Genomic DNA, 57671 nt, shown 5'->3' on the forward strand with positions numbered 1-57671 from the left:
TCATGCGGGCGGTGAGCACCATGTCCATGGCCTTGCTCTTGCCCACCGCGCGCGGCAGGCGCTGCGTGCCGCCGGCGCCGGGGATCACGCCGATCTTGATCTCGGGCTGGCCGAACTTCGCGTTGTCGGCCGCGATGATGAAGTCGCACATCATCGCCAGCTCGCAGCCGCCGCCCAGCGCAAAGCCGGCCACCGCGCCGATCACCGGCTTGCGGATCGAGCGGATGGTTTCCCAGTTGCGCGTGATGTAGTCGCCCTTGTAGGTGTCGATGAAGCTGTACTTGGCCATCGCCGCGATGTCCTCGGGCACCGTCCTGGTTCTGGGTGCTACGGGAGGAGTTGGTTCGGCTGCAGTCCAGCTGCGTCTCCTGGCAAATGCCGCCGTCGGCGATCAAAAATGTTTGGCGTGTGCATGCCCTGGGTCCAATGAAGGACCCGGACAAGGCGTTGGCGTGGGTGGGTGGCAGCGAAGGGTTTGTCTGCAACCCTCTGTCTCAGATCAAGCCGGGCAACCCACATGAATGGCCGCCGTCCACCGGCAAGCAGACGCCGGTGATGAAGCGCGCTTCGTCCGACGCAAGGAAGACCGCGGCGTTGGCAATGTCCCAAGGCGAGCCGCATCGCTTCATGGGCACTGCGTTGCTCCTTGCGAGCTTCATTTCCTCGGTCGTCTTGTACTGGCCGGCGATCTGCTTGTAGACGAGCGGCGTATCGATGACGCCGGGCATGATCACGTTCGCGCGAATGCCCTTGTCGGCGTACTGCAAGGCGATCGCGACCGTCGCGTGATTCACCGCAGCCTTGGAGGCGTAGTAGCCGAAGTACGAGTACCCGCTCCACCGGATGGCCGACAAGGACGAGATGTTCACGATCGAACCGCTGCTCTGTGCGAGGAAGTGCGGAAGTACTGCGCGAACCGTTCGATGCAGCGAGCCGACGTTCAGGTCCATGCTTCGCTGGAACATGGCATCGTCGGTCTCCAGCGGACCGCCAGGGATGACGACTCCCACATTGTTGTGAAGGATGTCGATCCGGCCAAACGCCTGAATGGTGGCCTTGATGGCCAGGTCGACCGACTCAGTGTTGGTGACATCGGCGGTCAGCGCCAGCGCCTTGCCTCTTTCGCTTCGGATGACCTGCGCCGTTTCGTCGGCGGCCTCCCGGATGCGGTCGATGGCCACCACCATCGCACCTTCGCGCGCGTAGGCCACGGCTGCAGCCTTTCCGTTGCTCCATTCCCCGGCAGGGCCGCCGGCCCCGAAAACGATGGCAACCTTGCCGTTCAGACGATCAGTCATGTTCAGTCCTTCAGGAAACCAATGGAAAGCCAGGGGAACACGGCGACCAGAACCAGGCCGAGTAACAAGGCAAGCATGTAGCCCCAGATCGGCCGGATGCCCTTGTCGGGATCGACGTTCCCGATCGCGCATGCGGAGTAGTAGCCCACGCCGAACGGCGGTGCAAAGAGGCCGAGGCCCATGCTCAGAACGACCACCATGGCGTAGTGAACTTCGTGGATGCCCAGCGCGCGCGCGATGGGAAACAGCAGCGGTCCGAACAACACGATCGCAGGAATGCCCTCGAGCACGCTTCCCAGGACGATGAAGGCGAGGATGGAGACCACCATGAATGTGTTCTTCCCGCCCGGAAGTCCTTTCATGAATTCGGCCAACTCCCTGGAGAATCCGGATTGCGTCAACGCCCATGCCATCGCCGATGCGGCGCCGATGATGAGAAGAATCGCACCCGAAAGAATGACGGTCTCCACCAGCATCGGGCCGAGTCGTCGCCAGTCGAATTCGCGATACAACGCAAGGCCCACGAAGATCGAATAGAGGATGCCGATGGTCGAGACCTCCGTGGCTGTCGCCACGCCTTCGACCACTGCGGCGCGAATCACAAAGGGAAGGGCGATCGCGGGCGCAGCCACAAGCGACAGCTTCAGCACGTCCTTCCTTGAAGCGCGCGCCACGCCGGAAAGATCTTCCTTGCGATAGCGGTAGCCTACGACGACGCACAGAAAAATCCCGAGAACCAGCGCTGGCAGCAATCCCCCGGTGAAAAGTGCCGCGATTGACACGCTCGCGACCGAGCCGACAGTGATGAGCACGATCGAAGGCGGCACGGTCTCGGTCTGTGCGCCAGTCGCGGAAAGTAGCGCGACCAGTTCGCCTGGTTTGGCGCCGCGCTTGATCATTTCCGGGAACAAGGCCGGCGCGATGGCCGCCATGTCCGCCGCCTTCGAGCCCGAGATGCCGGAGACCAGATACATCGCGCCGACCAGCACGTACGACAGGCCGCCGCGAACATGCCCGAGCAGGCTGGCGAGGCACTGGATCATGGCCCGCGCCATGCCGGTCATCTCCAGAAGTTGCCCCAGGAAAATGAAGGTGGGCACGGCGAGCAGCATGAGGTGCGACATGCCCTCGTCCATTCGGCCGACAAGCGTCAGCATCGGGACGCGCGTCGTCAGGGCGAGATAGCCGAAGGTCGCCAGCGCGAACGCAAAGGCGATCGGAACCCCCGCGAACACGGCGACCGAAACCACGCCCACGAAGAAGATCACCAGGTTGATGTAGCCCGCGCCTTTCAGGTTCGAGCCGAACAGCCAGAACACAAGCACCGCGAGGCCGACCAGGGCGATCGCCGCCACGGCCTGTTTGTCCTTGACGATCTCGATCAAACGGAAGAGGCTGAAGCAGATCATCAGCGCGACGCCGAGCGGGATCGCAGACGCGCGCCAGGCATTGGAGACTTCAAGCGCGGACGAGGTGACGAAGGCTTCTTCGCTGGCGTAGTGGTACGCGGGGCCCAGAACCAGAAGAAGAAAGGCCAGCCCTGTCGCCAGCGAAAGCGATGCGAAGAAACTGCACCATCGCTCGCCCAGCATCGACACCAACGCCGTCATGCGCATGTGTGAAGCCTGCCGGGTCGCGAGCGACGCACCCAGCATGGCGAGCCACAGGAACAGGATGGAGCAGAGCTCGTCCGACCAGATGATCGGCACGTGAAAGACGTAGCGCGACACAACGCCGGCAAACAGCAGCGCAATGATTGCCGTGAGCAGCAGCGCGCTGACCGTTGCAACCAGGCGGAACAGGGCGCGTTCGGCCATGTGCAAGGGCCCATCCACAACGGCCGTGGGCACAGGCGGAATGGCCTTTATGACGTTCACGCTCACAGCGCTCCGACCGCTGCTTCAAGTTGCGCCCAGCCGGCCGCGGGGAACTTGCCTTGCCACTCCTTGTAGAAGCCCGCGGCCCGGAGCTTGTCCTGGAACTCTGAGGGCTTGGGCGTCGCGAACTGCAAACCCTTCTTCGTCAGGTCCTCGCGCAGGCTTGTGTTGAGCTTCACCAGGTCCTCGCGCTCTGCCATGGCGCCTGCATTCAGATGCTTGGTCAGGACGGCCTGAACATCCTTGGGCAGGGCGTCGAAGGCTGCGCGATTGCCGAGCAGCCAGAAGCCATCCCACATGTGGTTGGTCAGCGAACAGAACTTCTGCACCTCATAGAGCTTGAACGTCGACAGAACCGCCAAGGGATTTTCTTGCGCGTCCACGATCTTGGTCTGCAACGACGAGTACAGCTCGTTGGCGTTGATGGTGGTCGGCGAGGCACCGAGGGCCTTGAACAGCGACGTCCACATGGCTGACGGCGGCACGCGAATCTTGACGCCCTGCAGATCCACCGGGCCGTTCACCGGCCGCGTGGCGGTGGTGATCTGCCTGAAGCCGTTGTCCCAGATCTTCTCGAAGGCAAAGATGGATCTGCTCTTCGCGATCTCGCCCCGGATGAATGCGCCGAGGCCGCCGTCCATGGCCTTCCAGACCGTGTCGTAGTCCTTGAATGCGAATCCCAGGCCACTGATGGCCGAATTCGGCACGAAGGTCGAAAGGACGACGCCTGACAGCATGAAGAAGTCGACCGCGCCGGATCGCACCTGTCCCAGCACATCCGATTGGGAGCCGAGCTGGTCGGCGGGGAACACCTGCAGATCGAAACGCCCCTTGGTGTCGACCTTGATGCGCTCTGAGGCCTCGGTCAGGCGCAGGTGCAGGGGGTGCGTGGCCGGCGCCGAGTGCGCGATGCGGTAGCTGAATTCAGCCGCGTTCGCATTGCGCAAGAGCGCCAACCCGGAAGACGCGACACATGCCGCAGAAATGCCCTTTACGAAATGCCGACGATCGATCATGAATGTCTCCGATTTGAAGGTCCAATATGCGGACCACTAATAAAACAATTGCGAACCAAATTAGAGCCTCGTACACTTTGACGGTCAATGCGATAGCGGGCAGCTAGATGCATTGGGCAGGGTTAATACGGTCCATTATTTGGACCGACATCGAGAATCGAAGGTCCAACATAGGGACCCTTACTTGGAGACAAGCCAAGCCATGACTGACGACAACGATCGAGGCGATGCTGAACGCGGTGCGGCCTCCGCAAGCCAGACGCTCGACCGCGCGATCCATCTGGTCCGGCTGATTTCGGCGGCGCGCGGCACAGGACTGGCGCTGTCAGACCTCGTGCGTCTGGCGGGCCTGACGAAACCCACCACGCGACGGTTGCTCGTTTCGTTGATCGACAACGGAATGGTCGAACAAGACCTCGAAAACCGTCGATACCACTTGGGTCCCGAGACCTATGCCTTCGGGGTCATCGCGGCAGAGCGTTTCGGGATTCATCGGCTCGCGGCGGACAGTCTGGCCAGGCTTGCAGCCCTCTCGGGCGATGCCGCCTTGTTGAGCGTCCAGCGCGGCACGGAGTGGGTGTGCCTCTCGCGCGAGGAGGGCTCCTTTCCTCTGCGCTCGCACGTGCTTCAGCCCGGAGACCGCCATCCGGTCGGCGCAGGTGCCGCTGGACTCGCGTTCATTGCGGCGTTGAGCGACGACGAAATCGCTGAGATGCTCGCCGTGAATGCGGACCGGTTGGTCGCGGACTATCCCGGCCATCCGGCGGACGCGCTGCGCCGCCTGATTGCCGAGACCCGAGCGAACGGCTACGCGCTCAATTCAGGCTACGTCATCAAAGGCTCGTGGGGGATTGCCGTGGCGTTACGCGACCCGCGAAGCCATACCCATGCGGCACTCACCATCGCCGGTGTCGAAAGCCGATTCACTGGCGGCCGTGTCGAGGAGCTTGCGGCGATGTTGATCAACGAAAAGACCTTGCTCGAGCAGCGCCTCTGCGGCGTCATCCAACCATCCTGAGTCCGGGTGGCAACCCGGACCGGTTCATCACCCGCGGTCTTCAGGCCGCAGAAATTCCGTTATTGAAGGAGACAAGTTTCATGACCAAGCGCGCTGTGATCGTGGGTTGGGCCCACACCCCTTTCGGCAAACTCGACGATCCCGACGTCGAGTCTTTGATTGCCCGTGTATCGGGTGCCGCCCTTGCGCATGCGCAGGTGGAACCGGAGGATGTAGACGCCGTCACCGTCGGCGTTTTCAACAACGGACTCACCCCGCAAGGCTTCGAAGGCGGACTCGTGTCCCTCGGTGTTCCCGGCTTGCGCTTTACGCCGTCGACCCATCTCGAGAATGCCTGCGCGACCGGCTCCGCTGCGATCTACAGCGCGCTGGACTTCATCGAGAGTGGACGCGGTCGCATCGCGCTCGCCATCGGCGCCGAAAAAATGACGGCCGTGCCGTCGCGAATGATCCCCGACATCCTGCTGAGCGGCTGCTACCGGCGCGAGGAAGAGAGCCCTGAAGGTTTTGCGGGCATCTTCGGCCAGATCGCCTCCGCCTACTTCGAGCGCTACGGCAATCACAGCGAAGAGATGGCCATGATCGCGGCGAAGAACCACGCGAACGGCGTCAGCAATCCGTTCGCGCACTTCCGCAAGGACGTCGGCTTCGACTTCTGCAACAACGTGTCGGACAAGAATCCATTGGTCGCTGGCCCGTTGCGGCGAACGGATTGCTCGCTGGTGTCAGACGGCGCTGCGGCGGTCGTGCTTGCAGACGAAGAAACCGCTGCAGCGATGGTTCGCGCGATCCGCTTTCGCGCGAGGACGCAGGTGAACGACATGATGCCGCTGTCAAGGCGCGACCCGATCGCCTTTGAGGGCGCGCGGCGTGCATGGACCCAGGCGCGCGAAATCGCCGGTGTCTCGCTCGACGATCTCAGCTTGGTGGAAACGCACGACTGCTTCACGATCGCCGAGATGCTCGAGTACGAGGCCATGGGCCTGGCCGCACCGGGTGAAGGCTGGAAGGTCGCGCGCGAAGGCATCACGCGCAAGGATGGACGCTTGCCGGTCAATGCATCCGGCGGCCTGAAGGCGAAGGGGCACCCGCTCGGCGCCACCGGCGTGTCCATGCATGTGATGGCGACCATGCAGCTGATGGGCGAGGCGGGCGACATGCAGATTCCCGGTGCGAAGCTCGCCGGTGTCTTCAACATGGGCGGCGCCGCGGTCACCAACTACGTATCGATTCTGGAGCGCACGAAGTGACTGCCACGGCGCCAACGATTCCAGCAGCCTCCCGCAGGGTGATGAACCTGGCCCATTGGGCGACGCAGAACGCCAGGCGGCTGCCCGAGCACATTGCGCTTGTCTGGGGCGACGCATCGTGGACGTGGGAACAGTTCGATGCACGGGTTTCTGCATTCGCTGCGGCACTCGCCGAGCGGGGCGTCCGCCCCGGCGACAAGGTGCTGGTCCACTCGAAGAACAGCAACGAGATGTTCGAGTCGATGTTTGCGACCTTCAGGCTCGGGGCCGTCTGGGTCCCGACGAATTTCCGCATCACGCCCGAAGAGGTCGTGTACATGGCGAGGGTTTCGCAAAGTCGCACCTTTCTGTGCCAGACCGATTTCCCCGAATACGCGGCCGCAGTCTGCGAAGCACTCCCCGACACAGACGTGGTCTGGCTCGAAGGCGCAAAGAGCTGGCGCGACGCCGAACATCCTCGTGTGGGTGATCTCATCGCTGCATGCCTCGGGAAGACGGCGCCCAATGCGCCGGTCGAGCAAGACAGCCCTTGCTGGTTTCTCTTCACCTCCGGCACGACGGGCAAGCCCAAGGCAGCCGTGCTCACGCATGGGCAGCTGGCGTTCGTGGTCAACAACCATCTGGCGGACCTGCTTCCGGGGACCACTTGCGAGGATGGATCGCTTGTTGTTGCCCCGCTCTCGCACGGCGCGGGCGTGCACCAGCTGAACATGGTCGCGCGCGGAGCCAAGACCGTGCTTCTGCCTTCGGACCGGTTCGACATTGGCCAGGCTTACGAGCTCATCGAGAAGCATCACCTGACCAATCTGTTCACCGTGCCCACCATCCTCAAGATGATGGTCGAGCATCCCAGCGTGGACGAGTGGGATCACTTCAGCTTGCGGTACGTGGTCTATGCAGGCGCACCGATGTACGAAGCGGACAAGCGGCGCGCACTGAAGAAACTGGGTCCGGTGCTTGTTCAGTACTACGGACTCGGGGAAGTGACAGGCAACATCACCGTCCTGCCTCCGGGTGAGCATGAAGGCGAGACTGCAGGCGCACGCGGTGCCACCTGCGGCTATGAGCGCACCGGCATGGAAGTGTCGATCCAGGATGACGACGGCAACGAACTGCCCTTCGGCCAGACCGGCGAGGTGTGCGTGATCGGTCCTGCCGTGTTCGTCGGTTACTACAACAACCCCGAGGCGAACGCCAAGGCGTTCCGCGATGGCTGGTTTCGCACGGGTGACATGGGGCACATGAACAAGGACGGCTTCGTGTTCCTTACAGGACGCTCCTCGGACATGTATATCTCCGGAGGCTCGAACATTTATCCCCGAGAGATCGAAGAAAAAATTCTCCTGCACGACGACATCACCGAAGTGGCGGTGCTCGGTCTGCCAGATGCGCAGTGGGGAGAGATTGGCGTCGCGGTTTGCGTACGCAAGGAAGGCTCTTTGCTGAGCGAAAAGGAACTTCTTGACTGGATGTCGACCCGCATCGCCCGCTACAAGCTGCCCAAGCAGGTGTACTTCTGGGCGGCCCTTCCCAGATCGGGCTACGGGAAGGTTCCAAAACGCATGGTGAAGGATGAATTAGCCCGCCGCGGAGTTGCCGTGGAGCTTGAGGAAGCGGTGAACCGCCATGCGACGCATTGAACACCCGGGCCCGGTTCACGCCCAGCGGCGGCTCTCCGTCGACTGCGGGTTGGCGCACGCCCGCGTAGCACTGGCGCCGGGTGCGACGCTGATCGATGCCTTGGCTGCCATGCTGGATCGATTCGGCGTGTCCAGTGCCGTCGCCACGCTTCACGGCGGCGGCTTCGACCCCTTCGTCTACTACATGCCGGCCCTGTCGCCGACGCCTGCGCATGCCGTGTACTTCAGCGGCCGACATGAACCGAAGGGCCTCGTCCGGCTGGAATCGGCCGGCGTCACGATCGGTCGGCGCGACCAGCAGCCGTGGTTGCACTGCCATGGCATCTGGCGCGACGCGGCGGGCCATCGCCTGGGCGGGCATGTGGTTCCCAACGAGGCGTTGATTGCCGAGCCAGTAGAGGCATCGATGTGGTTCCTGAAAGGCGCGGCGTTCGAGGTCACCCCGAGTCCGGAGACAGCCTTCTCGCTGTTCGAGCCGAAGGCGACGGGCGAGGGCGCAAGCTACAGCAAGGGCGCGTTCGCGCTCGCGGTTCGAGCCAACGAAGACTTGTGCACGGCGCTGGAGCAGGAGTGCCGCGCGCGTGGGATCAGCAACGCGCAGATCCGCGGCGGGGTGGGAAGCCTGATAGGGGCGAGCTTCGACGATGGTCGAGTGGTCGAGCCCTTCGTGACCGAGGTATTCATTCGCGAAGGAAAAGTCAGCGCGAACGCTGCAAACGAGCTCGAAGCGCAGATCGACGTCGCCTTGGTCGATCACCTTGGTGGCCTGAGTGAAGGCCGCCTTCAGCGGGGCGACAACCCCGTTCTCGTCACATTCGAGCTCGTCATCGAGCCGACATCCTTCACCAACCCGTGGAATAAAAAATGATGAACAACGCTGCGGTCACTATTGTCACTGGCGGCGCCTCCGGCATCGGCCTGGCCACGGCCGCCTGGCTCCTCGGCCGCGGCCGCTCGGTGCTCGTCCTGGACCATTCCGAAGCCAACCTCGACAGCGCGAGAGCTGCACTGAAGGAGTACACGGACTCTGCTGCCTTTGCGGTGCTCGACGTCACCGATGAAGAGGCGATGCTGCAGGTGATCTCGTCGCGCATCCCGGCAAGCACGGCGATTTCAGGCCTGGTCAACAGTGCCGGCTTTGGGGCCGACATTCCTTTCTTCGAGACGACTTCCAAGACCCTTCGCGACATGCTCGAAGTGAACCTGATCGGCACGTTCGCGATCAGCCGGGAAGTTGCCAAGCGAATGACTGGCACGGGTGGCGGCAGCATCGTCCACATTTCATCGGTATCGGGTTTGATCGGCAACAAGGGGCGATCGGCTTATGGCGCCACCAAGGCGGCGTTGGTGAACCTCACACAGGTGATGTCGAACGAGCTTGCGCGTCACCGCATCCGCGTGAATTGCGTGTGCCCCGGGCCGATCGAGACGCCACTCGCCGCTGCGGCTCACGGCGACGCAGGCAAGGTGCTGTGGGAGCAGCAAGTTCCAATGAAGCGGTACGGCAATCCCAAGGAGATCGCCAACACCGTCGGATTCTTGCTCGACGAAGAATCGTCGTCCTATGTGAACGGGCAGATCATCAGCGTGGATGGCGGATTCATCGCTGCAGGCCTCTTGTCGACCGCCTAGCGCCGGTGATCCTCTTTGCGACTGCAGATCGTTCTAGCGCCGAGCTCGGCGAATGCGTCAGGGCGACCATTCGTCAGCTGGGTTACCCGACCAAGAATGCGTTGAAGGGATCATGGACGCTGCATTGCATTCACCATCAAGGCGTTGGGCTATCCGGTACGCGAATCGCTGCGTTGCTGGATTCACGAATCGCACCCCGAGCTGCACCTGCGCGTCGTCGGTCGATCAAACGGGATAGCGCGGCCGCCACCCTTGGCGACCGCACGGTCCATCGGCTCGGCTACGGTGCCATGCAGCTCGCCGGCCCTGGCGTGTTCGGGCCGCCCAAGGAGCGCGAGGCGGCGCTGGCCGTGCTGCGCGAAGCGGTCGCCAGCGGTGTCGATCACGTCGACACCAGCGACTTCTACGGCCGGCACATCACCAACCAGATCATCCGCGAGGCACTCTCGCCCTACGCGAAGGACCTTGTCATCGTCACCAAGATCGGGGCGCGGCGGACCGACACCGGCGGTTGGCTGCCGGCGTTCTCGACCGGGGAGCTGACACAGGCGGTGCACGACAACCTGCGCAACCTGGGCCTCGACGTGCTGGAGGTCGTGAACCTGCGTGTCATGTTCGACGTGCATGGTCCGGCCGAGGGGTCGATCGAGGCACCGCTGACGGCGTTGGCCGACCTGCAGCGCCAGGGCCTCGTGCGCCACATCGGCCTGAGCAACGTGACGCCCGCACAGGTCGCGCAGGGGCGCGGCATCTGCCGCATTGCCTGCGTGCAGAACCAATACAACCTCGTGCATCGCAACGACGACGCGCTGATCGATGAACTGGCACGCGACGGTATTCCGTACGTTCCTTTTTCCCCGCTCGGCGGTTTCACCCCGCTGCAGTCCTCCGGACTTTCCGACGTTGCGCAGCGCCTCGGCGCCACACCGATGCAAGTGGCACTGGCCTGGCTGCTGCGCCGGTCGCCCAACATCCTGCTGATTCCCGGCACATCGTCGGTCGGGCATTTGCGCGAAAACCTGGCCGCGGGAAAGCTGGAGTTGCCGGCGGATGCAGTCGAAGCGCTGGACCGCGTGGCTGCTCCGTTGTCGGATGACTGATTTTTGAGCCGCACGCATGGCTCGCTGCCCAACATCAGGTCGAATCCCGCACCCGGGCGACCACCTCCTGCACCAACAGTTCCGGACTCGCGAATACCGGCAGCCCCAGTTGGTCGGCGAGCGGTTCGACCAGGTGCGCCAACGAGGCTTGCGCCAGGACGATGCGATCGACGCGTGGGGCCAACTCTGCCGCAGCCTCGCACACGAGGCGATCGTGCAGGTCACGCCGGTTATCGGCCAGGGCGTCGAATGCCGCCGCGCACAGGACGCTCTCCGCCGGAATATCCCGGCCGGCGCTCTGCGCGTGCGCAGCCAGCAGTGCCCGGCTCGGTGCGACCGTCGACGAGGCCGTGCAGATCAGGCCGACGCGGCCCGGCGCGCTTGCCACGCGGGCGTAGAGGGGGTCGTCGATCTTGAGGATCGGCACACTCACCGTCTGGCGCGCGGCATCGATGGCCGGCGATGTCGACGAGCACGTGAAAACGATCAGCTCGGTACCCGCATCGGCCGCCACTTGTGCGAGCGTGACGATGCGGCGCGTGATGCCGCTTGAAGGGCCTTGCCGGATCAGATCCTGCAGGACACTTTCGTCCAGCATGTGAAAGCAGTCTGCGTCTGGCAGCTCCGACTGGAAGCGCGGACGGAAGCGCTCGACCAGCATCGCGACCGTATGGATGAAGGCAATGCGCCGGATCATGGAAACCCTTCGGTGGTTCAAAGTGCGGCCAGCTCTTCGAGCGTGATCGGCTTGATGGGAGGGCGGATCCGGTAGTGGCCGACCTCGGCGGGAGAGACTCCGCGCTCATGCGCGATGACCTCGGTGGCGGTGAGGCCGCAAAGGCGGCCCTGGCAGGGGCCCATGCCGCAGCGCGTGAAGGCTTTGCCCTGGCTCGGCCCCTGGCAGCCGAGGGCAACCGATCGGCGCAGTTCGCCGGCCGAGACTTCCTCGCAGCGACAGGCGATCACGTCGTCGGCCGGCACGCGATGCTGGATCTTGGGGCGGTAGAGCACATCGAGGAAAGGGCGGATGTGCAGCTGGCGGCGAAGCGCCGATCGCAGCGGCTCGGCCTGGCGGTCGCGTTCGAGTTCGGACAAGCGCCCGGCGTCGTGCGCCGCGGCCAGGCCGGCGAGCTGCCCTTGCAAAGCCGCTGCCAAGCCGCCGGCGATGCCCCGCCCATCCCCGGCGATCAGGAAGCCGTCCAGCTCGAGGCGGCCCCAGGCATCGGCCGCCGGCACCCAGCACAGCTGCTGGTCGTCCCAACGGTGCGTCAGGCGCAGCGACGCCGTGATCTGGTTGTTCGGCACCACGCCCTGGTGCAGCAGGATGAGATCGGACTGCACGCGGTGCGACGTGGCTCCAACACGAAAGCGCAGGGCCGTGGCTCGTGCGCTGCCTTCCACGGCGAGGTCGGTTGCGGCACGGTGATGGGGGATGCCGGCGTCGCGGATGCTGCGGATCAGGCCCAGGCCTTTCCTCAGGTCGCGCCATCCCGCCAGGGCGCCGCCGAGATGGGGCAGGGCCCGGAGGTGGTCGCCGCGCCGCGTGGTGTCCACGATGGCGCCGATGCGCACACCGGCCCGCAGGTACTGCCAGGCCAGCAGGTACAGCAACGGTCCGCAGCCGGCCAGCACGACCGGCTGCGACGGTGCCACGCCGGCGCTCTTGAGAAGGATTTGCGCAGCCCCGGCCGTCATCACGCCGGGCAGCGTCCAGCCAGGAATCGGAAATGGCCGCTCCATCGCGCCGGTGCACAGGATGACCTGGCCGGCCGTGATGGCGTGGGATCGCCCCTCCTTCAAGTAGTGAATGACGCGATCGCGGGAGATGTTCCAGACGGCCGCGCCGCCGACGTGCCGCGCCGTCGATTGCGAGAAGCGCTCCACCAGGGCTCGGCCTGCGGTGTAGTCGTCCCCCAGCACCTGCAGCCGATCGACACCGGCCCGCGTGACGTCGCGGTAGATCTGGCCTCCCGGATGCGCCTGCTCGTCGAGCAGCGCGACCGACAGCCCCAGTTCGGCCGCAGTGGCGGCCGCTGCGAGGCCCGCCGGACCCGCGCCCACCACGGCAACGTCTACCGCGACATCCACCGGATCACACAGCACGGCGCGCGCCTTCCTGCGAGCGGATCTTCATGCCGGGCTGGACCGTGACAAGGCAGGCTTGGCGGTTCGCCACGCCGTCGATTTCCAGCAGGCACTCGAAGCAAACGCCCATCATGCAGTAGGGAGCACGCGGCGCACCCGACACGGGCGTGGAGCGAAAGCGCGACACACCGGCCGCCAGCAAGGCGGCAGCCACCGAGCGCTGGCCCAATACTACAAGCCGGCGACCGTCGAACTCGACATCGATGAAGGGCTCGGCGCCGGCCGAGATCGGGCGAAAGAGCGGTTCAGTGGGCATGGTGGTGATCCAGGGGCTCGGTCGGCTGGTCTGCGGCGGGAAAGCGGTCGCCCTGAAACGCGTCCAGCTCCTCGGGCGCGGCTGCGCCGTCGATCCACGGGGCGATGCGAAAGGCGTGGGCCGCCGCGAGGGTCACGCCGCTGTGGCACGTGACGACGTAGGCGCCTGGGGAGGATGTCGATTCCTGGTAGATCGGATAGCCGTCGGGCGTCATCACCCGCAACGCGCCCCATACCCGGACCACATTGAGCTGGCCGAGCATGGGAAAACTGGCGACGGCGCGGCGCGCGAGCTCGGCCAGGGTGCGGGTCGTCGTGCTGTCGTCGAAGCCCGCATCTTCCATGGACTCCCCGATCTGGATGCCGCCCTCGTCGGTCTGCCGGATATGGCCCGTGGGATGGTCGAAGAGCTTCTCGCAGCGCTCGGTGACGATCAATTGCCCGCGATTCGGCCGCACCGGCGCATGGAGGCCGACCTGACCGGCCAGGCGCGCATTGCCCAGCCCCGCCGCCAGGACGAGCTTGGGCGCGCGAAACTGCTGCCCCCGCACGTGCGCCGTGAACATGCCGTCTGAGTGCGTGATGCGCTCCACCCCGTGGCCTGTCTTCAGCGTCACGCCCCGCTGGTTGCACGCGGTATGCAGGGCGCGCAGCAGCTTGAGCGGATTGACATGGCCGTCCATCGGCGAGTAGCTGGCGCCGACCACCTTCGGCCCGACGTGGGGCAATCGCTGCAGTAGAGCGGCGCGGTCCAGGATCTCGTAGGGGTAGTCGCCGCCCACCTCGTCGCGCACAGCGGCAAGCCGCTCGCTGCGCGCCTCGAGTTCGGCCTCGGAAAAGCACAGGGAGAAGGCGCCCGGCTGTCTGGCCTGGACATCGATACCGGTTTGCTCCTGGAGCTGGGCTGCCAGCGCGGGCCACAGGCGGGCGGACTCCCGGCTCCAGCGGGCATAGTGGGGGACGCCGCGGCCCTTGCCGTGAACCCAGATCAAGCCGAAGTTTCCCCGTGAAGCGCGAAACGCATCGTCGCCTTCATCCAGTACCGTGACGTTCTTGCCAAGCTGGCCCAGCCCGTAGGCCACTGCCGTGCCGACCAAGCCGCCGCCAATCACGATCACATCGCTCGAAAGCATGGGTGCTGCAGCCTAGAAATCTGCGACTTTGCCCCATGCCGAGTTGCTGAAGCGCTCCGGCCGGTACGGCACGGGATCGACGATCGGTTCGGCGCCGCTGGCAAGGTCCGCGATCAGGTGGCCGGCACCAGGGCCGATGCCAAAGCCGTGTCCGGAAAAGCCCGCGGCCAGGATGAAGCCCGGCAGGGACGGCACCTCGCCGATGCCGGGAACACCGTCCGGCGTGCTGTCGATATAGCCTGCCCAGGCGTGCGTCATCCTGGCATCGCGAAGTTGGGGCAGCAGTTCGACGGCGCGGCGGCGGGTCTCCCTGACCGTGGGCAAATCGGGCTTCGGATCGAGGATGCGCACCCGCTCCATCGGCGTCGGCGCATCGAGCCGCCAGCGCGCGAGCGTTTCATGGCCGCCACGCATGCCTTCGAGGCCGCCCGGACGAAGGTTGCGCCAGCGCTTGGCGAACATGGGCACGAATTGCGGAGCGAAGCGCATGAACTGCCCTGTCGGATCCACGCGCGCGCGGCCGCTGATGGCCAGTGCATAGCGTCCGTCGTTGCGGCGCGTGGCGGACACGCCCGCGCTCACCACGGCATCCGGCAGGCGCTGCTCCACAGGGGAGACGCTCAGGATGGACTGGCGGATCGAGGCCTGCGGAAAACGAATGCCCAACTGGCGGCAGAACGAGGATGCCCAGGCGCCGCCGGCCAGCACGGCCGTTCGGGTCTTGATGACCCCGGCTTCCGTGATGACGCCGCTGACCCGTCCGCCTTCCGTCTCGATGCCGCGGGCCGCGCAATTCTGGTGGACGCTGCCACCGAGCTTGATGAGCGCAGCGGCCACGGCCGGTGCGGCCTTGCCGGGATCGGCGGTGCCATCGCTGGGCGAGAAGACGCCGCCCTTCCAGGCGCGGCCGGTCGCACGGCCCCGCTCGGCGGCCTCGCGGCCACTCAGCATGTGGGTCGTCACGCCTGCGGTTCTCGCAAAATCGCGCCAGCTGGCCCAGCGGGAAATCTCGGCCTCGTCATTGCTGAGATACAACAGCCCGCAGCGATGAAAACCGGTGTCTTCGCCGCTCTCGGCGGCAAATTGTTCCCACAGGTCGAGGCTCTTGCTCGCTAACGGCAGTTCGCGAGCATCGCGGTTCTGCTGCCGGCACCAGCCCCAGTTGCGGCTCGATTGCTCGGCGCCGATCCTTCCCTTTTCGACCAGGGCGACCGACACGCCGCGCTTGGCCAGGTAGTAGGCGGTAAAGACGCCGATGATGCCGCCGCCGATCACGACGACATCGGCGGAGGCCGGCGGCTTGGAGGAAGTGTGGATGTGTTGCAGGGGAGGGGACATGATGGATCTCGCTCGTCGATTCAAGCCTGGACGCTTCCGCTGCTTTCCTGGAAGCCAAGAATGGCTTTGGTTTCCAGATACTCCTCGAGACCTTCTATTCCGTATTCGCGGCCATTTCCCGAGCGCTTGTAGCCGCCGAAGGGGGCATGGGGGCTCCAGGCCGGATAGTTGATGTGCACCTGCCCGCAGCGAATGCGCGCCGCGACGGCGCGCGCCGCTGCAAGGTCTCGCCCTTGCACGTGAGCGCCCAGGCCGTAGACGGTGCCGTTGGCAATTTCCACGGCCTCGTCCACGCTGTCGTACGGAATGATCGCGAGCACCGGGCCGAAGATCTCCTCCTGCGCGATCTGCATCCGGGGATGCACCTCGGAGAAGATGGTCGGGCGGCAGTAGAAGCCGCGGCGCAAGCCCTCGGTTCGGCCGAGGCCGCCGCAAACGAGCCGCGCGCCTTCGGCGATTCCGATGCCGATCATTTCCTGCACCCGATTGAACTGGGCGCGATTCGCCACAGGACCGTGCGTGGTCTGCTCGGAGCGCGGATCGCCCACCACGAAGCTGGACGCCGCTTCGTGCGCGATGCGTTCGACCTCCTGGAGGCGCTCGCGCGGCACGATCATGCGCGTCGGCGCGCTGCACGACTGGCCGACGTTGCGCAAGGCGGCCGCCACCCCTGCTGGCACGGCCCGCGCCAGGTCCGCGTCCGGCAGGATCACGTTGGGCGATTTCCCGCCGAGTTCCTGGGCCACGCGCTTCACCGTCGGGGCCGCCGCCTGGGCCACCAGGACGCCGGCCCTGGTCGAGCCGGTGATCGAGATCATGTCCACGTCCGTATGCGCCGACAGCGCGGCGCCGACCTCCGGCCCGGTGCCGCTTACCAGGTTGAAAACGCCCGGCGGGATGTCGGCGTCTTGCATCACCTGCGCAAAGAGCAAGGCGCTCAGCGGCGACAGTTCGCTGGGCTTCAGGACGACCGCGCATCCCGCCGCCAAGGCCGGGCCGACCTTGGCGGTGATCTGGTAGAGCGGCCAGTTCCAGGGGGTGATCAGGCCGCACACGCCGATGGCCTCGCGCATGATGGCCACGTCCCCCCGATGGGTGAGAAACGCATAGCTCGCGAGGTTGTCCCGTGCCACGCGGATGTGCTGCGCCGCGACCGGCACCTGGGTGCTGCGCGCAAAGCCGATGGCAGCGCCCATCTCCAGCGAGATCGCCTGGGCGAACCACTCCGCCCGCTCGAGGATCAGCGTGTGGACACGGTCGAGAAGCAAGGCCCTGCTTTGGGCGGAACTCACGGACCAGGCGGCGAAGGCACGCCGCGCCGCGGCCACCGCCGCATCGACGTCTTGCGCAGTTCCCAGCGCGATCTCCGCAACGGGTTCCTCGGTCGACGGGTCGATGACGGAGGCGCGGGCTTGCCCCTGCGGCAGCACCCACTCGCCGTCGATGAACATGCGGTCCAGACAGCCAGCGCTCCGGAGGCGTTCGACGATGGAGGAGTAAGCGCGGCCATGGATGCTTGGCAATGCGGTAGGGTGCGTCATGTTGGGCTGAGGTCGGACCTTTGGATGTCCAAAAGTCTAGGCCGCGTGCCCCTCGCGCCGGTGCTGCAATGGGGCGCTTGCACAAAGCAGACTGCGGTTGTGCGAGTCGCTACAGCAGTTCCTGCCATCGCGCATACGCCATGGGTTCAGGTTGGTCGCACCCGAACGGTGGCGATCCCGAAGAACCACGTCGGTGATCGGTGTCGCGCGGGCGCGCGTGCTTCTCGAGCGGCTGTGGCATCTGGAGACCCTTCCTACGGCCGCAGGCGCCAGCCGAGCTCGCCCTGGAGGAACTGGGCGGCTTCAGGGGGCAGATCCTCTGCGTCGAAGAAGCCCGCCACGGGGCGCTCGACGACGATCCGTCCAGCATGCAGATAGGCCACGCGCGTGGCGAGGCGCTTGGCCTGCCCGAGGTTGTGGGTGCTCATCACGATCGTCACGCCGCTGCTGGCGACCTCCTCGATGAGGGCCTCGATTTCATTCTTGGCGCCCGGATCCAGGCTGGCGGTCGGCTCGTCCAGGAACAGGATGTCCGGCCGCAGCGCCCAGGCGCGTGCGAGGCCAAGGCGCTGCTGCTGTCCACCCGAAAGCGAACGAGCAGATCGCGTGGCGTGTTCAAGCAGGCCCACGTGTGCCAGGCCCTGGCGGCAGCGCTCGCTGCGCTCGGAGGCCGGCACGCCGGAAAGCCACAGGCCCACCCAGACATTGCGCCACACCGAGAGGCTCAACAGGAAAGGGCGCTGAAACAGCATGGCGGCTCGCGGAAGGCGGCCTTCGGGTTGCAGTGGCAAGGATTCGCAGCGCCCTTCGCAGGGCAAAAGTCCATGCAGCAGCCGCAGCAGCGTGGTCTTGCCCGAGCCGTTGGCTCCGATGAGGATGAGCCGGTCGCGTCGGCGCACGGTCAGCGATGCGTCGTTCAGCGCTATCAGCGAGCGGAAGCGCACCGTGACCCGGTCGGCCCGGATCAACGGCATCGCCTCGCTGGCAACCGGCGCGCGAGGGGTGCGAGGAGCGGGCGCCCGGGGCGCCGCATGCGGCGTCACCTGAGAGGCGGCGCTCAGCGGGCGTGTGGCAAGCCACTGCAACAGGCCGATGGCGCCATTGACCGCGCCGACCACCGCCAGCAGCACGATGCCCAGCGCCAAGGCCAGCGCAAGATTTCCCTTGCTGGTCTCAAGCGCAATGGTGGTGGTCATCACGCGCGTGACGCCGGCGATGTTGCCGCCGACGATCATCACGGCCCCCACCTCGGCAATGGCCCGCGCGAAGGCCGTGAGCAGGACAGTGGCCACACCCATCCGGTCGTGCACCAGCATCAGCAGGGATGTGGTGAGCGGCCCGGCGCCCAGGGAACGCAACTGGTCACCGCCGTCGGCCAGGGCCGCCATCACGAGTCGGCGTGACAGGGCGGCAATCAGCGGCGTGACGAGCACGCTCTGCGCCACCACCATTGCTGACGGTGTGAACAGGATTCCCAGTTCGCCCAGCGGTCCCGAGCGCGAGAGCAGCAGGTACACCAGCAGGCCCACCACCACGGCGGGCAGGGCGAGCAGCGTGTTCACCAACCACACGGCCAGCGCGTGCCCCGGGAACCGCGCCACCGCCAGCCAGGCGCCCAGCAGCAGGCCGAACAGCGCGCCAATCGCGCAGGCCGTGGCGCTGACCTGCAGCGAGAGCGCCGTGATGCGTACGAGTTCGGGGTCGGCGTGTGTGATGAGTTGCCAGGCCAGCGCCCAGCCTTCGGTCATGGTGTTCATCGAAGGACGGTTATCAATGCAGCCGCGAGGCCATGCTCATCGCGCGGCCCATCCATCGACTGGGCCACCGTTCACTGGCTCGCGTTCGGGAAGAAGAGCTGCTCGCCGCCGATCTTGTACGAGGCGATCACGGCTTGCCCGTCGCGCGACACCACCCAGTCGGAAAAAGCCTGCGCCAGGTCTTTCTTGACGTGCGGATGTTTGGCCGGGTTCACGACGATCACGCCGTACTGGTTGAACAGCTGCCGGTCGCCCTCGACCACGATGCCCAGGTCGCCGCGGTTCTTGAAGTTGAGCCAGGTGCCGCGGTCGGACAACACATAGGTATTAGTGGAAGCGGCGATGTTGAGCGCCTGGCCCATGCCGCAGCCGCACTCCTTGTAGCCGGCGGGTTTGGCGGCCGCGAGGTCGATGCCCGCCAGTTTCCACTGGCGCAGCTCGGCCGCGTGGGTGCCGCTCTTGTCGCCGCGCGAGACGAAGGCGCCGCCCGTGGCGCCCAGGCGCTTGAGCGCGGCCGCGACGTCGTTGCCGCGCACACCGGCTGGGTCGGCTTTCGGTCCGATCAGCACGAAGTCGTTGTACATGACCGGGCGGCGCGGGAGGCCGAAGCCTTCCGCGACAAACTTTTCCTCGGCGGGCTGGTCATGCACGAACAGCGCATCGGCGTCGCCGCGGCGCGCCATGTCCAGCGCCTGGCCCGTGCCCACGGCCACCACGCGCACCTCGATGCCCGTGGCTTTCGTGAACTGCGGCAGCAGGTGCTTGAACAGGCCCGACTGTTCCGTCGAGGTGGTCGAAGCAAGCACGATGAACTTTTCTTGCGCATGCGCGATCGGTGCGAGCAGTGTGCCGACGAGGGCAGCAGCGCGGGCGAGGAAGTTGAAGCGTCTGCGCGCGGCCATCGTCATTGTGTGGGTCCTTGCAAGTTGAGGAGGCCGTGCTGCTGGATCAGGCGGCGGTATCGACGCGAAAGCCCAACCGGCTCAGCGCCTCGCGTGCCGCGGCCGATTGCAGCAACGCAATGAACGCCTGCACGGGCGCGCGCGCGCGCCGTGCCCTGGGCACCACGAAGTCGTAGCGTTCTTCCTGCACGGGAATGAAGCCCAGCCCGTACTGCCGCGCGACCGTGTCGATGGCCAGGCCCCAGTCGGCGCGCTGCTGCGCCACGGCCACCGCCACCGCGTTGTGCGATTTGGTCTGCACGCCGTAGCCGGGCGGCTTCGCGGTGCCGAGCAGGCGGTCGATGAGGATGCGCGTGCCGCTGCCGGCGTTGCGATTGACCATCGTGCAACCGGGCTGCGTGATCGCGGCGGCGATGGCCGCGGTGGCGTCGAGTCCCTCGAAGCGCGCGTCGAGCGGGCGATAGACGATGCCCTGCATGCGGCCATACCCTGGAATCAGTTCCAGCGCCGACGTGAGCAGCGGCTGGTTGTAAACGCCCGTGGCCGGGTCCATCAGGTGAATGCCCGCCACATCGCATTCGCCGCGTTTGGCGGCCATCAGCCCGCCGGTGCTGCCCACATTCATGGCCTTGACGCGGATGCCCTGGCGCGTCAGCTCGCCGGCCAGCCAGTCCAGGCCCACGCAATGGCTGCCGATGAAGATCAGGTCTGCGGCGTCCAACCCCTGGCCCAACAGCTGTACCTGCACGGGCGCGCCGGCATCGACGATCTCGGTGTGCTGGCCGATGGTGATGAAGCCGTCCGCGTTGCTGAACGTGGTGACAGAGCCGGAGCCCTTGCCCATCGGGTAGGCCGCCATGCCTTCGTCGGTGGGCACCAGGCCCACCAGCAGGTACTCGGTACGGCCGCGCTCGGAGTTCACGCGCATCGGCAGCGTGGCCGCGACGTGCTCGCGCCGCTCGGGCGGCTGGCCTGCGAAGGCGCGGATCACGGGCGCCAGGAACTCGTGGAAGGTGAAGACCGCTGAGGTCGGAAAGCCCGGAAGGATCACCACGGGCTTGCCGCCCGTGACCGCCAGGCACACCGGCTTGCCGGGCTTGAGCGCCACGCCGTGCGCCACCACGCCCGGATCGCCGAGGGCAGCGACCACACGATAGGAAAGATCGCCTTCCCCCTTGGACGTGCCGCCCGAAAAAACCACGGCATCGCATTCCAGCCCGCGTGCGAGTGCGGCCGCCAGCGCCGTCTCGTCGTCCGGGATCACGCCCAGCCGCACGGGCTGGCCGCCCAGTTCCTCGACGGCGGCGCCGATGATGGCGGCGTTGGAGTCGTACACCGCGCCCGTGGGCAGCGGCGCACCGGGTGCGACGATTTCGTTGCCTGTGGAAAAGATGGCCACGCGCGGCTTGCGGTACACGCCGACCTCGGCGAGGCCGAGTGCCGCGATCACGCCGATCTCGCGCGAGCTCAGGGGCTGGCCGGCGCGCAGCACCGTTTCGCCGCGCGCGATGTCGGTGCCGGCGTAGCTGACGTTCTCGCCCGCCGTGGCCGCGCGGCGGATCTGCACGTCGCCGTTCTCGAGATCGGTGTGCTCCACCATCACCACCGCATCGGCGCCGCGCGGCAGCATGCCGCCCGTGGCGATCGCAGTCGCATGGCCGCCTGTCACTTCGCGCTGCGGCACGATGCCGGGCGCCAGCCTCTCGTCGGTGAGCGTCAGCAGGCGAGCCTGTTCTTCCATCGCGCCCCAGGTGTCGGCGGCCTGCACGGCAAAGCCATCGACGTTGGAGCGGTCGAAGCCGGGCACGTCGATGGCGGCGACCACGTCTTCGGCCAGCACACGGTCCAGCGCCTCGTGCAGGGGAACGGTCTCGCGCCCCAGCGGCGCGAGCTTGAGGTGTTCACGGAAGCGGCGCTCGGCCTCGTCGCGCGTGACGACATCGAGAAATTGCGATTGGGCTTTCACAGGCACTCGTAGAGATGAACGGTGACTTCGGTTCCGGGCCCGAAGCCTTCGCTTTCGGCAGGGGCGACCACGAACCCGTCGGCCCGCGTGGTCGAACTCAGCACCGACGCACCCGACAGCGCGAGCGGCTCCACGCCTTCCTTGCCGATCTTCACGCGCACGTAGTCGACGCGTCCCACTTGCGAGACGATCTTGCGCGCCACGGTCGCCCGTGTCCGGGGGTAGGGCCAGTCGGCAGGCCGGCCGCCGAGCCGGCGGATCGCACGCCCGGCAAAGAAGTCGTACGCGCACAGGCAGGAGACCGGGTTGCCCGGCAACAGGAAGACCAGCGTGTCGCCGATGCGGCCCATGCCGGCCGGGCTGGAGGGGCGCATCGCGATGCCATGGATCGCGAGTTCGCCGAGCTCGGCCAGCAGGCGCGGCGCATGGTCCTCGGCGCCCACGCTGGAGCCGCCGGAGACGAGCACCACATCGGCACCGGGAGCCGCCAGTGCCTGCGCGATGACTTGCGGGTCGTCGCCCAGGCGCTGATGCGACTCCAGCAGGCCACCGTCGCGCGTCACGAGGCCGCGCAAGGTCACGGAGTTGGCGTCATAGATGTCGTAGGGCCCCTTGGGTGTGCCGGGTGCCCGCACTTCGTTGCCGGTCACGAGCAGCCGCACGCGAGGCCGGCGCACCACCTGCAACAGCGCCAGGCCCAGCGAAGCCGCCAGCCCTGCGTCCTGCGGTCGCAGCCGGCGTCCCACGGCCAGTGCCGTGCTGCCGCGCGCGATGTCCTCGCCGACGTGGCCCACGTGCTGGCCCGGTGCCACAGCCCGCGTGATGGCCAGACGCCCGTCCTGCTCGCTCGCGTATTCGGCGGGCACCACGGCATCCAGTTCCAGCGGCACCGGGGCGCCGGTCATGATGCGGATGGCCGCGCCCGCGGGCACGGCGCCATCGAAAGGCCGCCCGGGCCAGGCATGGCCCAGAAGCGGAAACTCCAACGGGTTGTATTCGCCGGCCCCCGTGGTCTCGCCGCCGCGCAGCGCATAGCCGTCCATGGCCGAGCGGTCGAATTCGGGCACCGCGATGGGCGCGATCACCTCATGCAGCAGTACCCGCCCCGTGGCCTCGTCGACCGCCACGGATTCGCCGGGCAGCAGTGGCGTGTGAGCGTCGATCCATGCGAGCGCATCGGGAACCTCCGCGCGCTGGGTGAAGCCGCGCATGCGCACATCGGTCGAGGCGGTTCGTTCGGGTGGGGGCATCAGGGCCAGTATAGAAGTTGGATGTCGCTGACCTTGTCGCGCACCGTGCCCTCGCCGGCCGCTTTTTCTTCAGTTTCGCCCGCGCTTGTGCAGGGCAACGCTGACCTACTTCTTGGGTGCGGGATTGGTCTGGGCCGAGGTCTGGTTCGTACTGGGCGGCGATGCAGCCGTGGAGGCCGGGGAATGTGCACCCGAGGCCTCGATGGGCTTGGTTTCGCCCGCAGGCGCCGCGGCGTAAGGACCCGGGTCCACGCAGGGCGGCGTGGTCGCCGCGGCCGGCACCGGCTTGCCAGCGGACTGGGCACTGGCGCGGTATTTGGCTGCGACCTGGTCCTGTGCCTTGCACAGCAGGTAGGCGTCGGTCTTGGCGCTCCATGCGGTGCGGGCCGCAGCCTCGGCGGCCTTCGCCTGCGCTTCCGGCGTGGGCGCGGGAAGCTTGGCGAGAACGGACGATGCAGCCAGCGGTAGCGCCAGCACGCAGAGAAGGGTCAGCGTGTGCTTCATGCGGAGGTTCCTTGCGCGGTCACCGGCCGTGCCGGGTCCGATGCGTCGGGGGGCGCCGAGCGCTGCGCCGGGATCTTGCCGGCCTCGATGTCGTCATACCAGAGGCGATGGTGCTCGCGCGCCCAGGTCTCGTCGACATAGCCTTCGCGCATCGCCTTGTAGGCGCCGGTCATGCCCAGCGTGCCGATGTAGATGTGGCCCAGGATCATGGCCATCATGAGCAGCGTGGCCACCGCATGGATCATGTGCGCGACCTGCATCTCGCCGCGCGTGTAGACGAAGCCGGGCAACAGCTTGTCGAGGAACAACCCCGAGCCGATGACGATGCTGCCCAGAAAGAGCACGCCGCCCCAGAACACGGCCTTCTCGCCGGCGTTGAAGCGGTGCGACGCGGGCTCCCTGCCGCCGAACAGGCCGCCGCCGTGCCGCAGCCAGGCGAGGTCTTCCGCCCGCGGCCAGTTGCTGCGGATGAAAGTGAAGATCATGAACAGCGTGGTCACGACGAACAGCGGCCCCACGAAGTTGTGCACGGTCTTGAGCATGTAGGTGAGCCAGCCGAACAGCGCGCTGCCGAGCACCGGCAACAGGAAGAACTTGCCGAAGGCCATCACGATGCCCGACAGCGCAAGCGTGACGAAGGCCAGGGCGTTCGACCAGTGCGTGGCGCGCTCGAACGGCGTGAAGCGCTCGATCTTGCGTCCGGTCTCGGCGCCGTGCAGCCGGATCGGCCCGCGCGTGAAATGGAAGATGGCCAGCGCCAGCAGCGTGACGAAGAGCAGCGCCGCGCCGTACGGAATGATCCAGTTGTTGCGCACCTGCCGCCAGGCCTCGCCCGCGTTGGTGAAGCGCGAGCCCGGGTACTGCACGAAGCGCTGGATCAGGTTGCCGGCCTCGGGCGCCTCGCTCGCCGGCAGGCTGCTGTAACCGGTGACGCCGCCGCTCACCTGGCGCCACATCGGCGCGTTGTTGCCGGGCTGTACCTTGTTGCGCTCGCCGTTGGTCTGGTTGAGGTAGTTCGGGTCGGCGCTGGCCTCGGGCTTGACCTCGAAGATGTTCTGGCTGCGGACGCCGCCCTCGGCCTTCGGTGCAGCAGCGGCAGCGGAAGCGGAAGCAGGCGAAGCAGGGGAAACAGGCGCCGGCGAAGCCGTGACGGCGCCGCTCGCGGCCGGGTTGGCGTCCTGGGCCGATGCCACCGCTGCATAGCCCAGGAGCGCGGTCGCCAACAGCGCGTGGAACGCCTGCCTGGTGCGAATGGTGACGCTCATGCGGCCTCCGGTTCAGTTTTCTCGGGTGTACTCGTTCTGGCCGTTGGAGCGAACCTTGATCTGCTGCTCCCACGCCGCCTTGTCGCCCACCTTCCATCCGGGCGCGGTGAAGGCCGTGCCGGTGTTGTCCTGCGTGCCAGTGCCACTCCATGGCACTGCATCGTGCTTGACGCCCTCGGCGTTCGTCTGCGGCTTCTCGGTGCAGGCCGCAAGCAGCATCGCGCCCGACGCGAGCGCGACGAGGGTCGCGACCGCGCGCATCACTTGGTGCCTCCGGTGGGTGGTTTGCCGGCCTGTTGCGAGCCGTAGGCCGTGCCCCAGCCCCAGACTTCGGCGCCCGTGCCGCGTTGCACGACGCGCGTGCGGAAGATGTCGGCCACCACGTCGCCGTCGCCGGCCAGCAGCGCCTTGGTCGAGCACATCTCGGCACAGGCCGGCAGCTTGCCTTCGGCCAGGCGGTTGCGGCCGTACTTCTCGAACTCGGCTTCGGAGCCGTTGGCTTCGGGGCCGCCGGCGCAGAAGGTGCACTTGTCCATCTTGCCGCGTGCGCCGAAGGTGCCTTGCGACGGGAACTGCGGCGCGCCGAACGGGCAGGCGTACGAGCAGTAGCCGCAGCCGATGCACACGTCCTTGTCGTGCAGCACCACGCCTTCCTCGGTGCGGTAGAAGCATTGCACGGGGCACACCGCCATGCAGGGTGCGTCGGAGCAATGCATGCAGGCCACCGAGATCGATTTCTCGCCCGGCAGGCCGTCATTGAGCGTGACCACGCGGCGGCGATTCACGCCCCAGGGCACCTCGTTCTCGTTCTTGCAGGCCGTGACACAGCCGTTGCACTCGATGCAGCGCTCGGAATCGCAGACGAACTTCATTCTTGCCATGGTGATTCCTTATGCTTTCTCGATGTTGCAGACCGTGGTTTTGGTCTCTTGCATCATGGTGACGCTGTCGTAGCCGTAGGTCGTGCCGGTGTTGATGGCTTCGCCGCGCACGATGGGCGCCGCGCCCTTCGGGTAGTAGGCGAGCAGGTCCTGGCCCTGCCAGCGGCCCGAGAAGTGGAAGGGCATGAACACCGTGTCGGGCCCGACGCGCTCGGTCACCAGGGCCTGCACGTTGAGCTTGGCGCCGGTGGGCGTGTGCACCCAGGCGCGCTCGCCGTTGCGGATGTTCTTCTCGGCCGCCACCTTCGGATTGATCTCGATGAACATCTCCTGCTGCAACTCGGCCAGCCAGGGATTGGAGCGCGTTTCCTCGCCGCCGCCCTCGTACTCCACGAGCCGGCCCGAGGTCATGATGTACGGGAATTTCTCGGCGATCTTGTCGGCGACGTTCTTCTGCTGCACGGTCTTGTAGAGCGTGGGCAGGCGCCAGAAGGCCATCTTGTCGTCGTGGGTCGGATACTTCGCGACCAGGTCGGGACGCGTGCCGTAGAGCGGCTCCCGGTGCTGCGGAATCGCATCCGGGAAGTTCCACACCGATGCACGCGCCTTGGCATTGCCGAAGGGGTGGCAGCCGTGGTTCTTCATGAACACGCGGATCATGCCGCCCGAACTGTCGGTCTTCCAGTTCTTGCCTTCGGCCTTGGGCTTCTCGGCCTCGGTGAGTTCGTCCCACCAGCCGAGTTTCTTGAGCAGCAGGTGGTCGAGTTCGGGGTAGCCGGTGGTGATCTCGGCGCCGAGCGAGTGGGAGCCGTCTTCGGCCAGCAGGTTCTTGCCGTTGCGCTCCACGCCGAAGTTCGCGCGGAAGTTGCCGCCCCCATCCATCACGTGCTTGGACGTGTCGTAGAGGTTGGGCGAGCCGGGGTGCTTGAGCTCGGGCGTGCCGTAGCAGGGCCAGGGCAGTCCGAAGTAATCCCCCGAGATGTCGTAGCCGTTGACCTTGTCCTTGACGGAACCCTTGGCCTTGAGCGTGCGCACGTCGAAGGCGGCCATGTTGCGCATGTGCGCCTGCAGCCGCTCGGGGCTCTGGCCCGAGTAGCCGACGGCCCAGCAGGACTTGTTGATCTCGCGCAGGATGTCGTCCGGCACGGGCTCGTCCATGCCCTTGACCTTCTGCATCTTGTAGTTCTTGCTGAGCTCCTTGCCGAAGCCCAGCCGGTCGGCGAACTGCTGCATGATCATGTGGTCGCTGCGGCTTTCCCAAAGCGGCTCGATCACCTTCTCGCGCCATTGGACCGACCGGTTCGACGCCGTCACCGATCCGCTGGTTTCGAACTGCGTGCACGCGGGCAGCAGGTACACCGCGCGATTCGCATTGGCGTCCTCGGGCCTGCCCGGCATCGCGGCCATCGCGGCCGTGGCCGACGGATACGGGTCGACGACGACGAGCAGATCGAGCTTGTCCATCGCCCGCTTCATCTCGAGGCCGCGGGTCTGCGAGTTGGGCGCATGGCCCCAGTAGAAGACGCCGCGCAGGTTCGAGTCCTGGTCGATCAGTTCGTTCTTCTCGAGCACGCCGTCGATCCAGCGCGACACCGTGATGCCGGGCTTGCTCATCATCGCGGGCGATGCGAAACGGCCCTTGATCCATTCGAAGTCCACGCCCCAGGTGGCGGCGAAGTGCTTCCACGAACCTTCGACCAGGCCGTAGTAGCCCGGCAGCGAATCGGGGTTGGGGCCGACGTCGGTCGCGCCTTGCACGTTGTCGTGTCCGCGGAAGATGTTGGTGCCGCCGCCCGACGTGCCGACGTTGCCGAGCGCCAGCTGGAGGATGCACGAAGCCCGCACGATGGCGTTGCCGATGCTGTGCTGCGTCTGGCCCATGCACCAGACCACCGTGCCGGGGCGGTTCTCGTGCAGCATGGTCGCGATCTTCAATACCTGGGCTTCGCCGACGCCGCAGGCCTCTTCGACCTTGTCCGGTGTCCACTTGCTCATGACGTCCGTGCGCACGTCGTCCATGCCGTAGACGCGGTCGTTGATGTAGCGCTTGTCTTCCCAGCCGTTCTTGAAGATGTGGTGCAGGATGCCGAACAGGAACGCGATGTCCGAGCCCGAGCGGATGCGCACGTATTCGTGGGCCTTGGCCGCGGTGCGGGTGAAGCGCGGGTCGACCACGATCATCTTGCAGCCGTTTTCCTTGGCGTGCAGCATGTGCAGCATGCTCACGGGGTGCGCCTCGGCCGCATTCGAGCCGATGTACATCGCGACCTTCGCGTTGCGCATGTCGTTGTACGAATTGGTCATGGCGCCGTAGCCCCATGTATTCGCCACGCCCGCGACCGTGGTCGAGTGGCAGATGCGCGCCTGGTGGTCGCAGTTGTTGCTGCCGAAGAAGCTCACGAACTTGCGCATCAGGTACGACTGCTCGTTGCTGTGCTTGCTCGAACCGATCCAGTAGATCGCGTCCGGCCCGCTGGCCTTGGTGAGTTCCTTGAGCTTGGCCGTGATTTCGTCGAGCGCGGTGTCCCAGCTGATGCGCTCGTACTTGCCGTTGACGAGCTTCATCGGGTAGCGCAGGCGGTATTCGCCATGGCCGTGTTCGCGCAGCGCGGCGCCCTTGGCGCAGTGGGCGCCGAGGTTCAGGGGCGAATCGAACACGGGTTCCTGCCGCACCCACACGCCGTTCTCGACCACGGCGTCGGACGCGCAGCCAACCGAGCAGTGCGAACACACGGTGCGCTTCACCTCGATCTTGCCGGCGCCGATCGCCGTAGGCTTGCCGTCGGCGGCCTTGGCCTTCTGGATCAGCGTGAGCTGGCTGGCGGCCAGGCCCACCCCGACGCCGAGGCCGGAGCGCCGCAGGAAGGCGCGCCGGTCCATCGTCGGCAAGGCGTTCGCAAGACCGCGCCGAAGGCTGTGGACGAAGGGCGACGCGTGGGTGGACGCGTCGGAGGCACGCTGACCCGCGATGCTCGGGGATTTTCTTGTCAGAAGCACAGCAGGGACTCCTCAGGCTGAAGCGGTCGCGTAGTAGCGCTTGACGTGCTCGCTCAGGGAATAGCCGCCGCCGTTTTCAGGCGCGGGTGGCAGGGGGGAGGGGGCGGCGACGGGCGTCTCGACCACCTTCGGCAGCGCCGTGACGGCCACCGCGGCGACGCCGGCGGTTGCGGCACCGAGGAAGAATCCCCGACGGGATGCCGGCTCGAGGCCGGTGTTCTGGCTGTCCTGCATGCTGACTCCCGGAGTGGCTAGGCCCGACGAGAGAAGGAAACCCGTCCGCCCTTACAAATCCTAGACCAGCAGCAACCGGCGAGCAACCTGATAAGCCCTTGCATCCGTTGCCTCAGGCCAGCATGTCGAAGGCCTGCGCCTCGACGTCGCCGAACGCGCGCGTGAAGACGGCGAGTGCCGCATAGAACCGGGCCTTCGGATGCTGCGACACGGCCTCGCACAAGGCCGGCAGCCAAGGCTGGATGTGCTTCGAGAAGATGGCCTGTTGCTGTGTGAGGTTGGCGACCTCCACGTCCTCGCCGGCGATCAGGTAGCGCATGACCTCGAACAGGCAGGCGATGTGGTCCTCGGTCTCGTAGGTGCTCTCGGTGCGTGCCAGGCCCAGCCGGTCGAGGTCGTTGCGCAGCTGCACGAGCGGCTTGTCGTTGAGGAAGCCGCTCAGGTAGTGCGAGCCGAAGAGGAAGACCTCGGGCTTGCCGATGCCGCCGAAGAGCGCGTCGTATTCGTCGTGCGCGGCGGCCGCGCTCGTGTCGCGCGCGATGCCGACCAGCTGGCGCCACGGTTCCTCGAGAAAGGCGCCCGCGGCCGGCGCCTCGGTGGGCGCCATCTGGAAGGCCTCCAGCAGCCCGGCATCGGGTGCGGCGTACCAGAGCCGCGCCAGCAGGCCGTAGAGCTCCGCCCGGGCCACCTCCTCGTCGAGTGCGGAAGAGGCGGGAAAGGTCTGGCTCATAGCGGGGCGATCTTCACTTCGTCGGTGGCACTGTAGAGGTCGATGACGCGGCAGTCGCTGCACATCTTGAGGCGCTCCAGCGCTTCGCCCTGGAACATCGCATGCCCGGCCAGCTTGCCGAGCATGGCCTCGATCGCCTTCTGCGTGCCGAAGGGCTTGCTGCAGCGGATGCAGACCCAGGGCTTGGCCTCGTTCAGCAGCACCTGCTGCTTGCGCTCGGGCGCAGCCAGCAGGCGCGGCAAGAGCGAGACGGCGTCTTCGGGGCATGTGGTCTCGCACAAGCCGCATTGAACGCAGTTCTTCTCGATGAAGCGCAGCTGCGGCGCGCTCTGGCTGTCGAGCAGCGCGCCCGACGGGCAGGCGCCGACGCAGGCCAAGCACAGCGTGCACTTGTCCTTGTCGACCGCGATGGCGCCGAGCGGCGATCCTGCCGGCAACCCGAAAGCCAGCGGTGCGTCGGCCGGCGCCTGCAGGGTCGGCGCCTCGCCCATCAGGTGGTCGAGCGCCATCTCGAGCCGGTCGCGCTTGTCGGCTCCGACGGCGAAGCGCGCAGGGTTGGCCGGCACGCGCTGCGTGGTCGTGCGCAAGCTGGCCAGCGCGGCATCCAGAACGGCCGGCGAGTCGGCCTCGATCACGCGGAAGTGCGTACCGGTGTAGCCCAGGCCCCGCAACAGCGCCTGCGCGATGTCCATCTGCGTCTTGAGGGCCGCGAGGTACTGCGGCGCTTCCTCTCCGGTGCAAAGCACCGCCACCTGCGAGGCACCGAAGGCGATCGCGCTCAGCCACAGGTCGATGCCGGTGCTGGCCGCATGAAAGAGGTCCACGGGAATCACCTGCGCCGGCACGCCCTGCGCCTTGCCGAGCTGCGCCTGTCGGCCGAGTTGCTCGAGCAGCGCTTGGCCGTCTTCCTGGCTGTGCAGCAGCAGCGCGGCGTCGCGGCCGCCCGCCGCGGCATAGGTGGCGAGCAGCTTGCGCAGCTTGAGCCCCTGGTCGGGCGCACGCGGGTAGGTGTAGCCCAGGGCGCCCGTCGGGCACACCGTGGTGCAGGCCCCGCAGCCGACGCACAAGTTCGGGTTGACCACGATGCGCTGGCGCTGCCTGTCGCTGCTCACGGCATGGGCCGAGCACACGTCGACGCAGGCATTGCAGCCGACCACCTCGTTGCGGCTGTGCGCGCAGAGCTTCTGCTTGTAGTCGAAGAACTTGGGCTTTTCGAATTCCCCGACCAGCTCACGCAAGCGCAGCAGCGTCTGCAGGCCCTCGGCATGCGCGACGCCGCCGGACAGGTGGAAGTAGCCCTGCGGCGGTGCGTGCCAGTCGATCTGCGGCGCGGTGCCGAGATCGAGCACGAGGTCGAACGCCGCATCGAGCGCCTGGGGCTCGCGGCTGAAATTGATGGCGCCCGCCACGCTGCAGGCGCGTTCGCAATCGCGGTGCGAGGTGCAGCGCGCGTTGTCGATCTGGTAGTCCAGCCCGATGGCCTGCTCGGGGCAGGCGACCACGCAGGCGTTGCAGCGGGTGCACAGGTCGAGGTCGATCGCGTTGTCGCGCGTCCAGCGCAGCGTGAAGGCGCCGAGCCAGCCGGTGAGCGAATCGATGCGCCCGGCAATCACCGGCCAGCGGCGCGCCTGTGCGCCGCCGCCTGCACCGGGCCCCTGCGCGAACAAGGTCACGTCGAGCGTGTCGCCGACCAGCGCCGCAGCACGCTCGGCTTCGTCGAGCGGGCCGATGATCAGCAGCCGGCCCTGGCTGGTGTAGCTCACGGTCGGGACGGGCTCGGGCTCGGGCAGGCTGGCCGCGGCCAGCAGCGCGGCGATCTTCGGCATCGCGGCCTTGGCGTCGCGGCTCCAGCCGCCCGTCTCGCGGATGTTGATGAAGCGGATCGGCGAGGTCGCGTCGGGCGTCTGCGTGGCGAGTTCGCCGAAGAGCCGTTTTTCCTGGGTGCAGGCGACCACGACCTCGTCGCCGGACTGGATGGCGCGCTGGAAGGAAGTCGCCTCGCGGCGGCACAGCGACGAATGCAGCGGAAGCGTTTCAGCCAGTGCCGCGCCGAGGGTCTTCGGCTCGAGCGGCATCGTCTGGTTGCAGTCGCAGATCAGCGTGGTGGTCATCGGTTTCTTGGCTGGCGGGCTGCATCTCGGCAACCGGCGGGCTGGGAAGCGTTTCGGATTCTCCGGACTGTGCCACTTTCGCCGTCCCGGTGGTGTCGGGGGTTTCCGGGGGAATGTCCTCGGGCGCCTCGTCGAAGAGCTTGAGGAACTTGGCGCTCGCCATCTGGCGCAGCACGCTCTCTGGCACGGGGGTGGATCGGGAATAGTCGTCGACGTAGGTGTCGAGACCATCCATCACGTTGAAATGCGGATCGGAAAAGAGCTTGCGCAAGGCCGCGTTCTTGACCTCGGGCGCGACCTCCCTGGCCAGGAAGGGCTTGTAGTCCGACTCGATGCCCAGCGCTTCCACATCGGCGAGCGTCAGTGGCGGCGGAGCTTCCTGTTCACCCTCCGGGGGCAGGGCGGCAGCCTCCGCGACGGGGGTGGGCGCTGCCGCTGGCGCCGGAACAGGTTGCGCTGCCGGCGGGGCCCTCTCTTCCACGGCGGTCTCGGCCGCGCGCACCTCCTGCTTGCGGCGCGACCACCGTCCGAGAAAACCCTCAGACATCGCCAGCGCCCCGCCCGCGCTTCTTCTCGGTCGTCACGCTCGCGGCATTGCCGAAACGGTCGACCAGCGACCGGAAGCTCTCGGGCCGCCGGCGGCGCTTGGGTTCGATCACATAGTGCTCGTTCACGAAGGTGCGCACCCAGTCGACCACCTCCGCGGGTGCCGGAACCTGTTCGACGGTTTCCTGCGCATCGAGCCAGCGCCCGGCCTCGTAGTAGCTCAGCGTCACCACGACCGGGCGCGGGATGGGCTCGGGCGCGAGCGTGGCCTCCTCGTCCATGCGCCACAGCACGAACCAGCACGGCGTCGGCGTGATCGCGTTGAGGTGGTAGCCCTCGGCCTCGTCGCGGAACAGCTCGACCTTGAAGCCCGGGTGCAGCCAGCGCTGCTCGCCATCGTCGTTGCGCAGCAGGCGCGGCTCGGTGCCGAAGCCGGGCTCGTCGGGCAGCACGCTGTCGAGCGTCCAGCGCCAGGGCTGCCAGTGACTCGAGGGGCCGTGCAGGCGCTCGCGGCGCATGACCACCGCGACGTCGAGCGCCGGGCGGCCGTTGGCGGCAGGAGTGTCCGAAGAAGGCATCGAACGAACGATAGCCGATGGCACGAAAGCCTGCGAGAAGTATCCTCTTCGACGGGAGGCCCGCGGCTCCGGCATGTCGCGGCAGTCCGGTGGCGTAGGATTCCTGCATGGCCCCACCTGAAGACGAAGCGCCGCTGGCCTTTGATGCGGTACAGCTCTCCACGCGTGCCGGCACGCCTCGCCTGAATCAGGCGCGCAGCCCGCTGTTGCGCCGGATCGAGATCGTCGACCAGCACGGAGAACGGCGCGACATCGACATTCCGGCGGAGCGGCCGTTGACCGTTTTCGTGGACAAGCGCGAACTCGTCACGCTGATGACCCTGGGCGCCTCGCCGGAGTTGCTGGTGTTGGGCTATCTGCTGAATCAGGACCTGATCCAGCGCGCAAGCGACATCGAGAGCATCGATGTCGACTGGAGCGTGGATGCGGCCGCCGTGAAGTCGCATCGCGGCGTCGCCAGACTCGGTGAGAAGACCGCGCGCCGGATCGTGACGACAGGTTGCGGACAGGGCACCGTTTTCGGCGATGCGATGGCCCAGATCGGCTCCGTCCGCCTGCCGGCGGCGCAATCGGCACGCATCGCCCAAGGCACGCTGCTGCGGATTCTCGAACTGATGAGATCGCGCAACAGCGTGCATCGGCACGCGGGGTCGGTGCACGGCTGTGCGCTGTTCCGCGGGACCGACATGCTGGTGTTCGTGGAAGACGTCGGAAGGCACAACGCCATTGACACCATCGCAGGGTGGATGGCGGTCCATGGCGTCGACGGTGGCGACAAGGTCTTCTACACCACGGGGCGTCTGACGAGCGAGATGGTGATGAAGTCGGCCCACATGGGTGTGCCGATCATCGTCTCGCGCAATGGCGTCACCGCGATGGGGCACGAGCTGGCAGGGAAGCTCGGCATGACGCTGTTCGGCCGAGCCGCCAATCGCCACTTTCTCTGCTACTGCGGGTTCGAGCGCTTCGATGCCGAGCCGTTGCCGCACGACCAGCCGCAGGACAAGACTGCGCAGTAAGTCATTGGGCCTCCGCCCATCATTCCGATTCCGCGCTGAGCGCCCCTTTCCAGTGCGCGGCGTCGCCCCGGGCACCAGGCGTTATGCCAAATGTCCTGCACGCTGCGCGAAGCTGGCGCCCCGGCGAACAGGCAACTCTCCGACAAGACGAGGCGGCGCAGGCCGTACCTGCGCGGCCTCAGCTCCCTGCAAATTGGCGCCAAGCCCTGCGGGAACCGACGTCGTTCCTTGACCATCGTTCCGCCGGCTTCAATCCGAGGGTTGCCGGTGCCGTTGAACCATTCACTCCAGAACGAGCAAGACGTCCATCTTTTCCGCGAGGGGACCCACTCCCGCCTGTATGACGTGCTGGGTTGCCATCCCTCCACAGAGGGCGGCGCCCATTTCGCAGTGTGGGCGCCGAATGCGGAGTCGGTGTCGGTGGTGGGAGACTGGAACTACTGGTCCGGCGATGCCGATCCGCTGAGGCCCAGCGCCGATGGCACCGGCATATGGCAGGGCCATGCACCCAACGCCGCCATCGGCCAGGCCTACAAGTACCGCATTCGATCCCGCTACGGCGGCTACTCGGTGGACAAGGCCGACCCGGTCGCCTTCAGCGCGGAGCCGCCACCCGCGACCGCATCGCGCATCTGCGAGCTTTCGTATGAATGGGGAGATGCGCAGTGGATGTCCACGCGCGGCTCGCGCAATGCGCTCGACGCCCCGATGTCGGTCTACGAGGTGCATCTTGGCTCATGGCGCCGCCGCGACGGGCGCTTCCTGGACTACCGGGAGCTCGCGCGCCAGCTCGCCGCCTATGTGAACGAGATGGGCTTCACGCACGTGGAGCTCATGCCCGTGACCGAGCATCCGTTCTACGGCTCGTGGGGCTACCAGACCACCGGCTACTTTGCCCCCACGTCGCGCTTCGGCTCGCCGCAGGACTTCATGTACCTGGTCGATCACCTGCACCAGCAGGGCATTGGCGTGCTGCTCGACTGGGTGCCTTCGCACTTTCCGACGGACGAGCACGGCCTGGCGTATTTCGACGGCACGCACCTCTATGAGCATGCCGATCCGCGCCAGGGTTTCCATCCGGAATGGAATTCGAGCATCTTCAACTACGGCCGGCCCGAGGTGCGCAGCTTCCTGGTGTCTTCCGGCCTGTTCTGGCTCGACCTGTACCACGTCGATGGCCTGCGCGTGGATGCCGTCGCCTCCATGCTCTATCTCGACTACGCACGCGGGCATGGCGAATGGATTCCCAACCGCCACGGCGGCCGGGAGAACCTGGAGGCGATCGATTTCATCCAGACGCTGAACCGCGCGGTCTACCGCGAGCACCCCGACGCCATCACGGTGGCGGAGGAATCGACCGCGTGGCCGCGCGTATCGCGGCCCACCGACATGGACGGCCTGGGCTTCGGCGAGAAATGGAACATGGGCTGGATGCACGACGCGCTGTCGTACATGAAGGAAGAGCCGGTCCATCGCAAGTACCACCACCACAAGCTGACCTTCTCGCTGGTGTACGCCTTTCACGAGAACTTCGTGCTGCCGCTCTCGCATGACGAGGTGGTGCATGGCAAGGGGTCGCTGCTCAACAAGATGCCGGGCGACGATTGGCAGCAGTTCGCCAACCTGCGCGCGCTGTTCGGTTTCATGTGGGCGCATCCGGGCAAGAAGCTGCTCTTCATGGGCGGCGAATTCGGCCAGCGCCGCGAATGGACGCACGACGGCGAGCTCGAGTGGTGGGTGTGCGAGCTCGAAGGGCACGGCGGACTGCAGCGCCTGGTGGCCCGGCTCAACCACGTCTACCGCGGCGCGCCCGCGCTCCATCAGCTGGACTTTTCGTCGCCGGGATTCGAATGGATTGCAGCCGACGATGCCGACACCAGCGTGTTCGCGTTCCTGCGCAAGGCGAGCGACGGCAGTCCGCCGCTGCTCGTCGTGAGCAACATGACCCCGGTGCCGCGCACCAACTACCTGCTGGGCGTGCCGCTCGGCGGCCATTGGCGCGAGCTGATCAACACCGACGCCACCGAGTTCGGCGGCTCCGGCTGGGGCAATTTCGGGGGCGTCGAAGCGGCCCCCGTGCGTTCGCATGGCCGAAGGCAATCGGTGTGCCTGACGCTGCCGCCGTTGTCCACGCTGATCCTGGAGCACAGCGCCTCATGAAGAACATCTTTGCGACGCGTCCCGTACCCGCCGCGGCGGAAATCGAGAAGGGCGCCGTCCGTGCCGTGATCGATACCGTCCTGCCATGCGTGGACAACGGGCGGTTTCCCATCAAGTGCGTGGTCGGCGAGCGGGTCCAGGTTCGCGCGCATTGCTTCACCGACGGGCACGACGTGCTGCGGGTCCATTTGTGCTGGCGCGCGCACGAGCAAAGCGACTTCCGCGAAGTGCCGATGAAGCCGCTCGGCAACGACGTATGGGAAGCCGCGTTCACGCCGCCGTCCCTCGGGCGCTACGTGTACACCTGCGTTGCGTGGGTGGATTCCTTCGACTCGTGGCACCACGAACTCACGCGGCGCGTCGATCCTGCCGACGTGCGCATCGCGGCCCAGATCGGTGCGCTCGAAATCGCCGCCGCCGCCGCGCGGGCGGAGGGTGCCGACCGCATCGAGCTCCAGCGCTGGGCGACCGAACTCGACGCCATGGCGGCCGACCCCGGCTTCGACATCGGTTCGCTCAAGGCCCTGGCGCTCGACGAGGAATACGCCGCGCTGGTGCGCCGCCATCCCGACAGGCGGCATGAGGTGCGCTACCCCGTCGAGCTGCCGCTGGCCGTCGACAGGGAGCGCGCGCGCTTCAGCACCTGGTACGAGCTGTTCCCGCGCTCCACCAGTCCCCAGCCGGGGGTGCACGGCACCTTCAAGGATGTGGAAGCGCGCCTGCCGGCCATCGCGGCGATGGGGTTCGACGTGCTGTACTTTCCGCCAATCCATCCGATCGGCCGCGTGCAGCGCAAGGGCCCCAACAACGCGCTCGCCAGCGGCCCCGAAGACGTGGGAAGCCCCTGGGCCATCGGGGCGGCAGAAGGCGGGCACAAGTCGATCCTTCCGGCGCTCGGCACCCCCGAGGACTTCCGGCGGCTGCTTGCACGCGCCACGGAACACGGCCTCGAGATCGCGCTCGACATCGCCTTCCAGTGCGCGCCCGACCATCCCTACGTGAAGGAGCATCCCGACTGGTTCCGCTGGCGCCCGGACGGCAGCGTGCAATACGCCGAGAACCCGCCCAAGAAGTACCAGGACATCTATCCGTTCAACTTCGAGTGCAGGGAATGGCGCGAACTGTGGGCCGAGCTCAAGAGCGTGATCGACCACTGGATCGGGGAGGGCGTGCGCATCTTCCGGGTGGACAACCCGCACACCAAGGCTTTCCCGTTCTGGGAGTGGGCCATCGGCGAGGTGAAGCGCGAACACCCGGACACCATCTTCCTTGCAGAGGCCTTCACGCGGCCCAAGGTGATGCACCGGCTCGCGAAGCTGGGCTTCTCGCAGTCGTACACCTACTTCACCTGGCGCAACACCAAGCAGGAGCTGCAGGCGTACTTCACCGAGCTTTCGAGCGCCCCCGGCATCGACTACTTCCGCCCGAATGCCTGGCCCAACACGCCCGACATCCTGCACGAGCAACTGCAGACAGGCGAGCCCGCCGTGTACATGGCGCGGCTGGTGCTGGCGGCCACTCTGGCGGCCAACTACGGCATTTACGGGCCGGCCTACGAGCTGCGCGAGCACCTGCCGCGCGGACCGGGCAGCGAGGAATACCTCGACTCCGAGAAGTATCAGCTGCGCCACTGGAACCACGACGATCCCGCGAGCCTCGCGCCCTTCATCGCGCGGGTGAACCGCATCCGCCACGAGAACCCGGCGCTGCAGTGGGACCGGAGCCTGCGCTTCCTGCACATCGACAACGACCGGCTGCTGGCCTATGCCAAGGAATCGCCGGACGGCCTCAATGTGATCGTCACCGTCGTCAACCTCGATCCGCACGAACCGCAGTCGGGCTGGCTCGGGCTGGAGCCTCGAAGCGTCGGCGTTCCTTCTTCGCGCGCCTTCCAGATGCACGACCTGCTGAGCGGCCAGCGCTTCACCTGGCAGGGCGACTGGCATTACGTGAGGCTCGATCCGCGCAGCGTGCCTGCGCACATCTTCGTGGTCCGTCGGCGCCATGGCGACGAGCGCGACTTCGATTACTTCCTGTGAGGAGGTCGCCGGCCCATGAATGCACCCGTCTCGCACATCGCACTCGAAACCGTCGAGATCGACAACAGCGACGATCCGCTGTGGTACCGCGACGCAGTGATCTACCAACTCAACGTCAAGGCCTTCTTCGACTCCAACAACGACGGCATGGGCGACTTCAAGGGCGTCACCGCCAAGCTCGACTACGTGAAGGAACTGGGCGTCAACACCATCTGGCTGATGCCTTTCTATCCCTCGCCGCTGCGCGACGACGGCTACGACATCTCCGAGTACGAGGACGTGCACCCGCAGTACGGCACGCTCGACGATTTCCGCGAGATGCTGGCCGAGGCGCACAAGCGGGGCCTGCGCGTGATCACCGAGCTGGTCATCAACCACACTTCCAGTGAGCACCCGTGGTTCAAGGCCGCGCGGCTCGCGCCGCCCGGTTCGCCCGAGCGCAACTTCTACGTGTGGAGCGACACCGACCAGATCTACCAGGGCACGCGGATCATCTTCACCGACACCGAGACCTCCAACTGGACCTGGGACCCGGTGGCCAAGCAGTACTTCTGGCACCGCTTCTTCAGCCACCAGCCCGACCTGAACTTCGACAACCCGGCGGTGATGGAAGCCATCCTGAAGACGATGCGCTTCTGGCTCGACATGGGCGTGGACGGCTTCCGGCTCGACGCCATTCCTTACCTGGTGGAGCGCGACGGCACCAGCAACGAGAACCTGCCCGAGACGCACGCGGTGATCAAGCGGCTGCGCGCGGCCATCGACGCGCAGTACCGCAACCGCTTCCTGCTGGCCGAAGCCAACATGTGGCCCGAGGACGTGCGCGAGTACTTCGGCGACGGCGACGAGTGCCACATGGCCTACCACTTCCCGCTGATGCCGCGCATGTACATGGCCATCGCACAGGAAGACCGGCATCCCATCGTCGAGATCATGGCGCAGACGCCCGACATCCCCGAGGGCTGCCAGTGGGCCATCTTCCTGCGCAACCACGACGAGCTGACGCTCGAGATGGTGACCAGCAAGGAGCGCGACTACATGTACACCATGTACGCCGCCGACATGCGCGCGCGCATCAACCTGGGCATCCGCCGCCGGCTCGCGCCGCTGATGGAGAACGACCCCGATCGCGTGAAGCTCATGAACGGCATGCTGCTGTCCATGCCGGGCTCGCCCATCATCTACTACGGCGACGAGATCGGCATGGGCGACAACGTGTTCGTGGGCGACCGCAACGGCGTGCGCACGCCCATGCAGTGGAGCCCCGACCGCAACGCCGGCTTCTCGCGCGCCGACCCGCAGCGCCTGTACCTGCAGCCGATCATGGACGCGATGTTCGGCTACGAGGCGCTCAACGTCGAGGCGCAGGCGCGCGACAGCAGCTCGCTGCTCAACTGGACCCGGCGCATGCTCGCCGTGCGCAAGACCAGCCACGCCTTCGGGCGCGGCAGGCGCCGCTTCCTGAAGCCCGGCAACCGCAAGATCCTGGCCTACCTGAGCGAGTACGACAGCGACGTGGTGCTGACGGTGTTCAACCTGTCGCGTGCCGCGCAGCCGGTGGAACTCGACCTGTCGGAGTTCAAGGGCTTCGTGCCCATCGAGATGCTGGGGCGCGCGCCGTTCCCCCCCATCGGCGAGCTGCCGTACCTGCTCACGCTGGCTTCGTACGGCTTCTACTGGTTCAAGCTCACCGCCGAGGCCGATGCGCCGAGCTGGCACCAGGAAGGCGTGGCGCTGCAGGAGTGGCCCACGCTGGTGCTGTTCGACGGCTGGACCAGCTTCTTCCGCGACCGCGTGATGCCATGGCGCATCAGCATGGCCGAGCGCATGCGCAACCAGTTCGAGCTGGAGATCTTGCCGCGCCACATCGAGATCCAGCGCTGGTATGCCTCCAAGGGCACGGCCATCCGGCGCGCACGGCTGGTGGACCATGCCGTGTGGGAGGTCGGCGGCCTGAGCTGGATGCTGCCGCTCCTGGACCTCGACGGCCCGCACGGGGGGGCCACCTACTTCATGCCGCTCGCACTGGCGTGGGAAGAGCGCGACGAAGAGCGCATGGCCGGCGTGGCGCAGGCCGCGATCGCGAAGGTGCGGCAGCAGGCACAGGTCGGGCTGATGGGCGACGCCTTCTACGACGAGGCCTTCTGCCGCGAGCTGGTGCGTGCCATCGGCAAGGGGACCGAGCTCGCGACGGCGAACGGCAGGCTGGTCTTCAAGCCGACGGCGGCGTTCGCGCAGGCCGGCGCCGACATCGACGCGCTGCCTGTGGGCCGCCCGAGCGGCGTGAGCAGCAACACCGTGGTCACGCTGGACGAGACCCTGTTCCTCAAGGGCTATCGGCACGTGCGCGAAGGCATCAACCCCGAGCTGGAGATGGGCCGCTTCCTGACCGAGGTGGCGCGCTACCCGCACTGCGTGCCGGTGCTCGGCGCGCTCGAATACATGGCGAACGACGGGCGCACGATCACGCTCGCCATGGTGCAGAGCTATGTGGCGAACCAGGGCGACGGCTGGGACTACACGCTGGGCTATCTCGAGCGCTTCCTGCGCGACGTGGCCACCACCGACGGCAGCGCGCCCGGCGTATCCGAAGTGCACGGCGGCTTCCTCGCGCTGATGGCCACGCTGGGCCGCCGCACCGCCGAGCTGCACCAGGCGCTCGCCGTGCGCACGGGCGCCGCCGCATTCGACCCCGAGCCGCTGGCGGCCGCCGACTTTGCCGGCTTCAAGTCGCATGCGTCGAGCGATGCGGCGGCAACGCTCGCGCTGTTGCGGGAGCGGCTCGACCTGCTGCCGCCTGCCGTGCAGGCCGATGCACGCACGCTGCTCGCCGCGGCCGATACGCTGCAGGCCGGCATCGAGGCGCGCCGCCCCGTGGAAGGCACCGGTATCAAGAGCCGCTACCACGGCGACTACCACCTCGGCCAGGTGCTGGTGAAGGACAACGACTTCGTCATCATCGATTTCGAGGGCGAGCCCGCGCGCAGCTTCGAGGAGCGCCGCACCAAGAGCTCGCCGCTGCGCGACGTGGCCGGCATGCTGCGCTCGTTCAACTATGCGCGCTGGTCGGCGCTGCGCCGGGTGGCGCAGAGCCCCGACGAAGCCGAGCGGCTGGCCGCGCCGGCCATCGCGTGGGAGCAAGCGACGCGCGAGGCTTTCCTGGCGGGCTACGGCGGGGCCCTCGACGGCGAATTGCTCGGCCTGTTCGAGCTCGACAAAGCCCTCTACGAGTTGCGCTACGAACTCGACAACCGTGTCGATTGGGCGCAGGTGCCGCTGCATGGCGTGCTCGCACTCATCCAACCGTCCCGCGCCTGACGCTGCCGACGCAACCCCAAGGGAGCCCACACCATGGACAACTTCAGCATCCACCTGGAGCCGCTGCGCGCCATCCTCTACCAGGTCGGGGCCTTCGTGCCGCGCCTGCTGATCGCGGTGGTCGTGGTCATCGCCGGCTGGCTGATTGCCAAGGCGGTGCGCTTCGCGGTGACCAAGGCGCTGCGCGCCGTCAACTTCAACGTGCTGACCGAGCGCGCGGGGCTCGACAACTTCCTGCGCCAGGGCGGGCTCGCGGGCGACACCAGCAGCCTGTTCGGCATCCTGGCGTACTGGCTGGTGATCTTCGCCTCGCTGCTCATCGCCTTCAACGGCATGGGGCTGAGCTACATCGCCGACCTGCTCGGGCGCATCGTCTGGTTCGTGCCGAACGTGTTCGTGGCGCTGCTGGTGCTGGCTTTTGGCTCCTATTTCGCGCGCTTCGTGGGCGATGCGGTGGCCAGCTACTTCCGCGGCATCCAGATGCAGGACGCGGCGCTCTTCGGCAAGGTCGCGCAGTACGCGGTGATGGCGTTCGTGATCCTGATCGCGCTCGACCAGATCAAGGTTGGCGGCGACATCGTGCGCGAGAGCTTCCTCGTGATCCTCGCCGGCGTGGTCTTTGCGCTCGCCCTGGCCTTCGGGCTGGCAGGCAAGGACTGGGCGAAGGCGCAGATCGAACACTGGTGGCCGCGGCAGATCAGGGGCGGCAAGCCGCCGCCGAGCGTGACCACCGTCGACAGTTCCACCCCGCGTCCCGGCAACGATCGCCTGCCGCACTGAATGACACGAAAACCCAATCCGTCGATCACGGCCGTCTGGCCCGGCCGGCCCTATCCGCGCGGCGCCACGTGGGACGGAGGGGGCGTCAACTTCGCCTTGTTCTCGCAGCATTCGGACGGCGTCGAGCTGTGCCTGTTCGACGAGCGCGGGCGCCACGAACTGCAGCGCATCGCGATGCCCGAACGCACCGACGGCGTATGGCATTGCTACCTGCCCGAGGCGCGCCCCGGCCAGGCCTACGGCTACCGCGTGCACGGCCGCTACAAGCCCGAGGAGGGGCATCGCTTCAATGCCAACAAGCTGCTGGTCGATCCGTACGCGAAGGACCTGGCGGGCGAGTTGCGCTGGGGCGATGCGCTGTACGGCTACACCGTGGGCAGCAAGCGCGAAGACCTTTCCTTCGACCGCCGCGACAGCGCGCCGTTGATGCCCAAGGGCCGCGTGCTCGAAACCGCCTTCACCTGGGGCGACGACCGCCGCCCCTCCGTGCCGTGGCAGGACATGGTGATTTACGAGATGCACGTGCGCGGCTTCACCATGACGCACCCCGACGTGCCGCCCGCGCTGCGCGGCACCTACGCCGGCCTGGGCTGCGCGCCGGTGGTCGACTACCTCAAGCGCCTGGGCGTGACCACGGTGGAGCTGCTGCCGGTGCACAGCTTCCTCAACGACCGGCACCTTGCCGAGCGCGGCCTGCAGAACTACTGGGGCTACAACACGCTGGCCTTCTTCGCTCCCGAGACGCGCTACAGCGCCTCGGGCAAGGTGAAGGAGTTCAAGACCATGGTGAAGACGTTGCATTCGGCAGGCATCGAGGTGATCCTCGACGTGGTCTACAACCACACCTGCGAGGGCAACCAGCTCGGGCCGACCCTGTCGATGCGCGGCGTGGACAACGCCTCGTACTACATCGCCAATGCCGACAACCGCCGCTACTACGACGACTTCACCGGCTGCGGCAACACCGTGAACCTGGAGCATCCGCACGCGCTGCAGCTCGTGATGGACTCGCTGCGCTACTGGGCCGAGGAGATGCACGTCGACGGTTTCCGCTTCGACCTGGCTTCGGCGCTGGCGCGCGAGTCGGGCAAGGTCGAGAACCTCGGCGGGTTCTTCGACGCGATCCGCCAGGACCCGACGCTCAACCGCGTGAAGCTCATCGCCGAGCCCTGGGACCTGGGCCACGGCGGCTACCAGGTGGGCAACTTTCCGCTCGGCTGGGCCGAATGGAACGACCAGTACCGCGACGGCATGCGCGGCTTCTGGAAGGGCGATGGCGGGCTGCTCGGCGAGATGGCCAGGCGCGTCACCGGCTCCGAGGACCTGTACGGCTGGTCGGGCAAGAAGCCCACCGCCAGCATCAACTTCGTGACCGCGCACGACGGCTTCACGCTGCACGACCTCGTCTCGTACAACGACAAGCACAACGAACCCAACGGCGAGGACAACCGCGACGGCAACAGCCACAACGTCTCGTGGAACTGCGGCGCCGAAGGTCCCACCGACGACCCCGAGGTGCTCACGCTGCGCGAGCGGCAGAAACGCAACCTGCTGGCCACGCTGCTGCTCTCGCAGGGTGTGCCGATGCTGCTGGCGGGCGACGAGCGCGGCCACACGCAGCAGGGCAACAACAACGTCTATTGCCAGGACAACGAGATCGGCTGGCTCGACTGGACGCCCTCGCCGGAGAGTTCGGCGCTGACGAGCTTCGTCGAACGCATGATCTCGCTGCGGCGTGCGCACCCGTCGTTCCGCCGCCGTTCGTTCTTCGCGGGCCAGCCTGCGGAAGGCGAGAGCGTGACCGACGTGCACTGGCTCAAGCCCGACGGCACGGAGATGCAGCCCGAGAACTGGAACGACCCGAACGCGCGCTGCATCGCGATGTACATCCCCGGCGGCGGCATCGTCGACCGCGGGCCGCGCGGCGAGGCGCAGCACGACGACGATTTCCTGGTGCTGTTCAACGCCCACCACGACGAGATTCCCTTCACGCTGCCGGCGACCCCGCATGGGGCCTGGCGGCTGCTGGTCGACACCGCCGGCAGCGCGCCGCCGTTCGCCACCGTCGACGCCGCCACGCCGGCTCCGGCGTGGACGCAGCCGGCCTATCCCCTCCAATGCCGCTCGCTCGCGGTGTTGAACCGGCCCGGCATGCGGCCATGAACCCCGGAGGCACCCCATGAGCACCCGTTCGCACCACATGCCGTTCGGCGCCACCGTGCAGGCGGGTGGCGGGGTGGAGTTCGCACTCTGGGCGCCGTCGGCGGCGTCCATCGTGCTCGAACATCGCGCCGCCGCCAGCGAGGCGGTCTCCCGGCCCATGGACCGCGACCAACGCGGCTGGCATCGGCTGCTCGTGCCCGAAGCAGGGCATGGCGACAGCTACAGCTTCCGGCTGGAAGACGGCACGCGCGTGCCCGATCCGGCCTCGCGATTCAACCCCGACGACGTGCATGGCCCGAGCGTCGTGATGGACCCGCACCGCTTCGCCTGGACCGACGACGCCTGGCGCGGCCGTCCGTGGGAAGAGGCCGTGATCTACGAACTGCACATAGGCGCCTTCACCGAAGAGGGCTCGTTCAATGCGGCGCGCGAGCGGCTCGGCGAGCTCGCCGAACTCGGCATCACCGCCGTCGAACTCATGCCGCTGGCCGACTTTCCGGGCCGGCGCAACTGGGGATACGACGGCGTGCTGCCGTTCGCACCCGACGCCGCCTACGGCACGCCGGACGACCTCAAGGCACTGGTCGATACCGCGCATTCGCTCGGGCTGATGGTGCTGCTGGACGTGGTCTACAACCACTTCGGTCCGGAGGGCAATCACCTGCACGCCTACTGCCCCGAGTTCTTCAACCCCGGCCGGCAGACACCGTGGGGCAGCGCGATCAATTTCGACGGTCCGGGCTCGCGCACCGTGCGCGACTTCTTCCTCCACAACGCGCTCTACTGGACAGAAGAGTTCCGCTTCGACGGCCTGCGCATGGACGCCATCCACGCGATCCACGACGAAACGCGGCCGCACATCGTGCGGGAAATCCGCGAGGCGCTGGACGCCGGCCCCGCCCGCGAGCGCCTCATTCACCTGGTGGTGGAAAACGATGCCAACCAGGCCTCGATGCTGGTACGCGACGACCGTGGCCTGCCCGTCGCGGCAACGGCGCAGTGGAACGACGACCTGCACCACGCGGTGCACGTGCTGGCCACCGGCGAGCGCGACGGCTACTACGCGGACTATGCCGACGACCCGGTGTGCCGTTTCGCGCAGGCGCTGGCCGAGGGCTTCATCTACCAGGGGCAGCCCTCGGCCTTCCGCCAGGGCGAGCGGCGCGGCGAGCCGAGCACGCGGCTGCCGCCACAGGCGTTCGTCTCCTTCCTCCAGACCCACGACCAGGTCGGCAACCGCGCATTCGGCGAGCGCATCCATGCGCTGGGCGATCCGGTGCTGGTGCGTGCGGCGCTGGCGTGCCTGCTGCTGTCTCCGCATGTGCCGATGCTCTTCATGGGCGACGAATTCGCCGCCTCCACCCCGTTCCAGTATTTCTGCGACTTCGGCCCCGAGCTGGCGGCGGCGGTGTCCGATGGCCGGCGCTCGGAGTTCGGCGGCTTCGCGGCGTTTGCCGACGATGCCGCCCGCGCGCGCATTCCCGACCCCAATGCCGAATCGACCTTTCTCGCGTCGAAGCTGCACTGGCGCGAGCGCGGCGCGCGCGCGCATTTCGCGAGGCTCAGCGAGGTGACGCAACTGCTGCGCCTGCGCCAGCGTTTCGTGGCGCCGCGGCTCGCCGGTACCGCGGGCGCGGGCAGCTACCGCTGCGAGAACGACCTGCTCCAGGTGCAGTGGAGCCTGGGGCCCTTGCAACAAGGCCAGCCTGGGGCGCGGTTGCACCTGCTCGCTCACTTCGGTTCGCAGACGGCCGATGGCGTCGAGCCGTTGCCGGGCGCCGTGGTCTACAGCGACGGCGTGAGCGATCGCCAGGGCAGCCTGCGCTGCGCGCGCGGCGCGGTGCATGTGACGCTGGAAGAGCTGCATGGCGCATGAGCCGCACCCCCACGGCGTCACTGGCGAACTCGGACGGCTGTGCGAGCACTTCGGCATCGACACCGGCTATTTCGATGCATTCGGCGTGCGTCGCGAAGTTTCTGCGCAGAGCCTGATCGCGCTGCTCGCCGAGTTCGGTGTGCACATCGGCGATGCGGCCGACACGGCGCGCGCCCTCGAGGCGGCACACCGCGCGCGCTGCTCCGAAGCGCTGCCGCCGGTCGTGGCCGTGCAGGCGTCGAGCCGCGAATGGCAGGTGCCGCTGCGGCTGCCGGCTTCGGTGAAGCGGCTTCGATGGGAGCTCATCGACGAACAAGGCCGTACGCGGCAAGGCGAAGCGGATGCCGTGGCGCTGCCCGAAACCGGCCGCATCGAAAGCGGCGGGCATGTGTGCGAGCGCGTCCTGCAGCTCCCGTCGGGCCTCGAGGCAGGCTACTACCGGCTGCGCATCGAAGGCGAAGGCCTGCGCGGCGAGACGCTGGTGCTGGCCTCGCCGGGCCGTTGCTACCGGCCTCCCGCGGTGCGCGACGGCGGCCGCGTGTGGGGCGTGTCGGTGCAGCTCTACAGCCTGCGCTCGCCGCGCAACTGGGGCATCGGCGACTTCAGCGATCTGGAAGAACTGGCCGTGCAGATGGCGGCACAGGGCGCCGACATCATCGGCCTCAATCCGCTGCACGCCTTGTTCGCCAGCACCCCGCAGCACGCGAGCCCTTACAGCCCTTCGTCCCGCCTGCAGCTCAATGTGCTCTGCATCGACGTGGAGGCAGTGCCGGACTTCGCCGATTGCGCACCGGCCCGCGAGCGGGTGCATTCGCCTGATTTCCAGTCGGGCCTTGCCGCCCTGCGCGCGGCGCCGCTGGTGGACTACCCGGGCGTGGCTGCCGCGAAGTTCGAAGTGCTCGCCTTGCTGTTCGCCCATTTCTGCGAGCGCCATCTGTCCTCCGAAGGGCCGGCCGACGAAACGGGCCGGGAGTTCCTGGCCTTCGTCGCGCAGCGTGGCGAGGCGCTGCGCCGGCACGCTCTTTTCGAAGCGCTGCAGGCCCACTTCCTCACGCACGAAGGGGGCGCGTGGGACTGGCACGCGTGGCCCGGTGCCTACCAGGACCCGGATTCCGCCGAGGTGAGTGCATTCGCGGTGGTGTATGCGCAGCGCGTGCAGTTCCACCAGTACCTCCAGTGGCTGGCCGCCGGCCAACTGGCCCGGGCCGCCGCGCGCTGCGGCGCGCTCGGCATGGGCGTTGGCCTGTATGTGGACCTGGCGGTGTCGGTCGACCGCGCCGGCTCCGACGCCTGGTCCCTGCAGCAGGGCCTTGCCGGAGGTGCCAGCGTCGGTGCGCCGCCGGACGAATTCAACCCCGCAGGCCAGGGCTGGGGCCTGCCGCCGTTGCGCCCCGACCGCCTGCGCGCGGAGGGCTATCGCTACTTCATCGACACGCTGCGTGCCGGCATGCGCGGCGCGGGCGCATTGCGCATCGACCACGTGATGGGCCTGATGCGCCTGTTCTGGATTCCGCCCGGGCGCGATGCGAAAGAGGGCGCCTACGTCCACTACGCGCTGGACGAGATGCTGGCCGTGGTGGCGATAGAGAGCCACCGGCACCGCTGCATGGTGGTGGGCGAAGACCTGGGCACGGTCGACGACGCGTTGCGCGATGCGCTCTCGCGGGCCGACGTGTTGTCCTATCGCCTGCTCTATTTCGAGAAGGAGCCACAGGGTGGCGGATTCAAGCCGCCCGCCGCCTATCCGCCGGCCGCGCTGGCGGCAGTCAGCACGCACGACCTCGCGACCTTCGCGGGCTGGTGGACAGCGCAAGACCTTCGGGAGCGCCTCGCACTCGGCCTGTTTCCCGATCCGGCGATCTTCGACACGCAGCTGACGGACCGGGCGCACGAGCGCATGCAGCTGATGCAGGCGATGCGGCAAGCCGGCCTGCTGTCACGCGAGGAGATGGCGCAGGCCGCCGGCCTTGCGATGCCGGCTGGCCGCATCGTGGAAGCGGCGCACGCCTTCCTGGCGGCCTCGCCGTCGGCGCTGATGCTGGTCCAGCTCGAAGACGTGGCGGAGGTGGTCGCCCAGGCCAACATGCCGGGCACGGTCGACACGCATCCCAACTGGCGGCGCAAGCTGCCCGTCTCGGGCGCGGCGCTGGCTGGCGGCGAACGCATGCGCGGCCTCGGCCGGCTGCTGCGTGCCCAGAGGCCGCGCCTTGTCGAACACGCGGCCTCGCCCGGCCTGCAGACCCGCGTGCCGCGCGCCACCTACCGGCTGCAGCTGCACAAGGACTTCGGCTTCGACGAGGCGATCCGCGTGCTGCCGTACCTTGCAAGGCTCGGCGTGAGCCATGTGTACTGCTCGCCGATCCAGCGGGCGCGCGCCGGCAGCATGCATGGCTACGACGTGGTGGCGCACGCGGAGATCAACCCCGAGCTGGGTGGCGCCGAAGGCTTCGCGCGCTTCGTCGCCGCGCTGAAGGCCAACGGCCTCGGCCAGTTGCTGGACATGGTGCCCAACCACATGGGCGCGTTCGGCGCCGACAACGCATGGTGGATGGACGTGCTGGAGAACGGCCCCGCCTCGCTGTTCGCGCAGCACTTCGACATCGATTGGCAACCGCTCAACGTGGAGCTTGCCGGCAGGGTGCTGCTGCCCGTGCTCGGTGGGCACTACGGCGAGGTGCTGGAAAACGGCGAACTGATTCTTCGCTTCGAGGATGCGGCCGGCAGCCTGGCGATCCGCTACTTCGATCACCGCTTTCCGCTCGCGCCCGAGAGCTACCCGGCGGTGCTGCAGCGGGCGCTCGCGCGGCTTGGCGATGCAACCGCATCCGGGCATCTCGCAAGCCTTGCCACCGCGTTCGGCCACCTGCCCGGACGCAACGCGGCGTCGCCGGACGAACGCGCCGAGCGTGTGCGCGACAAGGAGCTGCTCAAGGCCCGTCTTGCGCTGCTCGTGCGGCGGCGCCCCGCGGTGGCGCAGGCGATCCAGGCGTCGGTGGCGGAGCTGAACCTCGCCTTGCCGGAAGCGCGCGACGCGCTGCACCGGCTGATCGAGGCGCAGGCGTACCGGCTCGCGCACTGGCGGATGGCGGCCGACGAGATCAACTACCGGCGCTTCTTCGACATCAACGACCTTGCCGCCATCCGCATCGAGCGCGACGAGGTGTTCGAGGCCACGCAGTCGTTCGTGCTGGAGCTCGCCGCGTCCGGTGCGGTGGACGGCCTGCGCATCGACCACCCCGACGGGCTCTACGACCCCGCCGGCTACTTCCGCAAGCTGCAGGAGGGCTATGCGCGCCGTGCCGGTCTCGTGCTGCCGGCCGCCGATGCGCAAGGGCGGCCCGCACGGCCGCTGTACGTGGTTGCCGAGAAGATCGCGGGCGCGAACGAGGAAGTGCCCGAGACCTGGCACGTGCACGGGACCACGGGCTATCGCTTCGCCAACGTTGCCAACGGCGTGCTGGTCGACACGGCAGCCGAGTCGGATGTGCGCCACGCCTGGCAGCGCTTCACCGGCGACACGCAGGACTTTGCCGCGGTGGCGCGGTCGGGCCGTCGGGAGGTGATGCGCAACGCGCTCGCTTCGGAGCTCAACGTGCTGGCCACCGAGCTGCTGCGCATCGCCCGCGCCGACCGCAGCACGCGCGACTACACGCTCAACGCGCTGCGCCGGGCCCTCGCGGGCGTGGCTTCGTGCATGCCGGTGTATCGCACCTACATCGTCGATGGCCTTTCGGGGCAGGACGAGCGGGTCATCGACGAGGCCGTCGACGCGGCCGCCCGCAGCAGCGGCGATGCCGACCGCTCGATCTTCCTCTTCGTGCGCAGCGCACTGCGGGGAGAGGCCGTTCCGGCCGCGCCGGCACTGGGCGAACGGGCGCGCCACTTCGCGCGGCGCTTCCAGCAGTTCAGCGCGCCGGTGGCAGCCAAGGGCGTGGAAGACACCGCGTTCTACCGCTACTTTCCGCTCTGTTCGCTCAACGAAGTCGGTGGCGAGCCCGACCGCTTCGGCATCGAGGTCGAGGAATTCCACGCGCTCAGCGCCGACCGCGCGCTGCGCTGGCCGCACACGATGCTGGCCACCTCGACGCACGACAACAAGCGCTCGGAGGACGTGCGCAACCGGATCGACGTGCTGTCCGAGATGCCCGATGAGTGGATGCACGCGCTGGCGCGATGGCACGCGCAGTGCCGCGGTGCGCACAGGAAGCTGCCCGGCGGCGAAGCTCCCTCGCGCGCGGACGAATACCTGCTCTACCAGACGTTGCTCGGCACCCTGCCAGTGGGCGGGCTGGCCGCAGATGCGGTCGCGGGCTACAGCAACCGCATCTGGCACTACATGCAGAAGGCCGCGCGCGAATCCAAGCTGCGCACGCGGTGGTCCCAACCCGATGCCGACTACGAGGCGGTGCTCGAGGCCTTCGTGCGCGAGATCCTGGGCGACCCGAGCGAAGGCGCCTGCCTGTCCGACATCCAGCGCATGGCGGACAGGCTGGCGTGGTTCGGCGCCTGGAACAGCCTGACCCTGACCTTGCTCAAGTACGGCTCCCCCGGCGTGCCCGATCTCTACCAGGGCAGCGAACTCATCGAGCTGAGCCTCGTCGATCCGGACAACCGGCGCCCGGTCGACTACGCGCTGCGCCAGCAGCGCCTCGACGAGCTGCATGCCGTGGCCGACAGCGATGGCATGGCCGAACGGGTGGGCGCGATGGCGGCGGCCCCGCACGATGGCCGCGCGAAGCTCTGGTTCATCTGGCGCCTGCTGTCGCTGCGGCGGCAGCAGCCCATGCTGTTCGGCGAGGGCAGCTACGAGGCACTGGCGGTCGAAGGGCCGTTGTCGAGGCACGTCGTGGCGTTTGCGCGCGCGCACGCCGACCGGATGCTCGTGATCGTGGCGAGCCGGCTGTTCGTCGGGCTCCCGCATCGGGAAACGGCGGGCCATGCCGTGGTCTTGCCCGATGCGGGTAGGTGGCGCGGCACGTCGGTGCGGCTTCCCGCAGGCCACGACGGGGGCGTGATGAAGAACGTGCTGACCGGCGAACCCGTGGCGGCCGCTGGTGGCACCGTGAGCCTCGACGTGGCTTTCCGCCGCATGCCGTGGGCGGCGCTGGTGGCCGCCCGCACCGCCTGAACCCGGCGCCACTGCGCAAGCGCTACGGCCCGCCCGCGGTGCAATGCGGCTTCCTGGCGTGGATGTCCGCCGTCCACAACGCCACGTCCTCGGCCGTCATGCTGCTCGCGGCGGTGAGGCGTCCGTCCACGTAGCCCAGCCGCTCCACGTCGTGGAGGTACTGCTCGCGCGACAGCAAGGTGCCGGCGCACACGTTCCCGTTCGTTGCCGGTGGCCCGTGGATTTCATCGGCCATGCGCTCCATCAGCCGGGAAAGCACCCAGTCCGGAATGCGGTGGCGCTGGCCGGGGTAGATGTAGCCGAACAGCGTGAGGTGGGCCAGCAGCACGCGCCAGTGCGGGCCGAAGCGCTCCAGCAAGCTGGCCCAGTCCAGCCGCTCCGCATTGGCCTCCAGCAGGTGGGCGATGTCGCCGCCGTCGTAGCGCTCGCGCTCCATGATGAAGGCCTTGGACAGCAGGTTGTCCTCCGCATTGGCGATGAGCACTGGCACGCCCAGGACCTCGGCGCGGCAGTTGCCGCGAAACCAGCGCTCGTCCACGGGCGTCACGCCGTTGCCCGAGTTGAAGATCAGGTCGATGAACTCCTTGCCGTCGTACACCTTGGCCAGCCAGTGCGGATGGGTCAACTCGGTGCGCCAGCCATGCCGCTGCATGAGTTGCGCGATGCGCTCGCAGTCCTCGCGGTGAATGAACAGGTCCAGGTCCTTGGTCGACCGGCGGATGCCCGTGTAGCACGCATGCGAGAAGGTGCCACCCACCAGGAAGGGAATGCCCGCACCGTTCAAGGCGCGCAGGGTCTGCCGATAGAACTCGGCCACATGGGGGTCGACTTCTTCTTCCAGCGAAGGTGCGAGCGCGGTGAAGGGCGACATGCGTGCAAGTTAGGACGGCCCCCGGGCGGCGGCCCGGGGCAAAGGGCCCCATCGCACGTCGGCAAGCGCCTACAGCCGCTACGGGATGGGGCCGATGACGGTGAAGCGCGGCGCGGCACATTCTGGCGCTCGCCTTCATCGAACCCGCTGCCATGCCCAACCCCAAATCGTCCTCCCACATCCGGTTTGCCGCCGTCGGCGACATCCATGTCCAGAAGGACTCCGCCGGCACGCTGCGCAGCCTCTTCGCCCAGGCCGCCGACGAGGCCGATGCGCTGCTGCTGTGCGGCGACCTGACCGACTACGGCACGGCCGAAGAGGCCAGGGTGCTTGTCGAGGAGCTGGGTGCGATCCACATTCCCATCGTCGCCGTGCTGGGCAACCATGACTACGAGTCCGGCACGCCCGAGGCGGTGACCGGGGCGCTGATGCATGCCGGCGTCCGCGTGCTCGATGGCTCGGCCTGCGAGATCGAGGGCGTGGGCATCGCCGGCGTGAAGGGCTTTGCCGGCGGCTTCGGGCGCGGCTCGCTGGGCGCCTGGGGCGAGCCGGCGATCAAGCTGTTCGTGCAGGAGGCGCTGAACGAGGCGATGAAGCTGGAGTCGGCGCTGGCCAAGCTGCGCACACGGCGCCGCATCGCGCTGTTGCACTACGCGCCCATCGTGGGCACGGTGCAGGGCGAGCCGGTGGAAATCTTTCCCTTCCTGGGCAGCAGCCGGCTGGAGGAGCCGCTGCTGCGCTACCCGATCGATGCGGTGTTCCACGGCCACGCGCATCGGGGCACGCTCGAGGCGCGCACCATCAACGGCGTGCCGGTCTACAACGTTGCCAAGCCGCTGCTGCAGCGCAGCCGCCCCGATGTGCCGCCATTCTTCCTGTACGAGTTGCCGCGCGAGCCACCCGAGGATGTTGCGGCCTCGGTCGCGGAGTAGGAATCTTCCCACGGGCTGTTCGCGTGCAATGGCCCACACTTGCAAGACTCACGAGCCTGGGCCCGACATGCCCGCTGAAACCGATGAAAGACAGCGAACCGCACAGATTGTCCGTCGCCTCCCTGGCCGATGCCGACTATCGCCAGATGGTCGACAGCCTCATCGACTACGCCATCATCCTGCTGGACCCGGATGGCAACGTCGTGAGCTGGAACGCCGGGGCGCGCCAGCTCAGCGGCTATGACGACGCCGACATCCTGGGGCGCCATTTCTCGGTGTTCTATCCGCAGGAGACGCTCTCCCGCGGCTTGCCCGACGAGGAGCTGGCGCAGGCAGGCAAGTTGGGGCGCTTCGTGGACGAGGGCTGGCGCGTGCGCAAGGACGGCTCGCGCTTCTGGGCCAACATCGTCATCACCCGGCTGACAGGCGCCAACGGCGCCACGCGCGGGTATTCCAAGACCATTCGCGATCACAGCGACCGGCGAAAGCAGGAAGAGGCGCTGCGCGCCAGCGAGGAGCGGTTCCGCCTGCTCGTCGAGGGCGTGAAGGACTATGCGATCTTCATGCTCGACCCGGCCGGCCACGTGGTCAGCTGGAATCTCGGCGCGGAGAAGAACAAGGGCTACAAGGCGCACGAGATCATCGGCCAGCACTTCTCGAAGTTCTATCCGCCCGATGTGGCCGCGCGCGGATGGCCCGCCGAGGAACTGGCCAACGCCCTGCGCGAGGGGCGCTTCGAAGACGAAGGCTGGCGCTTGCGCAAGGATGGAACCCGCTTCTGGGCCAGCGTCGTGATCACGGCCATCTACGACGCCGCGGGACAGCACAAGGGGTTTGCCAAGGTCACCCGCGACCTCACCGAGCGCCGCAGGATCACCGCCCTCGAGGACGAGGGGAGGCGCATGACCACCTTCCTTGCGATGCTGGGCCATGAGCTGCGCAACCCGCTCGCGCCCATCTCCAACGCGCTCGAGCTTCTCAAGCGCGAGGAGACGGGGTCGCCCATCCTCGACAAGACGCGCGGCATCATCGATCGCCAGCTCAGGCAGATGACGCGGCTCATCGACGACCTGCTGGACGTGGGCCGAATCACGAGCGGGCGCATCCACCTGGAAGCCAAGCCGGTGAGGCTTCGCGACGTGATCGTCGAAGGCGTGGAGGCCATACGCCCGGGCATGGCGTTGAAGTCGCAGACGCTGGACCTGCAGGTCAGCGGGGCCGACCTGTGGGTCACGGGCGACAAGGCGCGGCTGATCCAGATCATCGGCAACCTGGCTCACAACGCGTCCAAGTTCACCCCCAACGGCGGGCGGATCGCGATTCGCCTCGGCACCAATCCCGCCAACGGCTCGGAAGCTGAGATCAGCGTGAAAGACGATGGTCCGGGAATTCCGCGCAAGGATCTCGAGAGGGTCTTCGAGCTCTTCGTGCAGGGCGAAAACGAACTGGCGCGCACGCGCGGCGGGCTCGGGCTGGGCCTGAGCCTCGTGCAGCAGCTGACCAATCTCCACGGCGGCTACGTCAGCGTGTTCAGTTCCGGACGCGCAGGGGAGGGCAGCGAGTTCCTGGTGCGCCTGCCCGTTGCGCCCACGCCCGACATGCTGGGAGCCACCGAGCGCGACGAGGGCGAAAAGCTGGTGCTCGTGGTGGACGACAACCGCGATGCGGCGGAAACCCTGGCACTGCTGCTGGAATCGCTCGGTTACTCCTGCCTGGTCGAGCACGAGGGGGCCGCCGCGATCGAGGCAGTCAAGGCGAAGCGGCCCGACGTGGTGCTGCTGGACATCGGATTGCCCGGCATGAACGGCCATGAGGTTGCCAAGCGCCTGCGTGCCGACCTGATCGATCCGCCCGCCCTGATCGCCATCACGGGCTATGGGCAACCGAGCGACCGCGACACCAGCTTCGAAGCCGGGTTCTTCGCGCACCTGACGAAGCCGGTGGACCTCGAGCGGCTGACCTCGATGCTCGACCAGATCTACGCCGCCAGGACCTGAACCTGCAGGAGCAACAACGAGGCGCCCTTCAGTCCTGGTGCGGCTGAAGCCCGATTACCTTGTCGAGCGTGAGCGGATAGTCGCGGATGCGCACGCCCGTCGCGTTGTAGACCGCGTTCGCCACCGCAGCGCCCGCGCCGCAGATGCCCAGCTCGCCCACGCCCTTGATCTTCAGCGGATTGGTCTTGTCGTCGAACTCGTCGAGGAACACGGCCTCGACCGCCGGGATGTCGGCATGCGAGGGCACGTGGTACTCGGCCAGGTCGTGGTTCACGAAGGCACCGAACCGGGGGTCGACCACCGCGTCCTCGAACAGCGCCGAGCCCACGCCCCAGATCATGGCGCCCGTCGCCTGGCTGGTGGCGGTCTTCATGTTCAGGATGCGTCCGGCCGCGAACACGCCGAGCATGCGGCGCAGCCGGATCTCGCCGGTGTCCACGTCGACCGCCACTTCGGCGAAGTGCGCGCCGTAGGCCTGCTGCGAGAACTTCTTCGCCATGTCTCCCTTCCTGATCTGCCCCTCGGCCCGCAGGCCGATGGTGCCGGCCAGCGCGCCCAGCGTTTCGGAGCGCGCACCCGCCGTGACGCGGCCGCCGGCGAACACCACCTCGTCGGGCTTCGCACCGAGCCGGCGTGCGATCTGCGCGCGCAAGGCGGTGCAGGCGTCGAACAATGCCGAGCCCGCGCTGGCCGCGCCCCACGAGCCGCCGGAGCCGGGCGTTTCGGGGAAGTCGCTGTCGCCGAGTTCGATGCGCACCTGCTCCAGCGGCAGGCCGAGCATTTCCGCCGCGATCTGCGTGAAGACGGTGTAGCTGCCGGTGCCGATGTCGGTCATCGACATGCGCGCCGTGAGCACGCCCTGGCGGTCGAGCGCCACCGCGCACCTCGCGTCCATCAGGTAGTTGCTGCGGGTGGCCGCGGCCATGCCCAGGCCGATCTGCCAGCGGCCTTCGCGCACCGCGCCGGGCGTGGCGCTGCGCCGGTTCCAGCCGAAGCGCTCGGCGCCTTCGTCCATGCAGCGCAGCAACTGGCGGGAGGAGAACGGGATGTTCTTCTCCGGGTCCATGGCCGGCTCGTTGCGGCGGCGCAGCTCGATGGGGTCGAGCCCCAGCTTGCCGGCCAGTTCGTCCATGGCCTGTTCGAGCGCGAGCATGCCCACTGCCTCGCCCGGTGCGCGCGTGGAGTCGGAAACCGGCAGGTCGAGCCTGACCACGCGGTGCGTGGTGAGCCGGTTGGGCGCGGCGTAGAGGGAGCGCGTCTGTGTGCTGGCGGTTTCGTAGAAGTCGTCGAAGCGCGCGCTGTGCGAGAGCGAGTCGTGCCCGATGGCGGTGAGCCGTCCGTCGGGCGTGGCGCCCAGGCGCAGCCGCTGCACGGTCTGGCTGCGGTGCGTGGTGAAGTGGAACATCTGCTGGCGCGTCAGCGCCGTCTTCACCGGGCGCCGCAGCTGCCGCGCGGCCATGGCGGAGAGCATCACGTCGCCGTACACGGGCAACTTGCCGCCGAAGCCGCCGCCGATGTAGCGGCTCACGATGCGCACCTTCGACGGCGCTATCTGCAGCGTGTTGGCCACGGCGTTCTGCGCGCTCTCCAGCAGCTGCGATGCGCAATGCACCGTCACGCTGTCGCCGTTCCACCAGGCGAGGGCGGCGTGCGGCTCCATCTGGGCGTGAATGTGGTGCGGCGTGGTGTAGGTCGCATCGACCTGCACCGGCGCATTGGCGAAGGCCGCGTCGAAATCGCCGATGCGGCTGTCGGCCTTCTGTGTTTCGTCGTCTTTCGGCTTCTCCGCCTTGCCTTGCGCCGCGGCCATGTCGTACTCGCCAAGAGCCGCTTCGTAGCGGATGCGGATCAGCGCGGCGGCCGAGCGCGCGGCCTCGAAGCTCTCGGCCACCACGTAGGCCACCGCTTCGCCGTAGTAGCGCACGGCATTGCTCGCGAGCTGGGGCGTCGAGCGCGCGAAGCGGTCCTTGGCGTCCACAGGCCCCCAGGGCGCCTGCTTCGGCGCGTTGCGGTGGGTCATGACCAGCAGCACGCCCGGCGCCTTCTCGGCGGCCGATGCATCGATGTCGGCCACCGTGCCTTTCGCGATGGTGGCCCCGACGATGAAGCCGTAGGCCGGCTTGCCCGGCGCCTCCTGCACTTCGTAGGCATAGGGCGCCTTGCCGGTCACCTTGAGGCGGCCGTCGACGCGGTCGATGGGCTTGCCGATGAGGCCGGTGCGGTTGTCGTCGATGGGGTTGCGCGCCGAGGGAGCGTTCATTTCCATGGTGGCGTTCCTTCAGGCCGCGCGCGCGGCTTCGTTGATCGTGGCCTGCAGGGTGCGGCGCACCAGCGGCAGCTTGAAGTCGTTGTGGCCGTACCCGCGCGCGCCGGCCAGCACGCCGTCGGCCGCGGCATCGATGGCCGCCTCGTCGAGCACGGTGT

42 protein-coding genes and 2 pseudogenes (1 of these 44 cut by a window edge) are annotated in these 57671 nt (G+C 67.5%); 17 read left to right on the plus strand and 27 right to left on the minus strand.

Translation table 11 applies throughout. From position 1 onward, the window contains the following. The 4 genes and pseudogenes from ASC92_RS29495 to ASC92_RS24740 form a co-directional block, all read right to left on the minus strand. A pseudogene (locus ASC92_RS29495) lies at positions 1-301 on the minus strand (enoyl-CoA hydratase-related protein); the annotation flags it as partial. Between the two features lie 193 nt (positions 302-494). Further along, positions 495-1211: an SDR family NAD(P)-dependent oxidoreductase gene (locus ASC92_RS24730; protein WP_414820424.1), complete on the minus strand. Its 717-nt coding sequence runs from the start codon at positions 1209-1211 to the stop codon at positions 495-497. A gap of 89 nt (positions 1212-1300) precedes the next feature. Beyond that, on the minus strand, positions 1301-3115 hold the full coding sequence (locus tag ASC92_RS24735) for a TRAP transporter large permease subunit (protein ID WP_082519741.1): 1815 nt from the start codon (positions 3113-3115) through the stop codon (positions 1301-1303). A 62-nt stretch (positions 3116-3177) separates the two neighbouring features. Further along, positions 3178-4122: a TRAP transporter substrate-binding protein gene (locus ASC92_RS24740; RefSeq protein ID WP_235505995.1), complete on the minus strand. Its 945-nt coding sequence runs from the start codon at positions 4120-4122 to the stop codon at positions 3178-3180. 271 nt (positions 4123-4393) lie between these two features. Here ASC92_RS24740 and ASC92_RS24745 point away from each other — a divergent pair, with 271 nt between their 5' ends. The 7 genes and pseudogenes from ASC92_RS24745 (at position 4394) to ASC92_RS24770 (ending at position 10831) form a co-directional block, all read left to right on the plus strand. Further along, on the plus strand, positions 4394-5209 hold the full coding sequence (locus ASC92_RS24745) for an IclR family transcriptional regulator (protein WP_056521068.1): 816 nt from the start codon (positions 4394-4396) through the stop codon (positions 5207-5209). An 80-nt stretch (positions 5210-5289) separates the two neighbouring features. Then, positions 5290-6459, plus strand: coding sequence for an acetyl-CoA acetyltransferase (locus ASC92_RS24750; protein WP_056521070.1), 1170 nt, complete (start codon positions 5290-5292; stop codon positions 6457-6459). Next, complete coding sequence (locus tag ASC92_RS24755; RefSeq protein WP_268810480.1) at positions 6456-8099, plus strand: acyl-CoA synthetase; 1644 nt, start codon at positions 6456-6458, stop codon at positions 8097-8099. Before ASC92_RS24750 ends, ASC92_RS24755 begins: the two co-directional genes overlap by 4 nt. After that, positions 8086-8967 (plus strand): DUF296 domain-containing protein, encoded by an 882-nt coding sequence (locus ASC92_RS24760; RefSeq protein ID WP_157609127.1) that lies wholly within the window; start codon positions 8086-8088, stop codon positions 8965-8967. The genes ASC92_RS24755 and ASC92_RS24760 overlap by 14 nt, the downstream gene beginning before the upstream one ends. Then, positions 8964-9731 (plus strand): SDR family NAD(P)-dependent oxidoreductase, encoded by a 768-nt coding sequence (locus ASC92_RS24765; RefSeq protein ID WP_056521077.1) that lies wholly within the window; start codon positions 8964-8966, stop codon positions 9729-9731. Before ASC92_RS24760 ends, ASC92_RS24765 begins: the two co-directional genes overlap by 4 nt. Then, positions 9698-9962: pseudogene (locus tag ASC92_RS29500) on the plus strand (hypothetical protein); the annotation flags it as partial. The gene ASC92_RS24765 and the pseudogene ASC92_RS29500, both read left to right, overlap by 34 nt. Next, entirely contained in the window at positions 9956-10831 is an 876-nt protein-coding gene (locus ASC92_RS24770; protein WP_056522099.1) for an aldo/keto reductase family oxidoreductase, read from the plus strand. The pseudogene ASC92_RS29500 and the gene ASC92_RS24770, both read left to right, overlap by 7 nt. A gap of 34 nt (positions 10832-10865) precedes the next feature. On the opposite strand, the gene ASC92_RS24775 is transcribed toward ASC92_RS24770, so the two are convergent. The 20 genes from ASC92_RS24775 to ASC92_RS24870 all read right to left on the minus strand — a co-directional run bounded on the left by ASC92_RS24775 (position 10866) and on the right by ASC92_RS24870 (position 32964). Beyond that, positions 10866-11528, minus strand: a complete 663-nt coding sequence (locus ASC92_RS24775) for an aspartate/glutamate racemase family protein (RefSeq protein WP_056521079.1) — start codon at positions 11526-11528, stop codon at positions 10866-10868. Between the two features lie 17 nt (positions 11529-11545). Beyond that, positions 11546-12934 (minus strand): NAD(P)/FAD-dependent oxidoreductase, encoded by a 1389-nt coding sequence (locus tag ASC92_RS24780; protein WP_235505998.1) that lies wholly within the window; start codon positions 12932-12934, stop codon positions 11546-11548. Next, entirely contained in the window at positions 12924-13232 is a 309-nt protein-coding gene (locus tag ASC92_RS24785) for a (2Fe-2S)-binding protein (protein WP_056521081.1), read from the minus strand. The genes ASC92_RS24780 and ASC92_RS24785 overlap by 11 nt, the downstream gene beginning before the upstream one ends. After that, the gene (locus ASC92_RS24790; protein WP_056521083.1) at positions 13222-14364 is read right to left on the minus strand and encodes an NAD(P)/FAD-dependent oxidoreductase; all 1143 of its coding nucleotides are present in this window, start codon (positions 14362-14364) and stop codon (positions 13222-13224) included. The genes ASC92_RS24785 and ASC92_RS24790 overlap by 11 nt, the downstream gene beginning before the upstream one ends. A gap of 12 nt (positions 14365-14376) precedes the next feature. Beyond that, entirely contained in the window at positions 14377-15702 is a 1326-nt protein-coding gene (locus ASC92_RS24795; RefSeq protein ID WP_056521085.1) for an NAD(P)/FAD-dependent oxidoreductase, read from the minus strand. Between the two features lie 20 nt (positions 15703-15722). Beyond that, the gene (locus tag ASC92_RS24800; RefSeq protein WP_235505999.1) at positions 15723-17153 is read right to left on the minus strand and encodes an aldehyde dehydrogenase family protein; all 1431 of its coding nucleotides are present in this window, start codon (positions 17151-17153) and stop codon (positions 15723-15725) included. 344 nt (positions 17154-17497) lie between these two features. Continuing rightward, the gene (locus ASC92_RS24805) at positions 17498-19000 is read right to left on the minus strand and encodes an ABC transporter permease (protein WP_056521089.1); all 1503 of its coding nucleotides are present in this window, start codon (positions 18998-19000) and stop codon (positions 17498-17500) included. A 71-nt stretch (positions 19001-19071) separates the two neighbouring features. Beyond that, the gene (locus ASC92_RS24810) at positions 19072-19902 is read right to left on the minus strand and encodes an extracellular solute-binding protein (protein ID WP_414820425.1); all 831 of its coding nucleotides are present in this window, start codon (positions 19900-19902) and stop codon (positions 19072-19074) included. Between the two features lie 46 nt (positions 19903-19948). Then, positions 19949-21868 (minus strand): molybdopterin biosynthesis protein, encoded by a 1920-nt coding sequence (locus tag ASC92_RS24815; RefSeq protein WP_056521092.1) that lies wholly within the window; start codon positions 21866-21868, stop codon positions 19949-19951. Then, positions 21865-23118, minus strand: a complete 1254-nt coding sequence (gene glp / locus ASC92_RS24820) for a gephyrin-like molybdotransferase Glp (protein ID WP_056521094.1) — start codon at positions 23116-23118, stop codon at positions 21865-21867. The genes ASC92_RS24815 and glp overlap by 4 nt, the downstream gene beginning before the upstream one ends. Positions 23119-23223: 105 nt before the next feature. Further along, positions 23224-23622 carry a hypothetical protein gene (locus tag ASC92_RS24825; RefSeq protein WP_056521096.1) on the minus strand — a complete coding sequence of 133 codons (399 nt, stop codon included), beginning with the start codon at positions 23620-23622 and terminating at the stop codon, positions 23224-23226. Next, a complete protein-coding gene (locus ASC92_RS24830) occupies positions 23619-24887 on the minus strand; it encodes a formate dehydrogenase subunit gamma (protein WP_056521097.1) in 1269 nt (422 codons plus the stop codon). Before ASC92_RS24830 ends, ASC92_RS24825 begins: the two co-directional genes overlap by 4 nt. 12 nt (positions 24888-24899) lie before the next feature. Then, positions 24900-25148 carry a hypothetical protein gene (locus ASC92_RS24835; protein WP_056521099.1) on the minus strand — a complete coding sequence of 83 codons (249 nt, stop codon included), beginning with the start codon at positions 25146-25148 and terminating at the stop codon, positions 24900-24902. Continuing rightward, positions 25148-25768 carry a formate dehydrogenase FDH3 subunit beta gene (gene fdh3B, locus ASC92_RS24840; RefSeq protein WP_056521101.1) on the minus strand — a complete coding sequence of 207 codons (621 nt, stop codon included), beginning with the start codon at positions 25766-25768 and terminating at the stop codon, positions 25148-25150. Before fdh3B ends, ASC92_RS24835 begins: the two co-directional genes overlap by 1 nt. A 9-nt stretch (positions 25769-25777) precedes the next feature. Continuing rightward, on the minus strand, positions 25778-28765 hold the full coding sequence (locus ASC92_RS24845; RefSeq protein ID WP_056521103.1) for a formate dehydrogenase subunit alpha: 2988 nt from the start codon (positions 28763-28765) through the stop codon (positions 25778-25780). A 12-nt stretch (positions 28766-28777) separates the two neighbouring features. Beyond that, on the minus strand, positions 28778-28999 hold the full coding sequence (locus ASC92_RS24850; protein ID WP_056521105.1) for a hypothetical protein: 222 nt from the start codon (positions 28997-28999) through the stop codon (positions 28778-28780). Between the two features lie 112 nt (positions 29000-29111). Next, positions 29112-29729 carry a molecular chaperone gene (locus ASC92_RS24855; RefSeq protein ID WP_056521107.1) on the minus strand — a complete coding sequence of 206 codons (618 nt, stop codon included), beginning with the start codon at positions 29727-29729 and terminating at the stop codon, positions 29112-29114. Further along, the gene (locus ASC92_RS24860; RefSeq protein ID WP_056522108.1) at positions 29726-31804 is read right to left on the minus strand and encodes a 4Fe-4S dicluster domain-containing protein; all 2079 of its coding nucleotides are present in this window, start codon (positions 31802-31804) and stop codon (positions 29726-29728) included. The genes ASC92_RS24855 and ASC92_RS24860 overlap by 4 nt, the downstream gene beginning before the upstream one ends. After that, entirely contained in the window at positions 31764-32387 is a 624-nt protein-coding gene (locus tag ASC92_RS24865) for a DUF3306 domain-containing protein (protein WP_056521109.1), read from the minus strand. Before ASC92_RS24865 ends, ASC92_RS24860 begins: the two co-directional genes overlap by 41 nt. Beyond that, positions 32380-32964, minus strand: a complete 585-nt coding sequence (locus ASC92_RS24870) for a DUF3305 domain-containing protein (RefSeq protein WP_056521111.1) — start codon at positions 32962-32964, stop codon at positions 32380-32382. Before ASC92_RS24870 ends, ASC92_RS24865 begins: the two co-directional genes overlap by 8 nt. Positions 32965-33071: 107 nt before the next feature. Between ASC92_RS24870 and ASC92_RS24875 the strand changes: the two genes are divergently transcribed. The 8 genes from ASC92_RS24875 to ASC92_RS24910 all read left to right on the plus strand — a co-directional run bounded on the left by ASC92_RS24875 (position 33072) and on the right by ASC92_RS24910 (position 51447). Further along, positions 33072-33983, plus strand: coding sequence for a formate dehydrogenase accessory sulfurtransferase FdhD (locus ASC92_RS24875; RefSeq protein ID WP_056521113.1), 912 nt, complete (start codon positions 33072-33074; stop codon positions 33981-33983). Positions 33984-34250: 267 nt separating this feature from the next. After that, entirely contained in the window at positions 34251-36143 is a 1893-nt protein-coding gene (gene glgB / locus ASC92_RS24880) for a 1,4-alpha-glucan branching protein GlgB (RefSeq protein WP_056522111.1), read from the plus strand. Then, positions 36140-38182 carry an alpha-1,4-glucan--maltose-1-phosphate maltosyltransferase gene (locus tag ASC92_RS24885; protein WP_056521115.1) on the plus strand — a complete coding sequence of 681 codons (2043 nt, stop codon included), beginning with the start codon at positions 36140-36142 and terminating at the stop codon, positions 38180-38182. The genes glgB and ASC92_RS24885 overlap by 4 nt, the downstream gene beginning before the upstream one ends. 15 nt (positions 38183-38197) lie before the next feature. Continuing rightward, positions 38198-41500: a maltose alpha-D-glucosyltransferase gene (gene treS, locus ASC92_RS24890; RefSeq protein WP_056521117.1), complete on the plus strand. Its 3303-nt coding sequence runs from the start codon at positions 38198-38200 to the stop codon at positions 41498-41500. Positions 41501-41533: 33 nt separating this feature from the next. After that, the gene (locus ASC92_RS24895; RefSeq protein WP_056521120.1) at positions 41534-42280 is read left to right on the plus strand and encodes a mechanosensitive ion channel family protein; all 747 of its coding nucleotides are present in this window, start codon (positions 41534-41536) and stop codon (positions 42278-42280) included. Next, positions 42281-44443 carry a glycogen debranching protein GlgX gene (glgX, locus tag ASC92_RS24900; RefSeq protein WP_056521123.1) on the plus strand — a complete coding sequence of 721 codons (2163 nt, stop codon included), beginning with the start codon at positions 42281-42283 and terminating at the stop codon, positions 44441-44443. A 16-nt stretch (positions 44444-44459) separates the two neighbouring features. Continuing rightward, positions 44460-46319, plus strand: a complete 1860-nt coding sequence (gene treZ / locus ASC92_RS24905; RefSeq protein ID WP_056521126.1) for a malto-oligosyltrehalose trehalohydrolase — start codon at positions 44460-44462, stop codon at positions 46317-46319. Continuing rightward, complete coding sequence (locus tag ASC92_RS24910) at positions 46309-51447, plus strand: malto-oligosyltrehalose synthase (RefSeq protein WP_056521131.1); 5139 nt, start codon at positions 46309-46311, stop codon at positions 51445-51447. The genes treZ and ASC92_RS24910 overlap by 11 nt, the downstream gene beginning before the upstream one ends. Positions 51448-51469: 22 nt before the next feature. Here ASC92_RS24910 and ASC92_RS24915 read toward each other — a convergent pair whose 3' ends face one another. Beyond that, positions 51470-52318: a nucleotidyltransferase gene (locus tag ASC92_RS24915; protein ID WP_056521134.1), complete on the minus strand. Its 849-nt coding sequence runs from the start codon at positions 52316-52318 to the stop codon at positions 51470-51472. A 152-nt stretch (positions 52319-52470) separates the two neighbouring features. On the opposite strand from ASC92_RS24915, the gene ASC92_RS24920 reads away from it, so the two are divergent. Next, positions 52471-53250: a metallophosphoesterase family protein gene (locus tag ASC92_RS24920; RefSeq protein ID WP_056521138.1), complete on the plus strand. Its 780-nt coding sequence runs from the start codon at positions 52471-52473 to the stop codon at positions 53248-53250. An 83-nt stretch (positions 53251-53333) separates the two neighbouring features. Continuing rightward, positions 53334-55247 carry a PAS domain S-box protein gene (locus ASC92_RS24925; RefSeq protein ID WP_056521141.1) on the plus strand — a complete coding sequence of 638 codons (1914 nt, stop codon included), beginning with the start codon at positions 53334-53336 and terminating at the stop codon, positions 55245-55247. 28 nt (positions 55248-55275) lie between these two features. On the opposite strand, the gene ASC92_RS24930 is transcribed toward ASC92_RS24925, so the two are convergent. Both ASC92_RS24930 and ASC92_RS24935 read right to left on the minus strand, forming a co-directional pair. Further along, positions 55276-57513 carry a xanthine dehydrogenase family protein molybdopterin-binding subunit gene (locus ASC92_RS24930; RefSeq protein WP_056521143.1) on the minus strand — a complete coding sequence of 746 codons (2238 nt, stop codon included), beginning with the start codon at positions 57511-57513 and terminating at the stop codon, positions 55276-55278. 12 nt (positions 57514-57525) lie between these two features. Then, positions 57526-57671, minus strand: the 3' end of a protein-coding gene (locus tag ASC92_RS24935) for an FAD binding domain-containing protein (protein ID WP_056521146.1). The gene runs 838 nt beyond the window's last position; the window shows 146 of its 984 coding nt (coding positions 839-984); its start codon lies off the right edge, out of view; the stop codon is at positions 57526-57528.

This window comes from Variovorax sp. Root411 (genome assembly GCF_001425205.1).
Lineage (GTDB): Bacteria > Pseudomonadota > Gammaproteobacteria > Burkholderiales > Burkholderiaceae_C > Variovorax.

Coding starts and splice junctions, on each gene's coding strand:
- ASC92_RS24735 (WP_082519741.1), bottom strand. CDS start 3,115: ATGGCCGAACGCGCCCTGTTCCGCCTGGTTGCAACGGTCAGCGCGCTG.
- ASC92_RS24745 (WP_056521068.1), top strand. CDS start 4,394: ATGACTGACGACAACGATCGAGGCGATGCTGAACGCGGTGCGGCCTCC.
- ASC92_RS24750 (WP_056521070.1), top strand. CDS start 5,290: ATGACCAAGCGCGCTGTGATCGTGGGTTGGGCCCACACCCCTTTCGGC.
- ASC92_RS24760 (WP_157609127.1), top strand. CDS start 8,086: ATGCGACGCATTGAACACCCGGGCCCGGTTCACGCCCAGCGGCGGCTC.
- ASC92_RS24765 (WP_056521077.1), top strand. CDS start 8,964: ATGATGAACAACGCTGCGGTCACTATTGTCACTGGCGGCGCCTCCGGC.
- ASC92_RS24775 (WP_056521079.1), bottom strand. CDS start 11,528: ATGATCCGGCGCATTGCCTTCATCCATACGGTCGCGATGCTGGTCGAG.
- ASC92_RS24785 (WP_056521081.1), bottom strand. CDS start 13,232: ATGCCCACTGAACCGCTCTTTCGCCCGATCTCGGCCGGCGCCGAGCCC.
- ASC92_RS24790 (WP_056521083.1), bottom strand. CDS start 14,364: ATGCTTTCGAGCGATGTGATCGTGATTGGCGGCGGCTTGGTCGGCACG.
- ASC92_RS24795 (WP_056521085.1), bottom strand. CDS start 15,702: ATGTCCCCTCCCCTGCAACACATCCACACTTCCTCCAAGCCGCCGGCC.
- ASC92_RS24800 (WP_235505999.1), bottom strand. CDS start 17,153: ATGTTCATCGACGGCGAGTGGGTGCTGCCGCAGGGGCAAGCCCGCGCC.
- ASC92_RS24805 (WP_056521089.1), bottom strand. CDS start 19,000: ATGAACACCATGACCGAAGGCTGGGCGCTGGCCTGGCAACTCATCACA.
- ASC92_RS24810 (WP_414820425.1), bottom strand. CDS start 19,902: ATGGCCGCGCGCAGACGCTTCAACTTCCTCGCCCGCGCTGCTGCCCTC.
- glp (WP_056521094.1), bottom strand. CDS start 23,118: ATGCCCCCACCCGAACGAACCGCCTCGACCGATGTGCGCATGCGCGGC.
- ASC92_RS24825 (WP_056521096.1), bottom strand. CDS start 23,622: ATGAAGCACACGCTGACCCTTCTCTGCGTGCTGGCGCTACCGCTGGCT.
- ASC92_RS24830 (WP_056521097.1), bottom strand. CDS start 24,887: ATGAGCGTCACCATTCGCACCAGGCAGGCGTTCCACGCGCTGTTGGCG.
- ASC92_RS24835 (WP_056521099.1), bottom strand. CDS start 25,148: ATGCGCGCGGTCGCGACCCTCGTCGCGCTCGCGTCGGGCGCGATGCTG.
- fdh3B (WP_056521101.1), bottom strand. CDS start 25,768: ATGGCAAGAATGAAGTTCGTCTGCGATTCCGAGCGCTGCATCGAGTGC.
- ASC92_RS24850 (WP_056521105.1), bottom strand. CDS start 28,999: ATGCAGGACAGCCAGAACACCGGCCTCGAGCCGGCATCCCGTCGGGGA.
- ASC92_RS24855 (WP_056521107.1), bottom strand. CDS start 29,729: ATGAGCCAGACCTTTCCCGCCTCTTCCGCACTCGACGAGGAGGTGGCC.
- ASC92_RS24860 (WP_056522108.1), bottom strand. CDS start 31,804: ATGCCGCTCGAGCCGAAGACCCTCGGCGCGGCACTGGCTGAAACGCTT.
- ASC92_RS24865 (WP_056521109.1), bottom strand. CDS start 32,387: ATGTCTGAGGGTTTTCTCGGACGGTGGTCGCGCCGCAAGCAGGAGGTG.
- ASC92_RS24870 (WP_056521111.1), bottom strand. CDS start 32,964: ATGCCTTCTTCGGACACTCCTGCCGCCAACGGCCGCCCGGCGCTCGAC.
- ASC92_RS24875 (WP_056521113.1), top strand. CDS start 33,072: ATGGCCCCACCTGAAGACGAAGCGCCGCTGGCCTTTGATGCGGTACAG.
- ASC92_RS24885 (WP_056521115.1), top strand. CDS start 36,140: ATGAAGAACATCTTTGCGACGCGTCCCGTACCCGCCGCGGCGGAAATC.
- treS (WP_056521117.1), top strand. CDS start 38,198: ATGAATGCACCCGTCTCGCACATCGCACTCGAAACCGTCGAGATCGAC.
- ASC92_RS24895 (WP_056521120.1), top strand. CDS start 41,534: ATGGACAACTTCAGCATCCACCTGGAGCCGCTGCGCGCCATCCTCTAC.
- glgX (WP_056521123.1), top strand. CDS start 42,281: ATGACACGAAAACCCAATCCGTCGATCACGGCCGTCTGGCCCGGCCGG.
- treZ (WP_056521126.1), top strand. CDS start 44,460: ATGAGCACCCGTTCGCACCACATGCCGTTCGGCGCCACCGTGCAGGCG.
- ASC92_RS24910 (WP_056521131.1), top strand. CDS start 46,309: ATGGCGCATGAGCCGCACCCCCACGGCGTCACTGGCGAACTCGGACGG.
- ASC92_RS24915 (WP_056521134.1), bottom strand. CDS start 52,318: ATGTCGCCCTTCACCGCGCTCGCACCTTCGCTGGAAGAAGAAGTCGAC.
- ASC92_RS24920 (WP_056521138.1), top strand. CDS start 52,471: ATGCCCAACCCCAAATCGTCCTCCCACATCCGGTTTGCCGCCGTCGGC.
- ASC92_RS24925 (WP_056521141.1), top strand. CDS start 53,334: ATGAAAGACAGCGAACCGCACAGATTGTCCGTCGCCTCCCTGGCCGAT.
- ASC92_RS24930 (WP_056521143.1), bottom strand. CDS start 57,513: ATGGAAATGAACGCTCCCTCGGCGCGCAACCCCATCGACGACAACCGC.